61 protein-coding genes, 1 tRNA gene and 1 pseudogene (2 of these 63 cut by a window edge) are annotated in these 55,226 nt (G+C 62.1%); 22 read left to right on the top strand and 41 right to left on the bottom strand.

Features of this window, described 5'->3' with window-relative positions:
* From rpsB to NKI46_RS24440, 5 genes are all read right to left on the bottom strand, one after another.
* Positions 1-317, bottom strand: partial view of a 30S ribosomal protein S2 gene (gene rpsB, locus NKI46_RS24460; protein ID WP_023671022.1) — the start only. Its footprint begins 472 nt before the window's first position; the window shows 317 of its 789 coding nt (coding positions 1-317); it begins with the start codon at positions 315-317; its stop codon lies beyond the left edge, outside the window.
* A gap of 177 nt (positions 318-494) precedes the next feature.
* A complete protein-coding gene (locus tag NKI46_RS24455) occupies positions 495-755 on the bottom strand; it encodes a LysE family transporter (protein WP_280790902.1) in 261 nt (86 codons plus the stop codon).
* Positions 701-1,033: a LysE family translocator gene (locus NKI46_RS24450; RefSeq protein ID WP_280790901.1), complete on the bottom strand. Its 333-nt coding sequence runs from the start codon at positions 1,031-1,033 to the stop codon at positions 701-703. Before NKI46_RS24450 ends, NKI46_RS24455 begins: the two co-directional genes overlap by 55 nt.
* Before the next feature lie 68 nt (positions 1,034-1,101).
* A complete protein-coding gene (locus NKI46_RS24445) occupies positions 1,102-1,380 on the bottom strand; it encodes a DUF4031 domain-containing protein (protein WP_023671020.1) in 279 nt (92 codons plus the stop codon).
* Positions 1,381-1,424: 44 nt separating this feature from the next.
* Entirely contained in the window at positions 1,425-2,255 is an 831-nt protein-coding gene (locus NKI46_RS24440) for a cell envelope integrity EipB family protein (protein ID WP_023724373.1), read from the bottom strand.
* Between the two features lie 138 nt (positions 2,256-2,393).
* Here NKI46_RS24440 and NKI46_RS24435 point away from each other — a divergent pair, with 138 nt between their 5' ends.
* The 5 genes from NKI46_RS24435 to NKI46_RS24415 all read left to right on the top strand — a co-directional run bounded on the left by NKI46_RS24435 (position 2,394) and on the right by NKI46_RS24415 (position 6,612).
* The gene (locus NKI46_RS24435; RefSeq protein WP_023693441.1) at positions 2,394-2,858 is read left to right on the top strand and encodes a RidA family protein; all 465 of its coding nucleotides are present in this window, start codon (positions 2,394-2,396) and stop codon (positions 2,856-2,858) included.
* A 14-nt stretch (positions 2,859-2,872) separates the two neighbouring features.
* Positions 2,873-3,601 (top strand): glycerophosphodiester phosphodiesterase, encoded by a 729-nt coding sequence (locus NKI46_RS24430; protein WP_023738709.1) that lies wholly within the window; start codon positions 2,873-2,875, stop codon positions 3,599-3,601.
* Between the two features lie 55 nt (positions 3,602-3,656).
* Positions 3,657-4,871, top strand: a complete 1,215-nt coding sequence (locus NKI46_RS24425) for a GNAT family N-acetyltransferase (protein ID WP_023738708.1) — start codon at positions 3,657-3,659, stop codon at positions 4,869-4,871.
* Positions 4,872-4,967: 96 nt separating this feature from the next.
* On the top strand, positions 4,968-5,396 hold the full coding sequence (locus NKI46_RS24420) for an HIT family protein (protein WP_023684683.1): 429 nt from the start codon (positions 4,968-4,970) through the stop codon (positions 5,394-5,396).
* A gap of 73 nt (positions 5,397-5,469) precedes the next feature.
* Positions 5,470-6,612 (top strand): phosphatase PAP2 family protein, encoded by a 1,143-nt coding sequence (locus NKI46_RS24415; RefSeq protein WP_245265788.1) that lies wholly within the window; start codon positions 5,470-5,472, stop codon positions 6,610-6,612.
* 99 nt (positions 6,613-6,711) lie between these two features.
* On the opposite strand, the gene clpA is transcribed toward NKI46_RS24415, so the two are convergent.
* The 4 genes from clpA to NKI46_RS24395 all read right to left on the bottom strand — a co-directional run bounded on the left by clpA (position 6,712) and on the right by NKI46_RS24395 (position 10,413).
* Complete coding sequence (gene clpA / locus NKI46_RS24410) at positions 6,712-9,201, bottom strand: ATP-dependent Clp protease ATP-binding subunit ClpA (RefSeq protein WP_023684681.1); 2,490 nt, start codon at positions 9,199-9,201, stop codon at positions 6,712-6,714.
* A gap of 6 nt (positions 9,202-9,207) precedes the next feature.
* Complete coding sequence (gene clpS / locus NKI46_RS24405) at positions 9,208-9,534, bottom strand: ATP-dependent Clp protease adapter ClpS (protein WP_023671012.1); 327 nt, start codon at positions 9,532-9,534, stop codon at positions 9,208-9,210.
* A 277-nt stretch (positions 9,535-9,811) separates the two neighbouring features.
* Positions 9,812-10,141, bottom strand: a complete 330-nt coding sequence (locus NKI46_RS24400) for a phasin family protein (protein ID WP_023671011.1) — start codon at positions 10,139-10,141, stop codon at positions 9,812-9,814.
* The gene (locus NKI46_RS24395; RefSeq protein ID WP_156929783.1) at positions 10,138-10,413 is read right to left on the bottom strand and encodes a hypothetical protein; all 276 of its coding nucleotides are present in this window, start codon (positions 10,411-10,413) and stop codon (positions 10,138-10,140) included. Before NKI46_RS24395 ends, NKI46_RS24400 begins: the two co-directional genes overlap by 4 nt.
* 68 nt (positions 10,414-10,481) lie before the next feature.
* Between NKI46_RS24395 and NKI46_RS24390 the strand changes: the two genes are divergently transcribed.
* Entirely contained in the window at positions 10,482-11,876 is a 1,395-nt protein-coding gene (locus NKI46_RS24390; RefSeq protein WP_502896837.1) for an SPOR domain-containing protein, read from the top strand.
* Between the two features lie 46 nt (positions 11,877-11,922).
* On the opposite strand, the gene NKI46_RS24385 is transcribed toward NKI46_RS24390, so the two are convergent.
* The 4 genes from NKI46_RS24385 to NKI46_RS24370 form a co-directional block, all read right to left on the bottom strand.
* Complete coding sequence (locus NKI46_RS24385; RefSeq protein WP_352653214.1) at positions 11,923-12,621, bottom strand: DnaJ domain-containing protein; 699 nt, start codon at positions 12,619-12,621, stop codon at positions 11,923-11,925.
* Positions 12,621-13,352, bottom strand: a complete 732-nt coding sequence (locus NKI46_RS24380; RefSeq protein WP_023752224.1) for a hypothetical protein — start codon at positions 13,350-13,352, stop codon at positions 12,621-12,623. Before NKI46_RS24380 ends, NKI46_RS24385 begins: the two co-directional genes overlap by 1 nt.
* A 103-nt stretch (positions 13,353-13,455) precedes the next feature.
* Entirely contained in the window at positions 13,456-13,893 is a 438-nt protein-coding gene (locus NKI46_RS24375) for a DUF1489 family protein (RefSeq protein WP_023815779.1), read from the bottom strand.
* A 78-nt stretch (positions 13,894-13,971) separates the two neighbouring features.
* Positions 13,972-15,375 (bottom strand): L-serine ammonia-lyase, encoded by a 1,404-nt coding sequence (locus tag NKI46_RS24370; protein WP_023700741.1) that lies wholly within the window; start codon positions 15,373-15,375, stop codon positions 13,972-13,974.
* 272 nt (positions 15,376-15,647) lie between these two features.
* Here NKI46_RS24370 and NKI46_RS24365 point away from each other — a divergent pair, with 272 nt between their 5' ends.
* Positions 15,648-16,391 carry a DUF599 domain-containing protein gene (locus tag NKI46_RS24365; RefSeq protein WP_352653224.1) on the top strand — a complete coding sequence of 248 codons (744 nt, stop codon included), beginning with the start codon at positions 15,648-15,650 and terminating at the stop codon, positions 16,389-16,391.
* Here the strand turns inward: NKI46_RS24365 and NKI46_RS24360 are convergent.
* From NKI46_RS24360 to NKI46_RS24330, 7 genes are all read right to left on the bottom strand, one after another.
* Complete coding sequence (locus NKI46_RS24360; RefSeq protein WP_352748230.1) at positions 16,340-17,137, bottom strand: YdcF family protein; 798 nt, start codon at positions 17,135-17,137, stop codon at positions 16,340-16,342. The two genes, NKI46_RS24365 and NKI46_RS24360, sit on opposite strands and share 52 nt — an antisense overlap.
* A 7-nt stretch (positions 17,138-17,144) precedes the next feature.
* Positions 17,145-17,675, bottom strand: coding sequence for a hypothetical protein (locus NKI46_RS24355; RefSeq protein ID WP_023712360.1), 531 nt, complete (start codon positions 17,673-17,675; stop codon positions 17,145-17,147).
* Between the two features lies 1 nt (position 17,676).
* Positions 17,677-19,242 carry an amidase gene (locus NKI46_RS24350; protein ID WP_352653215.1) on the bottom strand — a complete coding sequence of 522 codons (1,566 nt, stop codon included), beginning with the start codon at positions 19,240-19,242 and terminating at the stop codon, positions 17,677-17,679.
* Positions 19,242-19,697 carry a GNAT family N-acetyltransferase gene (locus NKI46_RS24345; RefSeq protein ID WP_023671000.1) on the bottom strand — a complete coding sequence of 152 codons (456 nt, stop codon included), beginning with the start codon at positions 19,695-19,697 and terminating at the stop codon, positions 19,242-19,244. Before NKI46_RS24345 ends, NKI46_RS24350 begins: the two co-directional genes overlap by 1 nt.
* Before the next feature lie 7 nt (positions 19,698-19,704).
* A complete protein-coding gene (gatC, locus tag NKI46_RS24340) occupies positions 19,705-19,992 on the bottom strand; it encodes an Asp-tRNA(Asn)/Glu-tRNA(Gln) amidotransferase subunit GatC (RefSeq protein WP_023670999.1) in 288 nt (95 codons plus the stop codon).
* Between the two features lie 110 nt (positions 19,993-20,102).
* Entirely contained in the window at positions 20,103-20,519 is a 417-nt protein-coding gene (locus tag NKI46_RS24335) for a hypothetical protein (protein ID WP_023670998.1), read from the bottom strand.
* A 44-nt stretch (positions 20,520-20,563) separates the two neighbouring features.
* Positions 20,564-21,271 carry a metal-dependent hydrolase gene (locus NKI46_RS24330; protein WP_023684673.1) on the bottom strand — a complete coding sequence of 236 codons (708 nt, stop codon included), beginning with the start codon at positions 21,269-21,271 and terminating at the stop codon, positions 20,564-20,566.
* A gap of 165 nt (positions 21,272-21,436) precedes the next feature.
* On the opposite strand from NKI46_RS24330, the gene ruvX reads away from it, so the two are divergent.
* A complete protein-coding gene (ruvX, locus tag NKI46_RS24325) occupies positions 21,437-21,943 on the top strand; it encodes a Holliday junction resolvase RuvX (RefSeq protein WP_023724364.1) in 507 nt (168 codons plus the stop codon).
* On the opposite strand, the gene NKI46_RS24320 is transcribed toward ruvX, so the two are convergent.
* The 3 genes from NKI46_RS24320 to NKI46_RS24310 all read right to left on the bottom strand — a co-directional run bounded on the left by NKI46_RS24320 (position 21,861) and on the right by NKI46_RS24310 (position 24,596).
* On the bottom strand, positions 21,861-22,202 hold the full coding sequence (locus NKI46_RS24320) for a DUF6105 family protein (protein WP_023738703.1): 342 nt from the start codon (positions 22,200-22,202) through the stop codon (positions 21,861-21,863). The genes ruvX and NKI46_RS24320 overlap by 83 nt on opposite strands.
* Positions 22,202-22,789 (bottom strand): hypothetical protein, encoded by a 588-nt coding sequence (locus NKI46_RS24315; protein ID WP_023688597.1) that lies wholly within the window; start codon positions 22,787-22,789, stop codon positions 22,202-22,204. Before NKI46_RS24315 ends, NKI46_RS24320 begins: the two co-directional genes overlap by 1 nt.
* Before the next feature lie 124 nt (positions 22,790-22,913).
* Entirely contained in the window at positions 22,914-24,596 is a 1,683-nt protein-coding gene (locus tag NKI46_RS24310) for a DNA alkylation response protein (protein WP_502896836.1), read from the bottom strand.
* Between the two features lie 142 nt (positions 24,597-24,738).
* Here NKI46_RS24310 and NKI46_RS24305 point away from each other — a divergent pair, with 142 nt between their 5' ends.
* The 4 genes from NKI46_RS24305 to dprA are packed head-to-tail and all read left to right on the top strand — an operon-like array spanning position 24,739 to position 28,770.
* Positions 24,739-25,701 carry an aspartate carbamoyltransferase catalytic subunit gene (locus NKI46_RS24305; RefSeq protein WP_352459342.1) on the top strand — a complete coding sequence of 321 codons (963 nt, stop codon included), beginning with the start codon at positions 24,739-24,741 and terminating at the stop codon, positions 25,699-25,701.
* Complete coding sequence (locus NKI46_RS24300; protein WP_023706213.1) at positions 25,698-26,984, top strand: dihydroorotase; 1,287 nt, start codon at positions 25,698-25,700, stop codon at positions 26,982-26,984. The genes NKI46_RS24305 and NKI46_RS24300 overlap by 4 nt, the downstream gene beginning before the upstream one ends.
* Positions 26,985-27,040: 56 nt before the next feature.
* On the top strand, positions 27,041-27,646 hold the full coding sequence (gene plsY / locus NKI46_RS24295; RefSeq protein WP_352748225.1) for a glycerol-3-phosphate 1-O-acyltransferase PlsY: 606 nt from the start codon (positions 27,041-27,043) through the stop codon (positions 27,644-27,646).
* Positions 27,643-28,770, top strand: coding sequence for a DNA-processing protein DprA (gene dprA / locus NKI46_RS24290; RefSeq protein ID WP_352459345.1), 1,128 nt, complete (start codon positions 27,643-27,645; stop codon positions 28,768-28,770). The genes plsY and dprA overlap by 4 nt, the downstream gene beginning before the upstream one ends.
* Before the next feature lie 11 nt (positions 28,771-28,781).
* Here dprA and NKI46_RS24285 read toward each other — a convergent pair whose 3' ends face one another.
* A complete protein-coding gene (locus NKI46_RS24285) occupies positions 28,782-29,690 on the bottom strand; it encodes a hypothetical protein (RefSeq protein WP_352459346.1) in 909 nt (302 codons plus the stop codon).
* A 48-nt stretch (positions 29,691-29,738) separates the two neighbouring features.
* Between NKI46_RS24285 and NKI46_RS24280 the strand changes: the two genes are divergently transcribed.
* The 3 genes from NKI46_RS24280 to NKI46_RS24270 all read left to right on the top strand — a co-directional run bounded on the left by NKI46_RS24280 (position 29,739) and on the right by NKI46_RS24270 (position 33,228).
* Complete coding sequence (locus NKI46_RS24280) at positions 29,739-31,052, top strand: glycosyltransferase (protein WP_352459347.1); 1,314 nt, start codon at positions 29,739-29,741, stop codon at positions 31,050-31,052.
* Positions 31,049-31,768 (top strand): Stf0 family sulfotransferase, encoded by a 720-nt coding sequence (locus NKI46_RS24275; RefSeq protein ID WP_352459348.1) that lies wholly within the window; start codon positions 31,049-31,051, stop codon positions 31,766-31,768. The genes NKI46_RS24280 and NKI46_RS24275 overlap by 4 nt, the downstream gene beginning before the upstream one ends.
* 134 nt (positions 31,769-31,902) lie before the next feature.
* Positions 31,903-33,228 carry a hypothetical protein gene (locus NKI46_RS24270; protein ID WP_023688605.1) on the top strand — a complete coding sequence of 442 codons (1,326 nt, stop codon included), beginning with the start codon at positions 31,903-31,905 and terminating at the stop codon, positions 33,226-33,228.
* Between the two features lie 8 nt (positions 33,229-33,236).
* Here the strand turns inward: NKI46_RS24270 and NKI46_RS24265 are convergent, their stop codons facing one another.
* The 4 genes from NKI46_RS24265 to NKI46_RS24250 form a co-directional block, all read right to left on the bottom strand.
* Entirely contained in the window at positions 33,237-33,893 is a 657-nt protein-coding gene (locus tag NKI46_RS24265) for a TVP38/TMEM64 family protein (protein ID WP_352459349.1), read from the bottom strand.
* Positions 33,894-33,910: 17 nt separating this feature from the next.
* A complete protein-coding gene (locus tag NKI46_RS24260; RefSeq protein WP_196813777.1) occupies positions 33,911-34,693 on the bottom strand; it encodes a glycosyltransferase family 2 protein in 783 nt (260 codons plus the stop codon).
* A gap of 250 nt (positions 34,694-34,943) precedes the next feature.
* The gene (locus NKI46_RS24255; RefSeq protein WP_352459350.1) at positions 34,944-35,177 is read right to left on the bottom strand and encodes a hypothetical protein; all 234 of its coding nucleotides are present in this window, start codon (positions 35,175-35,177) and stop codon (positions 34,944-34,946) included.
* A 177-nt stretch (positions 35,178-35,354) separates the two neighbouring features.
* On the bottom strand, positions 35,355-36,497 hold the full coding sequence (locus NKI46_RS24250; RefSeq protein WP_352748219.1) for a hypothetical protein: 1,143 nt from the start codon (positions 36,495-36,497) through the stop codon (positions 35,355-35,357).
* 258 nt (positions 36,498-36,755) lie between these two features.
* Between NKI46_RS24250 and NKI46_RS24245 the strand changes: the two are divergent.
* The 6 genes and pseudogenes from NKI46_RS24245 (at position 36,756) to NKI46_RS24220 (ending at position 42,586) form a co-directional block, all read left to right on the top strand.
* Positions 36,756-37,639 (top strand): annotated as a pseudogene (locus tag NKI46_RS24245) (dihydrodipicolinate synthase family protein).
* Positions 37,640-37,662: 23 nt separating this feature from the next.
* Positions 37,663-38,322: a GntR family transcriptional regulator gene (locus NKI46_RS24240; RefSeq protein WP_352459352.1), complete on the top strand. Its 660-nt coding sequence runs from the start codon at positions 37,663-37,665 to the stop codon at positions 38,320-38,322.
* Between the two features lie 66 nt (positions 38,323-38,388).
* Complete coding sequence (locus NKI46_RS24235; protein WP_352459353.1) at positions 38,389-39,726, top strand: ABC transporter substrate-binding protein; 1,338 nt, start codon at positions 38,389-38,391, stop codon at positions 39,724-39,726.
* Positions 39,726-40,664 (top strand): carbohydrate ABC transporter permease, encoded by a 939-nt coding sequence (locus tag NKI46_RS24230; RefSeq protein ID WP_023742463.1) that lies wholly within the window; start codon positions 39,726-39,728, stop codon positions 40,662-40,664. The genes NKI46_RS24235 and NKI46_RS24230 overlap by 1 nt, the downstream gene beginning before the upstream one ends.
* Positions 40,665-41,486: a carbohydrate ABC transporter permease gene (locus tag NKI46_RS24225; RefSeq protein ID WP_352459355.1), complete on the top strand. Its 822-nt coding sequence runs from the start codon at positions 40,665-40,667 to the stop codon at positions 41,484-41,486.
* Positions 41,487-41,524: 38 nt separating this feature from the next.
* Positions 41,525-42,586 (top strand): ABC transporter ATP-binding protein, encoded by a 1,062-nt coding sequence (locus NKI46_RS24220; protein ID WP_352459356.1) that lies wholly within the window; start codon positions 41,525-41,527, stop codon positions 42,584-42,586.
* Positions 42,587-42,635: 49 nt separating this feature from the next.
* Here the strand turns inward: NKI46_RS24220 and NKI46_RS24215 are convergent.
* Positions 42,636-42,711, bottom strand: a tRNA-Lys gene (locus tag NKI46_RS24215).
* 322 nt (positions 42,712-43,033) lie between these two features.
* On the opposite strand from NKI46_RS24215, the gene NKI46_RS24210 reads away from it, so the two are divergent.
* Entirely contained in the window at positions 43,034-43,525 is a 492-nt protein-coding gene (locus NKI46_RS24210; protein ID WP_023684657.1) for a BA14K family protein, read from the top strand.
* 90 nt (positions 43,526-43,615) lie between these two features.
* Here NKI46_RS24210 and NKI46_RS24205 read toward each other — a convergent pair whose 3' ends face one another.
* From NKI46_RS24205 to NKI46_RS24150, 12 genes are all read right to left on the bottom strand, one after another.
* A complete protein-coding gene (locus NKI46_RS24205; RefSeq protein WP_352459377.1) occupies positions 43,616-44,092 on the bottom strand; it encodes a DUF6882 domain-containing protein in 477 nt (158 codons plus the stop codon).
* Between the two features lie 22 nt (positions 44,093-44,114).
* The gene (glpK, locus tag NKI46_RS24200; protein ID WP_352748214.1) at positions 44,115-45,608 is read right to left on the bottom strand and encodes a glycerol kinase GlpK; all 1,494 of its coding nucleotides are present in this window, start codon (positions 45,606-45,608) and stop codon (positions 44,115-44,117) included.
* An 89-nt stretch (positions 45,609-45,697) separates the two neighbouring features.
* A complete protein-coding gene (locus NKI46_RS24195) occupies positions 45,698-47,425 on the bottom strand; it encodes an ABC transporter substrate-binding protein (protein WP_023670978.1) in 1,728 nt (575 codons plus the stop codon).
* 77 nt (positions 47,426-47,502) lie between these two features.
* Positions 47,503-47,790, bottom strand: coding sequence for a DUF2160 domain-containing protein (locus NKI46_RS24190; RefSeq protein ID WP_023754892.1), 288 nt, complete (start codon positions 47,788-47,790; stop codon positions 47,503-47,505).
* Positions 47,791-47,857: 67 nt separating this feature from the next.
* A complete protein-coding gene (locus NKI46_RS24185; RefSeq protein WP_023754893.1) occupies positions 47,858-48,772 on the bottom strand; it encodes a carbohydrate ABC transporter permease in 915 nt (304 codons plus the stop codon).
* 1 nt (position 48,773) lies between these two features.
* Complete coding sequence (locus NKI46_RS24180) at positions 48,774-49,640, bottom strand: carbohydrate ABC transporter permease (protein ID WP_023670975.1); 867 nt, start codon at positions 49,638-49,640, stop codon at positions 48,774-48,776.
* Positions 49,641-50,732, bottom strand: a complete 1,092-nt coding sequence (locus NKI46_RS24175) for an ABC transporter ATP-binding protein (RefSeq protein WP_352748212.1) — start codon at positions 50,730-50,732, stop codon at positions 49,641-49,643.
* Between the two features lie 11 nt (positions 50,733-50,743).
* Positions 50,744-51,823: an ABC transporter ATP-binding protein gene (locus NKI46_RS24170; protein WP_023684650.1), complete on the bottom strand. Its 1,080-nt coding sequence runs from the start codon at positions 51,821-51,823 to the stop codon at positions 50,744-50,746.
* 38 nt (positions 51,824-51,861) lie between these two features.
* Positions 51,862-53,382 (bottom strand): glycerol-3-phosphate dehydrogenase, encoded by a 1,521-nt coding sequence (gene glpD / locus NKI46_RS24165; protein WP_023754894.1) that lies wholly within the window; start codon positions 53,380-53,382, stop codon positions 51,862-51,864.
* 117 nt (positions 53,383-53,499) lie between these two features.
* Complete coding sequence (locus NKI46_RS24160; protein ID WP_023742487.1) at positions 53,500-54,267, bottom strand: DeoR/GlpR family DNA-binding transcription regulator; 768 nt, start codon at positions 54,265-54,267, stop codon at positions 53,500-53,502.
* Between the two features lie 115 nt (positions 54,268-54,382).
* The gene (locus NKI46_RS24155) at positions 54,383-54,829 is read right to left on the bottom strand and encodes a hypothetical protein (RefSeq protein WP_023754895.1); all 447 of its coding nucleotides are present in this window, start codon (positions 54,827-54,829) and stop codon (positions 54,383-54,385) included.
* Positions 54,830-54,843: 14 nt separating this feature from the next.
* Positions 54,844-55,226, bottom strand: the 3' end of a protein-coding gene (locus NKI46_RS24150) for a pyridoxal phosphate-dependent decarboxylase family protein (RefSeq protein ID WP_352748208.1). The gene runs 1,033 nt beyond the window's last position; 383 of the gene's 1,416 nt are visible here — the last part of the coding sequence; the start codon falls outside the window, past its right edge; the stop codon is at positions 54,844-54,846.

The following is a 55,226-nucleotide window of genomic DNA, read 5'->3' as shown; positions in this document are numbered from 1 at the left end:
CAGTTGGTCAGCATGCCGCCGAGCCAACGCGAATTGACATAATACTGGGCCGAACGCTGCGCCGCGTCAGCGACGATATCCGAAGCCTGGCGCTTGGTGCCGACGAACAGCACGCGACCGCCCTTGGCAACGGTGTCGGAAACCTGCTTCAGAGCCTGGTGCAGCAAAGGCACCGTCTGCGACAGGTCGATGATGTGGATGTTGTTGCGGGCGCCGTAGATGTAAGGCGCCATCTTCGGGTTCCAGCGGTGGGTCTGGTGGCCGAAGTGAATGCCAGCTTCCAAAAGCTGGCGCATGCTGAAATCAGGCAGTGCCATTCTTAGTTCCTTTTCCGGTTAGCCTCCACGGACACAGGCATTTTTGGACTTTGTCCTCGAACGCCACCGGAGGTTTCAGCCGGATTTCTCCCGGGCAGACACCAAAGTCCGTGTGTGGAATGAGCGCGCATATAGAGGGGAAGCGCTGCAAACGCAAGCGGTGAGGTGCTTCATCGCTCAGCGCGCGGCAATCAGCGCTCCGGTCCCGATCATGGCGCTGCCGGCGAACCGGTTCATCAGCCGCATGCGTCCGGGCGTCCTGAACCAGCCGGATGCCCTGCCCGCCAGCGCGGCGTAGATGCCCATGGTGAGAATATTGGCGCCGACGACGACTGCCACCACCAGCAGGCCGTCGGCAAACGTCATGGTGTCGAGGTTGAGGATCAGCGGCATGATCGAGGCGTGGAACAGGATCGCCTTCGGGTTGCCGAGCGCCACGGAGGCGCCAAGCAGGAACGCGACAATCCGGTTTGGGGGATTCCTTGCGCGGCCGATTGCGCGGCCGCGGCCCGCCACATCTTGATGCCGAGGAAAATCAGGTAGGCCGCACCGGCGTATTTCAACAGGAGAAACACCCATTCGAAGGTCTGGGCCAGCGCCACCAGCCCGAGCAGTGCCAAGGTGACCAGCACGGCATCACCGGCGGCAATGCCCATTCCGGCGACGAACGCACGCAGGAAGCCGCGTGCCACGCCGTTGGTGATCACCGTGAACATCGCCGGTCGTCCCGGCGTGGCGGCGGCAAGTGTGATGGCAAGGCAATAAGCCAGGAATGCCGTTAGCGTCACGACCGGCCCTTTCCGTTGGGTACCCGTACGCGCCTGAAGATCGCAACGATCTCCTCGCGGCTGCATTCGATGGCGCCGAGCCGCACCGCCCGGTCGCGCTCGAAGCCGGTTATGTCATAGTGCGGCGCCGATGTCCTGGGCGGCCCTTGGTAGGACGAACGCTTGACGCCAAGTTCGGCGGCGAAACGATGCAGTTCGTCCGTATCGTCGGCCATCAGGTGGCACCAGCGATGGCCGGCCCATTTCCAGATTGCCGCATCGACATAGACCGCCATCGGGAACTGCCATCAAGCCTGCCGTGGCCAGCGCCGCATTGTTGCTATTTCGAGACGGGGCAAGGCTTGGTCTGATCGAACAGCGACAGGTTGACCAGCTTTCCGGTCATCGAGAACTCGCCATAGTCCATTGTGAGGTCGCGGGTGATGCCGTTCTCGTGCAGCTTGAAGCTGATGCGGTATTCCGGCACCTCTTCGCCCGATTTGTCGGTCTCGTCGAAATAGGCGATGTCGACCGGCCAGTATTTGTCGCCGGCAAGCTTGGCCAGCGCCGGCGCTTCGGGGTCGGCCTTGTCGCCCTCGGCCTTCTTGCCGACGATGACGGTGGTGGTCATCACCTTGTTGGCATCCTCCGAACCGTCGAACAGGCTGGTTTCGTAGAAATTCTCGCCCTTCTCGGCCTTGCCGATCAGTTCGACCAGATGCTGGGTCGGGAACTGGGTGGTGGCAAGTTCCAGGCTGTTCTTCTCGGGCTTGTCAATGTCGACTTTGAGGCCCTTGGTCTCTTTCGTGGCGGTGCCCTTGACCTCCTTGTCGAGGTTCTGGTCGACGAAGGATTTGGTCACGAACGAGAAGGTCTTGCCTTCGGCGTCCTCGAACGTGGTCGTCTGCTGGTCGGTCAGCCTGGTGTTGTCGCCGGTGGCGATCTGGGTGACGAAACGGAATTTTACCGTATAGCCCTCGCAGGGCGAGCCGTTGAACTCATAGACCATGCGGCCGGAAATGCCGGTGATACCCGAGCGGTCCGACGCCTTGTCGAGGGTAAGATCGTAGACGGCGCGATGCGCCTGCAGCGCCGGCACGGCAAAGGCTGGAGCCATCGAGAACAGCACCGGAAAGAGAACGGCGTGGAAGGCAAGGCGCGTTGCGCGCATAAGGGGCTCCGATCGTCGCAGCTGATGGCAGGCCGCAGGTAAAGATGGTCCAGCTTAAAAAAAGTCGTGGCGGAAGCGAGGCAAAAATAGCAATTTCGGCTCGGCCAGCGCGGCGTCTCCAAGCAATAGGGAAATACCATGAGTGAAACAATCGAAAAGCGGCTAAGCGATCTCGGCGTGACGATACCTGCCGCCGCAGCGCCCGCCGCGAACTATGTGCCCTATTGCAGGTCCGGCAATCTTTTGTTCACCGCCGGGCAGTTGCCGCTCAAGGACGGCAAGCTGCAGGCAAGCGGCCTGCTCGGCCGCGACGTCGATACCGCAACCGGCAAGGAAGGCGCAAAGTACTGTGCAATCAACATCTTGGCGCAGGCAAAAGCAGCACTTGGCGATCTCGAAAAAATCCAGCGGCTGGTCAAGATCACCGTCTTTGTTGCATCAGTGCCGGATTTCGTCGAGCAGCATCTGGTCGCCAACGGCGCCTCCGATTTCCTGGTCGCAGCCCTTGGCGAGCGCGGCAAGCATGCCCGCTCCGCCGTCGGCACCGCCTGTCTGCCGCTTAATGCCGCAGTGGAAATCGAAGCCGTCTTCGAGGTCGCATGAGCAGGACCAAGACAATGACCGACCTTTCCTGGCTGACCGCCCGCCCGGTGGCGCATCGCGGCTTTCACGACATGAACAAGACGCGCTGGGAAAACACGCTGTCGGCCTTCGCTGCTGCCGCCGAGCGCGGCTATGCGATCGAATGCGACGTGCATTTGTCGTCCGACCGCGTCCCCGTCATCATTCATGACGGCGATCTCAGGCGGTTGACCGGCCAGGACGGCTTCGTCTGGCAGCGCACGGCAGCGGAACTGGCGGCGCTCAGGATCGGCGGCACCAAGGACCATGTGCCGACACTGCAAGAAGCGCTCGACTTGGTCGACGGCCGTGTGCCGATGGTTGTCGAACTGAAGGGTGTGCCCGGTTACGACGAGGGCTTGGTGGCAAGCGTCGGCAAGATGCTGGAGCGCTACAAGGCCAAGGCGGCGATCATGTCGTTCGACCACTGGCTGGTCCGCGATTTCCCCAGGGATGCGCCAGGAATTCCGGGCGGGCTCACGGCCTATGGCAAGGACAACCAGTTGATCGAGGCGCATTTCGCCATGCTGGCGCATGACCTCGCCTTCACCTCCTATGCCGCGGGCGATCTGCCGAACCCGTTCGTCAGCTTCGTGCGCGAAAGGCTTAAAATGCCTGTCATCACCTGGACGGTGCATGACCAGCCGGCGGTGGATCTCACTTTCAAATACGCCGACCAGATGACGTTCGAAGGGTTCGAACCCGATCTGGTCAATGTCGCCTGATGGAAGTGCCTGAAACGTGACTTGTAGCGGCCCCGACAGAGCTTAAATAAGCCCCATGGATCAGGGTGATGAAGGCGACGGGCAAACGGCGAATGCGGAGTTTTCCATCCGCGTCGCCGCCGGCATCAATGCCTTCACCTGCGACGAGTGGAACGGCTTTACCGGCACAACCCGCAGCGACACAGAAAATGGCTATAACCCTCTCGTTTCATATGCTTTTCTGAGCGCGCTTGAAGATTCCGGCTGCGCCGTGCGGCGTACCGGCTGGCAAGGTCATCATCTCAGACTGGAAAATGCCCAAGGCAGATTGCTGGGCGCCGTGCCCTGCTATCTCAAATCGCACAGCCAGGGCGAATATGTCTTCGACCACGGCTGGTCCGATGCGTTCGAACGCGCCGGCGGCAACTACTATCCGAAACTGCAATGCGCCGTGCCGTTCTCTCCGGTCACCGGCCCTCGCCTGCTGGTCAGCAAGGGCGAGGACAGCGCCATTGTGAAGGCCGGTCTCGCAGCGGGCCTGAAGGCGGTGACGGAAAAGCTCGGCGTGTCCTCCGCGCATGTCACCTTCGCCAATGAAAGCGACGTTGCAACGCTGGAAGCAGCCGGCTTCCTGCACCGCACCGACCAGCAGTTCCATTTCTTCAACGAAGGCTTTTCGACCTATGACGACTTTCTCGCCACGCTGGCATCGCGCAAGCGCAAGGCGATGAAGAAGGAGCGCCGCGAGGCGCTCGCCAACAATATCTCGATCGACCGGCTCACCGGCAAGGACCTGACCGAAAAGGCCTGGGACGATTTCTTCGCCTTCTACATGGATACCGGCAGCCGCAAATGGGGCCGGCCCTATCTCAACCGCAAGTTCTTCTCGCTGATCGGGGAGCGCATGTCCCAGGACATCCTGTTGGTCATGGCCAAGCGCAATGGCCGCTATGTCGCCGGCGCCATCAACTTCATCGGCTCCGATGCGCTCTACGGCCGCAATTGGGGCTGCATCGAGGACCACCCGTTCCTGCATTTCGAAGTCTGCTACCATCAGGCCATCGACTTCGCCATCGAGCGCAAGCTGAAGGTGATCGAGGCCGGCGCGCAGGGTGAGCACAAACTGGCGCGCGGCTATCGTCCCGTGACCATGCATTCGGCGCACTACATCGCACATGCCGGCCTGCGCAATGCTGTGGCCGATTATCTCCGGCGTGAGCGGCGCGAGGTCGAGCGGATGGGCGAAATTCTGGAAGAGCATACGCCGTTCCGCAAGGATCTTGAGGAATAGCGATCCGCGCCTGCCCTCGCCTGACCATCTTACCTGACCATCTTGCCGGTCCGGGACAGCTTCGCTACACCGGGAGCATACTCCCGGAGCGCCGCCATGACCGAGGCCTACGACCCCAGCAATATCTTCGCAAAGATCCTGCGCGGCGAAATCCCCTCGCACCGCATCTACGAGGATGATGCCGTGGTCGCCTTCATGGATGTGATGCCGCAAGGCCCCGGTCACACGCTGGTGGTGCCCAAAGCACCGTCGCGCAATCTGCTCGATGCCGATCCCGCGACGCTCGGCCGGCTGTTCACCACGGTCCAAACGGTCGCGCTGGCGGTCAAAAAGGCTTTCGGCGCTGACGGGGTCACCATCCTGCAGTTCAACGAACCGGCGTCCGGCCAGACCGTCTACCACCTACATGTCCATGTCATCCCGCGGTTCGAAGGCATCGCGCTCAAGCCGCATACGGGGCAGATGGAGAAGCCCGAAGTGCTGACGGAGAACGCGGCGAAGATCCGAGCAGCGCTGAACGGTTGAGGTGGCGCGCGCCTCAGGGCGATGCGCTCAGCCACAATCCACCACGTCGGTTAGGAAAATATCAAACCACGCCGTGATAACGTGCTCCGTACCGGGATGCGTTTGGGTTTTCAAAATCGTGGAACATTCGGTTGCGACATCAGAGCCGTTGGTAAAAGCAGCTGCCGGGCGGGCCTTTCTGCGCACCTTGGCGGACGCGTACCGGCGACACCGCCTGCTGCACGCGATGGCCATCGCTGCCCTGCTTTTGGCAGCCGCGGTCGGCCTGCGCACCGGAAACATGCCGGATTTCGGCGTGCTGGAAGACTATTCCCAATACCTTCTTTTCGCTTTCTGGATCGGTGGCTGCGCCTTCGCACTCGGCAGCTTTTTTCACCTTGCACTCATCAAGCGGGATCCTGAGCCGCTCGGCACTTTCCTGCGATCGATCGGCGGCGTCTTCGGCGACGCCGAGCGCAACGCCAACAGCCTGAATGGTCTGGCCGCGTGCATTGCGCTCATATCCGCTTTCGGTGTGTTGAAAGGCGCGGTCGCGATCCTTTCGCCATTCGCATGGGATCACGCATTGGCTCAGGCCGACCGGGTGCTGCATTTCGGCCGAGCGCCCCATGAATGGCTATGGTTTATCGTCCAGTCGCCGCTCGCCGTAAGATCGTTCAACCTGGCTTACAATTCCTGGTTCGTCGTCCTTATCGCCTCGGTCTTCATCGCTTGCATCACGCGCAGGGACACGAAGCTGCGTCACCAGTTCCTGATGAGCTTCATGCTCGTGTGGATACTGGCGGGTTTTTTCCTGGCGATGGGCCTGTCTTCGGCAGGGCCGTGCTTTTACGAGCGACTGGGGCTGGGCAGCGACTATCATTCCCTGATGCAAGCACTCGCCGCCGCCGATCGCATCTATCCGATCTGGGCGCTCAGCACGCAGGACATTGTGTGGAGCGGCTATATCGGGGCGACGCCAGGCAGTCTCGGCATATCCGCCTTCCCGTCCATGCATGTAGCGATGGCGGTGCTTTTCGCGCTTTATGCAACACGCCGCTCACGGTTGGCCGGCCTTTTGATGTGGGCATTCGCCGCAATCATCATGGTCGGCTCGGTCGTCCTTGGCTGGCATTATGCCGTGGATGGCTATGCGAGCGTTCTGATTTCGATCGCCATCTGGAAGGCGTGCGGGTACTTCCTGGGCAAGTTTGCACCCGAGGGCGTCGCCGCCTGACCTAACAACATCTGCCCTGAAAAGCAGGGGCGCTGTGTCGGCAAACCGGCCAGCCAATGAAAAAAGGGCCCGTCACCGGGCCCTTCATAGGCGAACCTTTCAGCTCTTGCGCGGCAGTTGCGGCACCAGGCTGCGCTTGCCGCCATCCTTGCCCTTGGGCTCAGGCTCGTCCTTGCCCTTGGGCTGAGGCTTCTGCGCCACCGCCTTCTTGGCGACGGGCTTCTTGGCCACCGCCTTGCGGGCTTTCGGCGTCTCTTCCGGCTCCTGCTTCGGCTGCACCGGGGCTTCGTCGGCCAGTGATTCGAGCTTCAGGCCGGTTTCGCCGGTTTCCTTCTTCTCGACGGTGACGCGCACCGTGCCGCCCTTCTTGAGCTTGCCGAACAGCACCTCGTCGGCCAACGGCTTCTTGATGTGCTCCTGGATGACCCGGCCGAGCGGCCGCGCACCCATGCGCTCATCATAGCCCTTGTCGGCCAGCCAGGCGATCGCGTCGGACGACAGGTCGAAGGTGACGCCCCGCTCGGAGAGCTGGGCCTCGAGCTGCATGACGAACTTCTGCACCACCTGATGGATGACCGGCACCGGCAGCGAACCGAACGGGATGATCGCATCGAGACGGTTGCGGAACTCCGGCGTGAACAACCGGTTGATGGCCTCGACATCGTCGCCTTCGCGCTTGGTCGATCCGAAACCGATCGCCGCGCGCTGCGCATCGGATGCGCCTGCATTGGTGGTCATGATAAGGATGACATTGCGGAAGTCGATCTGCTTGCCGTTGTGGTCGGTCAGCTTGCCGTGGTCCATGACCTGCAACAGGATGTTGAACAGGTCCGGATGCGCCTTCTCGACTTCATCCAGCAAGAGCACGCAGTGCGGATGCTGGTCGACCCCGTCGGTAAGCAGACCGCCCTGGTCGAAGCCGACATAGCCGGGAGGCGCGCCGATCAACCGCGAGACGGTGTGGCGTTCCATATATTCCGACATGTCGAAGCGGATCAGCTCGACGCCGAGCGAGGCAGCCAACTGCTTGGCGACTTCGGTCTTGCCGACGCCGGTCGGGCCTGAGAACAGGTAGGAGCCGATCGGCTTTTCCGGTTCGCGCAGGCCGGCACGCGCCAGCTTGATCGCCGAGGTCAGCGCGGTGATGGCGGTGTCCTGGCCATAGACGACGCGCTTCAGCTCGATGTCGAGGCCTTGCAGCACCTTCTCGTCGTCGGCCGAAACCGTCTTCGGCGGGATGCGGGCCATCGTGGCGATCGTGGCTTCGATCTCCTTGATGCCGATCGTCTTCTTGCGCTTGGCTTCCGGCACCAGCATCTGCGAGGCGCCGGTCTCGTCGATCACGTCGATCGCCTTGTCCGGCAGCTTGCGGTCGTTGATGTAGCGGGCCGACAGTTCCACCGAAGCCTTGATCGCCTCGTTGGTGAACTTCACCTTGTGGAATTCCTCATAATAGGGCTTGAGGCCCTTCATGATCTCGATGGCGTCCTCGATGGTCGGCTCGTTGACGTCGATCTTCTGGAAGCGCCGCACCAGAGCGCGGTCCTTCTCGAAGAACTGGCGGAACTCCTTGTAAGTGGTCGAGCCGATGCAGCGGATGGCACCCGAAGACAGCGCCGGCTTCAACAGGTTCGACGCATCCATCGCGCCGCCGGACGTCGCACCGGCGCCGATGACGGTGTGGATCTCGTCGATGAACAGCACGGCGCCCGGATAATCCTCGAGCTCCTTGACGACCTGCTTCAGCCGCTCTTCGAAATCGCCACGGTAGCGCGTGCCGGCCAGAAGCGTGCCCATGTCGAGCGCGAAAATGGTGGCGTCCTGCAGCACTTCGGGCACATCGCCTTCGACGATGCGCTTGGCCAGACCTTCGGCAATCGCCGTCTTGCCGACGCCGGGATCGCCGACATAGAGCGGGTTGTTCTTGGAGCGGCGGCACAGCACCTGGATGGTGCGGTTGATTTCGCTCTCGCGGCCGATCAGCGGATCGATCTTGCCGGCCTTGGCTTTGTTGTTGAGGTTGACGCAATAGGCAGTCAGCGCATCCTGCTGCTGCTTCTTCTTGCCGCCTTCCTCCTGCGGCTCGGCGCCGTTCTGGCCGCCCTGCTCGTCATCGGCGCCGCGCGGCGAGCGCGTCTCCGATGCGCCGGGGCGCTTGGCGATGCCGTGCGAGATGTAGTTGACCGCGTCGTAGCGGGTCATCTGCTGTTCCTGCAGGAAATAAGCGGCATGGCTCTCGCGCTCGGCAAAGATGGCGACGAGCACGTTGGCGCCGGACACTTCCTCGCGGCCGGATGACTGCACATGGATCACGGCGCGCTGGATGACGCGCTGGAAGCCGGCGGTCGGCTTGGAATCCTCATCGTAACCGGTGACCAGATTGTCGAGTTCGGTGTCGATATAGGTCAGAACGGTGTGCTTCAGCTCGTCGAGATCGACGTTGCAGGCGCGCATAACGGCGGCCGCCTCGGTGTCGTCGATGAGGGCGAGCAGCAGATGTTCTAGGGTTGCATATTCATGGTGCCGCTCATTGGCGAGCGTCAGCGCCTGGTGAAGCGCCTTTTCCAGGCCTTGGGAGAAAGCCGGCATGTTACCTCACTTCTTCTCCATCACGCATTGCAGCGGATGCTGATTCTGTCGGGCGAAATCCATGACCTGAGACACTTTGGTCTCGGCCACCTCGAATGTATAGACCCCGCACTCGCCCACCCCATGATTGTGAACATGAAGCATGATGCGTGTGGCGGCTTCGCGGTCCTTTTGAAAAAAACGCTCCAGGACGTGAACCACGAACTCCATGGGCGTATAGTCGTCGTTGAGGATGAGGACCCTGTAAAGGCTGGGCTTCTTGGTCTTGGTCTTGGTGCGCGTAATGACGGCTGTGCCGCGACCGGCCTCATTGCCGTCGCCGTCACTTTGCATCCGCACCACGCTTGTCGTGGCAGTCAAACCTGAAGTCACGTAATCCTGCCTCTTTCGAATCCCCATGGCGAGTTCGATATGTAGGTGTTCGATGGACGATTTTAAGCCCTTCTTGTTAGCTGACAATATGGCTAGGTGGGCAAACCGAGGCGATTTTCAAAATCGTGAACCGCCAAAGCCCCGGAATTGAAACCGGCATGAAAAAACCCGGCCGCGCATCCGCGACCGGGTCTGTTTTGCAAGCCCGAAAGGCCGTGCCTGGTATTCTCGAGCGAAATTACTTCGCCTTGGCGACAATCGATTCGAAGGGCTTGTAAGCCTCCTTGGCGAGATCGGCATAGAGATCGCCGAACTTGGTCGCCTCGGCAACGAAGCTCTCATAGCTCTGCTTGGCGAAGTCGGACTGGATCTCGACCGCCTTTTCCAGCGACTTGGCGGAGAACAGCTTTTCGACCGCGGCGCTGCCGGCTTCGAAGCTCTTCTTGGTGTATTCGCCAGCTTCAGTGGCGATCGCCTGCGCGCCCTTGGAGAGCGAGGTGAAGCTCTTCAATCCGGTATCGGCAAACTCCTTGCCGTATTTCGAGAAGTCCTCGTAGGTCTGGGTCATTTGACGTTTCCCTTGGCGTTTTGAAGCGCCCTTGCCTGAGCGCGGTTGTGCAATGCACGAGAATATATTGTGCGCTGCACAAAAGTCAAGATTTCAGCGGCATCAGGCCGCGCTGCGCCGGCAACAGCTAAAATTCGAATAAAGAAAAGCTCAAGCCCGAGGAAAATGGTGAACGCGCCGGTTACCATAAACGGATTGGTAACGCTGGCCGCGATAGTTTGACGACAAGTGAGGTCGGATCCCTTTGCCGCCTCCATGGCAATGAGTTTCAAAGGAACTATCAGTGCGTCAGGCGTTGTCGGTCTTCGGTTCAAAATCCGCATCTTCCCTCAAAACGATCATGATCCTCGCTTTGGCGATGTCATTTGTCGTTGCGGATGCCGCGTCCTCGATGGCCGCCAGGTCTTCGGCGATCGTCGTCGACGCCAAGACCGGCAAGGTGCTTTATTCGTCCGATGCCAACGGCCGGCGCTACCCGGCGTCGCTGACCAAGATGATGACGCTCTATCTGACCTTCGAGGCCATGGCGAAGGGCCGGATCAGCAGGAACACGCCCGTGCCGTTCTCGGCCAAAGCGGCGGCCGAACCGCCGACCAAGCTCGGCGTCAAGGCGGGCGGAGCGGTTTCGGTCGAAACCGCCATCCTGTCGATGGTGACCAAGTCGGCCAATGATTCGGCGACCGCGCTCGGCGAACTGCTCGGCGGCAGCGAAAGCAATTTCGCCCGCATGATGACCGCCAAGGCGCGCGCGCTCGGCATGGACGGCACCGTGTTTCGCAATGCCAACGGCCTGCCCGATCCCGGCCAGTTCACAACCGCCCACGACATGGCGATGCTTGGCATAGCGCTCAGGGAACATTATCCGCAGTATTACGGCTATTTCTCGCAGCGCTCCTTCCTTTACGGCCGCCAGCGCATCAATGGCCACAACCGCCTGCTCGGCCGCATCAAGGGCGTCGACGGCATCAAGACCGGCTATACCCGCGCCTCCGGCTTCAACCTGGTCTCGTCGGTTTCGGATGGCAACCGCCGCCTCGTCGCCGTCGTCATGGGCGGCACTTCGGGGCGCAGCCGCGACAACCAGATGGCCGGCCTGATCAACGCATACATGCCGCGCGCATCGACCCGCGGCGGCGGCGCCCTGGTCGCCAAGGCCGGCGGCGACAATCCGGTCAAGGCGCTGGCCAAGGTCTTCCTGCCCAAGCATGACGCGCCGACGCCGGATGGCAAGCCGATGGTTGAAGACGATGCCGTAGCGTCCAATGACGATCCGACATCCGCTGACGAGCAGTCTGCTGAAGGCCAGTCTGCCGACGAACAGACGGTGGCCGCGGTCGAAGAGCCCGCCCCCGTCGTCAAGACCAGGAAGGTCAAGACCGTCATCGTGACGGCGCCGAAGGTCGAAACTGCGCAGATTGTGGCTGCCTACGCCGAACCCACGCCTGCATCCCCAAAGGCGGTCGACCCGGTCAACACGGCCTCGGTGCCGGCTCGTTGGGCGGTGCAGGTGGCGTCGTCGCCCAAGCAGTCCGAAGCCCAGGCTTTCCTCGACAAGACCGCCAAGCAGGCGCCCAAGGTTCTTGCGGCTGCTTCCGGTTTCACCGTCGCCTTCGAGAAGGATGGCGAGACCTATTACCGCGCCCGGTTCGGCGGCTTCGGCTCGAAGGACGCGGCCTGGAATGCCTGCAATGCCCTGAAGAAAAAGAAAATCGCCTGCTACGCAGTCCAACAGTAGGGCGGCGTCGGAACCATCTCCCGGAAATTTACTGCGTCGAAGGAGACTAGTTGTGATTGGAGAGCAAGACGTCCTTGGCTTCGTTGATCCGCGCCGCCAGGAAAGACGTGCCGCCGATGTCGGGGTGCAGGCGCTGCATCAGGCGGCGGTGCGCCTTGCGGACATCCGCCGCGGCGGCCCCCGCTTCAAGACCAAGGATCTTGTAGGCCTCCTCCTTAGTCATGGCGCCCGCACCTGGCGCAACACCCAACCCTTCGCCACCGTTCGCCTCAGCGTCTTTGCGCCAGACGGGAAAACGGCCGTCAAGATACGTCTCTAGGAGCTGGCGGCTCTCCGGGTCGCCGGAGAGTTCGCGGTAAAGCTGCTGCAACTCGGCCAGGCCCATCGCGCCCAGCATCTTGCCTTCATGGCGGCCGGCCAGAACCAGGCCTTCAAGCCCGCCCGTATCGTGATCAAGCTCCATTTCCAGTGCGGCGGTCCGCACCGTCGAGCGCTTGCCGGGCTCCGGCCCGACCGACGGCCGCTTCATTCGCATCGAACCGTACCAGGCAAGGGCCGCGGCCAGGATGAGGCCGGCAATGCCTTCGCGCCCGACCACCAGAACGGCAAGCCCGACCAGCGCCAGAAGCACCGGCCCGAGCGTGCGCATGCCGCTTGCCAGTCTTTTCGCATCGGCGCGGACAAAGATCGTCGCCGCGCCGAGCAGCACCAGAAACAGTGCAACAAGTGCAATGATAGCGCCCATCAATTCCCGCCGCCCCTGAGATGCTCGATCAGCAGCCGGTCTCCCGGCCTGTCCCTTGCCTCGAGCGCCTTCAATCCGCCGGTCGCATAGACGGCAACCGCCGAAAGCAGCCCGGCCAAGGTCGCGGCAGCCCGCCGATCAAATCGGAACCAAGCCCCTTTGGACAGCCGCGCAATCTCCTTGAACGCCTTTTCTGCGCCGGGATCATGGCCTTCCTGGAAGACGAAGACGGGAACGCCGTGCAGACCGAGGCTGCCGGCCTTCTGCGCCAGCTCGTCGATATCCTCTTCCATGGCGTCGCCGATATAGACCAGAGCGTTGACCTTGGCCGCCGCCGTTTCCTTTAGCGCATGCGCCAGCACCTTGCCGATCTGGGTGTGGCCGGCACGGCAGTCGATCCGCGTCATCAGCTGCTTCAGGGCATCAGTATCGGCGACAAAAGCCGACGAGCGGCACTCGCCCAACCCGCGAAAATAGGCCAGTTGGACGCTGAGAGTTCCGGCCTTGCCGACGGCGTCGAACATTTCGCCCTGCAGCTTGGTGGCGAGATCCCAGGTCGGCTGGCGGCTCATCGTGGCGTCGAGCGCAAGGATCAGCCGCCCGGAGCCGGTCGCGGACGCGGCAAGCGTCCGGGCCTGACGGATGAAGGCGTCGATCTCGCCGGCATTGGATTGAGGCTTGACCGGCGCAGGACTGGCCCTTGCGGGCACGCGCTGCTTCTTGTCGCTCATAAGAAGCAAGATGTGGCGTTGTCGGGCCCCTTGCAAGTCCAGCCTTGGACAAGATGAAGGGCCAGCGCTCGACGCTCTGGGAGAAGCGGCCGCGCCCTTGGCTCTACAGCAAGCCCAGATCGGCGAGCTCGCGCTTCAGTTTCGGCGGCATCTCGACCATTCCGGCCTTGCCCTTGCCGATATCGGCGGGCGCATCCGACGGTTTGAGATAACGCCAGCCCTGGAAGGCGCGGCGCGGCTGCCAGTCGGTGCGCACGACGTCGAGGTCGAGCATCAGGCGGCAACGGCCGATGCCTTCGTCGTCGGTGAAGGGCCTGATATCAGTGATCAGCTGGCGGCATTGCACGCTGCCCTTGATCACCCAATAAAGCGAACCGCCATCGGTCACCTCGGCGCCGCGCGCCGGCACCATGCGGGTGGTGTGCCAGTGCTCGGCGGGTTCGCCGGCGCGGCGGCGCTCATCGACGCGAAAGGCGATCCATTCTTCGAGGTCCTCGACGCTGTCGCAACCGACGCACAGTTTTAGGAGATTGAGTGCCATCGCTTAAGGTTTAGTCCGGCGCGCGATTGCGTCAACGGCCCTGCCCGACTTCTCCACAGTGCCAGTGGCGTTGCGCGGTCAGCATTCCACGACATTGACGGCGAGCCCGCCAAGGCTGGTTTCCTTGTACTTCTCGTTCATGTCGAGGCCCGTCTGGCGCATTGTTTCGATCGCGGCGTCGAGCGGCACGAAATGGACGCCGTCGCCTTTGATCGCCAGAGAGGCGGCGGTGACCGCCTTGACGGCGCCGAGCGCGTTGCGCTCGATGCAAGGCACTTGGACCAGACCGCCGACTGGATCGCAAGTCATGCCGAGATGATGTTCGAGCGCGATTTCGGCGGCGTTCTCGACCTGCTCGGGCGTGCCGCCCATGACGGCGCAGAGACCCGCGGCAGCCATCGCCGAGGCCGAGCCGACCTCGCCCTGGCAGCCGACTTCGGCGCCGGAGATCGAGGCATTGGTCTTGATGATGCCGCCGACGGCGGCCGCCGTGAGCAGGAAGTCACGGATGCTCGGCTGGTCAGCCTCGGGGTGGAAATGCAGCCAGTAACGCAGCACCGCCGGCAATGTGCCGGCCGCACCATTGGTGGGCGCGGTGACGACGCGTCCACCGGCCGCGTTCTCTTCGTTCACCGCCATGGCGTAGATCGACAGCCAGTCATTGGCCAGCAAAGGGTTGGGCTTGTTCTGCTGCCATTGCTCCTGCAGCTTGTCGTGCAGCATGCGGGCACGACGGCGCACTTTCAGCCCGCCCGGCATGATGCCGTCCTGCGACAGGCCGCGGTCGATGCAGCCCTTCATGGCGCCCCAGATCGCATCAAGGCCGCTGTCGAGCTCCTCGCGCGACATATGCGTCTCTTCATTGATGCGCTTCATGTCGGCGATAGACAGGCCGCTTTTGCCTGCCATCTTCAGCATCTCGACGGCGTTCTTGAAGGGATAGGGCACCTTCTTGCCTTCTGTGGTCACCGAGCCCTTGACCTTCATCCGCTGCAGCTCTTCCTCGGACACCACGAAGCCGCCGCCGATGGAATAATAGATGCGCTTGAGCAGCAGCCGGTCGCCGGCATCGTAAGCGTAGAAGGCCATGCCGTTGGCGTGGCCGGTGAGCGGCGTCTTGCGGTCGAGCACCAGATCCGTCGCCGGGTCGAAGCGATAGGAGGGATGGCCGTGTGGCGATATCCGCTTCTCGGCGGCGATGCGCGTGGCGATGCCTTCGGCCTGATCGGGATCGACCGTCTGCGGTGTCAGGCCGGCAAGGCCGAGGACAACGGCGCGATCCGAGCCGTGGCCGATACCGGTATAGGCGAGCGAGCCGTGCAGGCTGGCGCCAATGCGATCGACCTTGACTCCGGCCGGGCGCGGCCAGTCATCTCCGGCGATCTCGTCGAGAAACCGCCGCGCCGCCGTCATCGGTCCCATCGTGTGCGAACTCGACGGTCCGATGCCGATCTTGAACAAGTCGAAAACCGAAAGAAACACGCTGCGCCGTCTCCGGGAATGGGATCAAGACCTACATATAGGACTTTCCATGATGTTTGTGCTGTTTTGCGGATTGCGGCGCTGCACCTGCCGACCTTGTTTGCTCCGGCAGCGACATCCCCGGCTGAAAGCGCGTCGCGCTGAAACGGATTCATGCGACGCGCTTTAAGTTCTTGTTTTAATGCATGTGGTTGTCCCAGAACCGCAGCTCACTTTTGGGCGACATGCTTTGGAGCATCGAACTGACCGCTTTGGCTGTGGTAAAAGGGGGCATGGGCGATTCCTTCCATCTGTCGACGGCTGATCTGGCGGCGCTGGCTTTTTTCCTGCTCGCATGGTTGCTGCATACGCTGGCGTCCGACGGCAGACTGGTCAGCCGGGTGTCGTTGACGATGGCCATGAACGTGCAGCGCGAGGCCTGGATGCGCACCATGGCCGAGCGCGAAATCCGCATCGTCGACACCGCCATCATGAGCGGCCTGCAGCAAGGCACCGCCTTTTTCGCCTCCAGTTCGCTGATTGCGCTCGGTGGCTGTTTCGCGCTGCTTGGCGCCTCGGATCAGGTCCTTGACGTGCTGAACGACCTGCCGTTGAACGCGACCTCATCGCGCTCCGCCTTTCAGATCAAGGTCTTTGGCCTGGTGCTGATCCTGGCCTTCGCCTTCTTCAAGTTTGGCTGGGCCTACCGTCTCTTCAACTACTGCACGATCCTGATCGGCGCGGTGCCGATCCCCTATGGCGAGGCGTCACGCAACCCGGTCAGCGAAACGGCGGTGTGGCGCGCGGCGCGCATGAACATGCTGGCCGGCAAGCATTTCAATTCAGGCCTGCGCGCGGTGTTCTTCTCGATCGGCTATCTCGGCTGGTTCGTCGACCCGATCGTGTTCGTGCTGTCGACGCTGCTGCTACTGGCAGTGCTGGTGCGGCGTCAGTTCTTTTCCGCCGCTAGGCAAGCCGTGATCGGTCAGCCGCCCGGGCCGGGGAAAAGCTGGTCGATCCGGCCCGACAGCCAATAGGCGGCGAGCCCGATCCATTCGCGGATCGCCATGGTCGTGGTCTGCAGCGAATCGGGTGCGTTGTCGCGAAACAGGCCAAAGCCTTCATTGCCCGAGGTGCGATAGTCGACCGGCCACGGGACCGTGTGAAAGCCGGCCTTGTCGAACAGCGCCTTGGCGCGCGGCATGTGGAAGGCGGAGGTCACCAGCAGCCAGGTTTCGCCCGATTTCGGCGTTACCAGTTCCTTGGTGAAGACGGCATTCTCATAGGTGTTGCGGGATTTGCTCTCGAGCATCAGGCGATCGGCGTCGACGCCAAGCGCACCGAGCAGCCGCGGCGCGGTGGCCGCATCCCCCTCGCCATCGATGAACAGTTCACCGGTGCCGCCCGAGATAACCACTTTCGCCTCGGGAAAGCGCCGGGCAAGGATCGCCGCCTCGACCATGCGGTCGCCGCCGGAATTCAGCTCATAGCCGCCGCGCGCCAAGTTGATGGCGCCCTCGAAGCCGCCGCCGAGCACGACAATGCCGTCGACCTTCCGCGGCAGCGGCGGCTTTGGGAAGCGCTCTTCGAGCGGATTGAGCATCATGGCGCCAAGCGACGTCCAGGCCGACAGCGCCAGAATCAGGAAGGCGAACACACTGCCCGTCGCCGCCAATCGCCGGCGGCCGATCAGCGCCGCGAGCAAGCCGGCAAGCAGCAGGAAGATCGCCAGGTTAAGTGGTTGGACGAAGAACCAGAATACCTTGGAGAGATAGAAGAACATTGCCTGCCTATCTCCAGCTCAAATTGTGACGGCCGGTGAAGTGCTCGACCGCACTCGCTACCGCTTCCGCTTCGAGGCGGCTTAACTCCCTGCCGAAAACAAGGGCGCCGTTCGCGTTGGTCAAGCTGATGACTTCCGACAGTCCCACTTCGTCCGTGGGATAGGTATGGTCGAGGATTTCGACCCTAAGATGCCCTTTCAAAGGCAGTGACCACCGATTTCGCAAAGAACCCCTCACCGAGCGCACGGCTGCGGTGTCGGTCAGCCGCAGGGTTTCCCTGCCGAACACCCGCCAGATGAAATCCTTGCCCAGGAAATAGGTGAAGAGGGCAATGACCGCCACGAAGGACAGCAGGCCGAGCGTGCCGCTGGTGAGCGTTGCGGACGACATATCCGTCAATCCCATGTAGCCGGTGTAGGCGACGATCGCGGCCCCGATCAGGACAAAGACTGTCCTGAAATCCGAGGTGCGTGGCGGGTTCGTGATCAGCAGTTCGTTTCCCGTCTCGACGATGGAAATGCGAGACGGAGGCGGCATGCTACCACCACTTCTCCGGCTGGAAGGTTCCCGCCGCCTGCTCGATAACGGCGGCTGTCTGGAACAGGGTTTCCTCGTCGAAGGGACGGCCAATCAGCTGCAGGCCGAGCGGCAGGCCCTTGGCATCGAGGCCGGCAGGCACGGCAATGCCCGGCAGTCCGGCCATGTTCACGGTCACCGTGAAAATGTCGTTGAGGTACATTTTTACCGGATCGGCGGCCATGTCCTCGTCGGCGATGCCGAAGGCGGCCGACGGCGTCGCCGGCGTCAGGATGACGTCGACGCCGTCGGCAAAAACCGTCTCGAAGTCGCGCTTGATCAAATTGCGCACCTTCTGCGCCTGCAGATAGTAGGCATCGTAATAGCCTGCCGACAGCACATAGGTGCCGATCATGATGCGACGCTTGACCTCTTGACCGAACCCGGCGGCTCGGGTCTTTTCGTACATGTCGACAATGTCCTGGCCTGGCACGCGCAAGCCATAGCGGACGCCGTCATAGCGCGCCAGATTGGACGATGCTTCGGCAGGCGCTACGATATAATAAGCCGGCAAAGCATACTTGGTGTGCGGCAGCGAAATGTCGACGATCTCGGCGCCGGCATCCCTGAGCCAGGCAATGCCCTTCTGCCACAGCGCCTCGATCTCTTCCGGCATGCCGTCGACGCGGTATTCCCGGGGAATGCCGACCTTCATGCCCCTGATCGGTTTGCCGATCGCCGCCTCGTAATCCGGCACCGGCCGGTCGACGGAAGTGGTGTCCTTGGCGTCGACCGAGGCCATGGACTTCAGCATGATCGCGGCATCGCGCACGTCCCGGGCGATCGGGCCCGCCTGATCGAGCGACGAAGCGAAGGCGACGATGCCCCAGCGCGAGCAGCGGCCATAGGTCGGCTTGATGCCGACGGTGCCGGTGAAGGCGGCTGGCTGGCGGATCGAGCCGCCGGTGTCGGTGGCGGTGGCGCCGGCGCACAGGAAAGCCGAGACGGCGGAAGCCGAGCCCCCCGACGAGCCCCCCGGCACCAGTTGGGCATTGTCCAGCGTGCGCGCGGTCTTCGTGCCGCCGGCCGAAACGAAACCGCCATCGCCCTGATGCGTGGTCGGCATCACCACCGTGTCGAGGCGCGAACGCCGCCACGGATTGACGACAGGGCCGTAATAGGAGGTCTCGTTGGACGAGCCCATGGCGAACTCGTCCATGTTAAGCTTGCCCAGCATGACGGCGCCGTCTGCCCACAGATTGGCGGTGACGGTCGATTCGTAGCGCGGCTTGAAGCCGTCCAGCACATGGCTGCAGGCCTGGGTGTGGACACCTTCGGTCCCGAACAGATCCTTGATGCCGAGCGGGATGCCCTCCAGCGCACCGCCCTCGCCCTTGGCGAGCCTGGCGTCGGAAGCTTTGGCCATATCGCGCGCCTTGTCGCCGGTGACGACGATGTAGGCATTGAGCACCGGATTGGCGCGCTCGATGGCACCGAGATAGGCCTCGGTGATTTCGACGGCAGAAATCTCCTTGGCGCGCAGCTTGGCGCGCGCCTGCGAAATTGTCAGATGGGTCAGTTCGCTCATCAAAGGCTCTTTTCGTAAAACACCGACCACTCGGAATCGGGATAATCCAGCACCGGCCCGCAGCGCGAGAAGCCGGCGCGTTCATAGACGGTCCAGGCGGCGGGATGGCGGTCGCCGGTTTCCAGCACCAGACGCTTCAGCCCTTCGCTGCGCGCCAGCGTTTCGACATGTTCGACGATCTTGGCGCCGATCTTCCTGCCCCGATGCGAAGGCCGCGTGTACATACGCTTGACCTCACCGACGCGGGCATCATGGCGCTTCAGCGCGCCGCAGCCGATGGCTTGCCCGTCGTCGCGGGCGATAAAGACGGTGGTGTCGTCGCCAGCCATCTGCTCGACCGTCAGATGGTAGCAATGCTCCGGCGGCGTCAGTTCGAGCAGAGCCGCGTTGAGCTCCTCGACCAAAGCGCGGACATCGTCCTGCAGCGGCGTTTCGATGGCGATCTCGATTGCCATCGGCCGCCTACTCCACGACCTTCGGCACGAGGAAGAAATTCTCGTCAGTGGCCGGCGCATTGGCGACGATATCGGCGGCCTTGTTGCCGTCGGTGACGATGTCTTGGCGCTTCTTCATCTCCATCGGCGTCACCGATGTCATCGGCTCGACGCCGGAGACATCGACCTCGTTCAGCTGCTCGACAAAGCCCAGAATGGCGTTCAGCTCGCCGGTCATGCGCTCGGCATCCTCCTCGCTCACCGCAATGCGGGCGAGACGCGCGACGCGCTTCACAGTTTGCAGATCAACGGACATGTCTTTAGCCTTTGGGAAAACCAGATGGCGCTATAGCGGCGTGGCGCGTGCCGCGCAACATCGATCGTGCTTGGGGATAGAGCCCGTTCATGCCAGGGCGGCATTTCAGCCTAGGGCAGCGATACACCCTCGCACAGATAATAGCTGCCGCCATTGCCGGCCTGCTCGCCTTCGTCGGCGGTCGGGCGCACCGAGACGATGTCGATTTGGGTCGCGTTCATCTGCGTGATCGACAGTATATCGGGAAAGAGAAAGCCCGGCTCCTGGCAGATGGCAGTGACCGCCCAGCTCGGCGAGCGCGTCGCCTTGGTGACCTGGACGAACTCGCAATTATACTCGACGCTTTGCAGGCCGTCCGCCGACAAGATGACATTGCCGGTGTCGATCAGCGTCTGCAGCGTGTCCTTTTTGGCTTGCGCGCAAAGCTCCTGGGTCTGGAGGTAAACGCCCTTGATGAAGTCCTCGGCGGCGGATGCGGGCGACGCAGCGACCAGCATCGAAACGCAAAGAGTCTCTCTCAAACCCATGGTTTAATTCCCCTTTGCGACAAGGGATCGTTTCAACGATCGCTCTATAGTGTGATCGTTTGGCCGATGGCTGGCAAGGCTACGTCGACACCTGATCCTTCGAGGCCGGCCACGAACTTCTCCGCCGTCGCGTCGATGATCGGGAAGGTGCCGAAGTGGCATGGCACGACGGTGTCGAAGTGGAAGAAGCGCCGGCAGGCCAGGGCCGCCACCGCGCCGCCCATGGTGAAGCGGTCGCCGACCGGCACGAGGCCGATCTTCGGCTCATGCAATTCCTCGATCAGCGCCATATCGGAGAAGATGTCGGTGTCGCCCATATGGTAGAGCGTCTTGTCCTCCGGGAAATGCAGGACCAGCCCGTTGGGATTGCCGAGGTAGACGTTCTGGCCGCCATCGAGCCCAAACGACGAGGAATGCAGTGCCTGCACGAATGTGGTGGTGAAGGCACCGCAATCGACGGTGCCGCCATGATTGCCGGGATTGATCTTCTTGCCGTCGACGCCCTTGCCGACCAGGTACATGCAGATCTCGTAATTGGCGACCAGCTGGGCGCCGCTCTTCTTCAGCACCTCCACCGCGCCGCTGACATGGTCACTGTGGCCGTGGGTCAGAAGCACATGGGTGACGCCTTCCGCCGGCCCCTCCCAGCCGCTCGTCCATGATGGGTTGCCGACGAGATAGGGGTCGATCAGGATGGTCGCGCCTGATGTCTCGACGCGGAAGGCGGAATGTCCGTACCAGGTCAATTTCATCGATCGTGTTCCTCGATTTTGGTTGCGCCGGAAGATAGAACGCCGGCAGCAAAATTAAAGTGACATAGTGTGCTCGCGGTTCAAAAGAACGTGTCGCGCTCTTTGTGACGGCAAGTCTGGGTCACGGTTAGACTGGGTCACGGTAAAACTGGTTGGGGAAAGCCGTTGGGCATCATAGCAATCGAGGATCTGCCGGCACGGCTGGAGGGCGGCAGGACGCTGGCCGGACTCGACCTCGGCGACAAGACGATCGGTGTCGCCGTTTCCGACCGCGGCCTGTCCTTTGCCCATCCGCGCCCTGTCATCCTGCGTAAAAAGTTTTCGCTGGATGCGGCAGCGCTGCTCGCCCAGCTGCAGAAGGATAATGTCGGCGCGTTTGTACTCGGCCTTCCTATCAACATGGACGGCTCGGAAGGTCCCCGCGCCCAGAAGTCGCGCGCCTTCGTGCGCAACATGGCAGGCATAACCGACCTGCCCTTCGTGCTGTGGGACGAGCGGCTGTCGACGGTGGCGGCGGAGCGGACGCTGATCGAGATGGATTTCTCGCGCCGAAAGCGCGCCGGCAAGATCGATTCGGCGGCTGCGGCCTTTATTCTGCAGGGAGTTCTGGACCGGCTCCAGTCGCTTGACCCACGCGATCGGACGGAGCCGGATTCCCCGCCTGCCGCCTGACCCAGGCCGTGATGTTGCGGCGGCGGCGAAACGCCCACAATGCCATCAGCAGGAAGCCGTCAAAGACGCAGGCCCTTGCCACCATGCCCGGAATGATCGCCGGATCGATGCCCAGCATCTGCCCGTAGAGCTGGAACACGAAATCATGCAGCTGCCGGCTGAGCATGACGTAGCCGAAATTGATGTCGTTGAGCGACAGGAAGAACCAGCCCCAGAACAGAGCGAGTGGCGCGGCCCACAATGCGAACAGCGTGCGCATCAGTGACCGTCCCTGCGGCTGGAACCGCCTCTGGGACCGCTGGGACCAATGTCCGGACGGCCGGAAATGCGCGACAGCAAGGAGCCGTGCGCGGCACCCTTGGCCATGGCATGGGCGGTGGCGCGGCTCTCTGCCTCCCGCGAAACCATGACGGCGAAGACCGACCTCCGCTCTGCCAGCATGGCGACATAGGAGGCCAGAAGTGCCGCCAATTGCACGGCGACAACCAAAAACAGGCCGTTGATGCCTCGCGCTGCGCCGCCGATCAGGATCAGCGACAACACCGCGGATGCCGAAATGAAGGCGGTCCGCGCCACACTGTCGGCTCCGTCCGGGCTCGCTGCGGCGTTAACCAGACTCTCGACGAAGACCCAGCAAAACAGCACCGCCACGACCAGCAAGGCGATGGCCAGCGGCGCCACGACGGCAGCATTGTCGAGATCGGCCAGACGAGTGTTTTCCACGACGACGCCGAGCACGCCCAGAGCGCCCGCAACGCCGCGGTTTCCATCGACACAGATGAACGCCAGCAGGGCGAAAACCAGCGCCCAGTGCAAGGCCAGAAAGGACGTCAAAATGTGCCGCATGGCATTCCTGCTTTGGTGACAAAGACAGTGGGGTCTGCGGCCTGCGGCTGCAACGGAAACCATTCGTTAAGGTTAACGGCTGTCCACAGGCAGGCAAATTCGTTCAAGGCCTGGCGGAAGGCCCTCAATTCACCGGCGGATAGAGCGTGTCGATGATCATGCGCGCATCGTGGCGCGAATCGAGCATGCCATAGGTGTTGCGCCACTGGCCGGCGAGCCGCGTCTCGACGAAGGCGTCCGCAATCCGCCCTGCCCCCAGCCGGCGCAATTCCGCAGCTGCCGCCGACAGCGCCAGCTGTTCGGTCAGCAGGCGGGCCGACCCCTCATCGGTGCCGGCGACCTGCATGGCCGCCTTGAGCACGCCAATGGTTCCGCGTCCGCCGGCGCCGAGATCGCGGTCGATGCCGGCCAGCACCTCCTCGAACAGGCCGGGCGCGCGGCCGAGCACGCGCAGCACGTCGAGCGCCATGACATTGCCTGAGCCCTCCCAGATCGCATTGACCGGGGCTTCGCGGTAGTAGCGGGCGAGCGGCGCTTCCTCGACATAGCCATTGCCGCCGAGGCACTCCATCGCCTCATAGAGCAGTGGCGGCGCGATCTTGCAGACCCAGTATTTGACCACCGGGGTCATGGCGCGGGCAAAAGCAGCCTCGCCGCGGTCGCCGGCAGCCTCGTCGAAGGAGCGCGCCAGTCGGAACGAGAGTGCCGTGGCGGCGGCGACATCGAGCGCCATGTCCGCCAGCACGCGCTGCATCAGCGGCTGTTCGATCAGCGTCGAGCCGGCCACCTGGCGGTGACGGGCGTGATGCACGGCCTCAGCCAGACCCGCTCGCATGATTGCCGACGAGGCGACGGCGCAGTCGAGCCGGGTCAGCGTGACCATGTCCATGATCGTCTTTATGCCGGCGCCGGGCTCGCCGACCATCTCGCCGATGGCGTTGACGAACTCTACCTCCGATGAGGCGTTGGAGCGGTTGCCGAGCTTGTCCTTCAGCCGCTGAAAGCGGAAGCCGTTGCCGGAACCGTCGCCGAGGATGCGCGGGACGAGAAAACAGGAAAGCCCTTCCGGCGCCTGTCCAAGCACGAGAAAAGCGTCCGACATCGGCGCCGACATGAACCATTTGTGGCCGGTGAGGCGATAAAAGCCGCTGCCGGCGCGTTCGGCCCGTGTGGTGTTGGCGCGCACGTCGGTGCCGCCCTGCTTTTCGGTCATGCCCATGCCGAGCGTCAGCCCGGCCTTGTCGACCGGCGGCTTCTGGCTCTGGTCGTATTTGCGCGTCGTCACGCGCGGCGCCCATTCGCGAAACAGCTTTGGGCTGGCCATCAGGGCGGCCAGCGAAGCGCTGGTCATGGTGATGGGGCAGAGATGCCCGGTCTCGAGTTCGGCGGTCAGGTAGAAACGCGCGGCGCGCACCTGATGGCGACGGCCGATCTCGCTATCGCCGTTTTCCCAGATCGAGGAATGCAGGCCGCCGGCAACCGAGCGGCGCATCAGCGCATGATAGGCCGGATGGAATTCGACGAGGTCGATGCGCCGGCCCTGACGGTCATGCGTGCGGAGCTTCGGCGTCTCGACATTGGCGAGGCGCGCCAGCTCCTGCGCCTCCTGCGTCAGGACGAACCGGCCAAGCCCATCGAGGTCCTTGCGCACCGGATCGGAAAAACGCTCGGCAAGCTGGATCAGCAACGGATCGCCCCGCCAGGCGTTGCCGCCCGTCAGCGGCGGCGGCTGGTTGGTCACGTCGTCGGTCACGCCCAATCCTTCTGAAAGTAGAAGGGCCTTCCAACGGTAGAAAGGCCTTATCATCACAAGGCTTCGAATCCGAAGCAATCGGCTAGATATAGCCCAAGCCAGGCGGCGCGCGCGACGAAAATACCGGGGAGAAAGGCCGCAATCCCAAGCTGGCGCTTGCGGCAAGGAATTCTCCCCCCTATAGCAGCGCCTTGAGATGACCGACGCTTCGTCCCTGCCGCTTTATCCTCACCGCCATCTTCTGGGCATCCGCGATCTTTCCCCCGGTGATATCGAGCTCCTGCTCGACCGGGCCAATCGCGCCGTCGCCATTTCGCGGCAGTCCGAAAAGAAGACCTCGACGCTGCGCGGCCGCACCCAGATCAACCTCTTCTACGAAGCCTCGACGCGCACGCAGTCGTCGTTCGAACTGGCCGGGAAACGGCTCGGCGCCGACGTCATGAACATGTCGGTGGCGAGCTCTTCGGTGAAGAAGGGCGAGACGCTGATCGACACGGCGATGACGCTGAACGCCATGCGGCCCGACATCCTGATCATCCGCCACCAGTCTGCGGGCGCCGCCGCCCTTTTGGCGCAGAAGGTCGGCTGCTCGGTGGTCAATGCCGGCGACGGCGCGCATGAACACCCGACGCAGGCGCTGCTCGACGCGCTGACCATCCGCCGCGCCAAGGGGCCGCTGTCGAAACTGATCGTAGCGATCTGCGGCGACATCCTGCATTCGCGCGTCGCGCGTTCCAACATCATGCTCTTGAACGCGCTTGGCGCGCAGGTGCGGGTCGTGGCGCCGTCGACGCTGCTGCCGTCCGGCATCGAGAAAATGGGCGTCATCGTCTCGCGCTCGATGGCCGAGGGCCTCAAGGGCGCCGACGTGGTGATGATGCTGCGCCTGCAGCGTGAGCGGATGGAAGGCGCCTTCGTGCCTTCGGTGCGCGAATATTTCCGCTATTTCGGCCTCGATGCCGAAAAACTGAAGGCCGCCAAGGACGGCGCGCTGGTCATGCATCCCGGGCCGATGAACCGCGGCGTCGAGATTGCGTCCGAAATCGCCGACGGGCCGCAAAGCGTCATCCAGGAACAGGTCGAGATGGGTGTCGCCGTGCGCATGGCGGTGATGGAAGCGCTGCTCGACCCGCGCCGCAACGAGGGCCGGAGCGCATGAGCACGACGGTCTTTGAGCGCGCCCGCATCGTCGACCCGTCACGCGGCATCGACGAGGTCGGCACCGTCATCGTCGAAGGGAAAAAGATCGTTGCCGCCGGCAAGGCTGCCCTGAACCAGGGCCTGCCGGCGGGAGCCACCGTGGTCGACTGCGCCGGCAAGGCGATCATTCCCGGCCTGATCGACGCGCGCGTCTTCATCGGCGAACCGGGCGGCGAACATCGCGAGACCATCGCTTCGGCCAGCGTTGCGGCGGCGGCCGGCGGCGTCACCTCCGTCGTCATGATGCCCGACACCGACCCGGTGATCGACAATGTCGCGCTGGTCGAATTCGTGCTGCGCACCGCCCGGGACACGGCAAGCGTCAACATCTTTCCGGCGGCGGCGATCACCAAAGGCCTCGCCGGTCGCGAGATGACCGAATTCGGCCTGTTGCGCGAGGCCGGTGCGGTCGCCTTCACCGATGGGCGGCACACAATATCCAGCGCACTGGTGATGCGCCGGGCTCTCACCTATGCCCGCGATTTCGGTGGCGTCATCGCACATGAGACACAGGATGGCGACCTCGCTTCGGCAGGCGTGATGAATGAAGGCCTGTATGCCAGCTGGCTCGGCCTTGCCGGCATTCCGCGCGAGGCCGAGTCCATCCCCCTGGAGCGCGACCTGGCGCTGGCACGGCTGACGCGCGGCGCCTACCACGCGGCCAAGATCTCGACGGCGATGGCAGCGCAAGCGATGACGCGCGCGAAAGCCGACAAGGCCAATGTCACGGCGGGCGTAGCGATCCACAATCTGTCGCTGAACGAGAACGATGTCGGGGAATACCGCACCTTCTTCCGGCTGACGCCGCCTTTGCGCGCGGAGGAAGACCGGCTGGCCATGATCGAGGCGGTCAAGGACGGCACGATCGACATCATCGTCTCCTCGCACGACCCGCAGGATGTCGACACCAAGCGCCTTCCCTTCGCCGATGCAGCTGCCGGCGCGATCGGGCTGGAGACGCTGCTTGGAGCAGCGCTTCGGCTCTACCACAATGGCGACGTGCCGCTACTTCGGCTGGTCGAAACACTGTCCACCGCACCAGCAAGGCTGTTCGGCCTGCCGGGCGGCACGCTGAAGCCGGGAGCGCCGGCCGATCTTGCGCTGATCGACCTTGAAGAACCCTGGATCGTGAGTGAAAGCGGCATCCGCTCGCGCTCGAAAAACACCTGCTTCGAAGGTGCGCGGCTGCAAGGCATGGTCTTGCAAACGCTGGTGGCGGGCCGCACAGTGTTTTCGAGCTAGAGCGATCGCGCCACGTCGCAGACCGATATGTTGCTGGGGAAATGCGGGGACAAACAATGAGTTATAACGTTATCCTGACATTGCTGTTCGGCTATCTCCTCGGCTCGATTCCCTTCGGCCTCTTGATCACCCGCGCGGCCGGCCTCGGCGATGTGCGCAAAATCGGCTCCGGCAATATCGGCGCTACCAACGTTCTGCGCACCGGCAACAAGGGCCTCGCCGCCGCGACGCTGGTGCTCGACGCGTTGAAGGGTACGGCGGCGGTGATGATCGCGCGCCATTTTGGACACGACTACGGACTGTGGGCCGGCCTTGGACTCTGGGGGGGCCTTGGCGCCTTCCTTGGCCATCTGTTTCCGGTCTGGCTCGGTTTCAAGGGCGGCAAGGGCGTGGCGACCTATCTCGGCGTGCTGATCGCGCTCGGCTGGCATGTGGCGCTGATCTTTATCGTCGTCTGGCTGGCGATGGCTTTTCTGTTTCGCTATTCCTCGCTGGCAGCGCTGACGGCGGCGGTCATCGTGCCGATCGCGCTTTATTTCTGGAGCACACCTGAGACCGCCGGGCTGTTCCTGGTGATGAGCCTGATCGTCATCTTCAAACATCGCGCCAACATTTCGCGCCTTCTTGCCGGCACCGAAGGCAAGATCGGAGCCAAGGGTTGAGCAAGCCCGCCGCCGGGCCGCGCCTCAGCGACCGGCAGCGGCTGAGCTGGCTGCGGCTGATCCGCACACAAAATGTCGGCCCGGCCTCGTTTCGCGAATTGATCAACCGCTTTGGTTCGGCGGAGGCGGCGTTGGAGATGCTGCCCGAGCTGATGATTTCGGGCGGAGCCAAAAGGATCATGCGCATTCCTTCCGTGGAGGAAGCCGAAGCGGAACTCGACGCAGCCAGTGAAAACGGCGCCCGCTTCGTCGGCATCGGCGAGGCCGACTACCCGCCGATGCTGAAAAACATGGACAATCCGCCGCCACTGATTGCCGTGAAGGGCGAGGCAGCCGTCTTTCGCCTGCCGGCGGTGGCCATCGTCGGCGCCCGCAACGCGTCGCTCGCCGGCATCAAGATGGCGCGCATGCTGGCGGCGGATCTTGGCCGCGACGGCTACGTCATCGTTTCCGGCCTGGCGCGCGGCATCGACACGGCCGCACACCAAGGCAGTCTTTCCACTGGCACAGTCGGCGTGCTGGCCGGTGGGCTCGATGTCCCCTACCCGCCCGAAAATATCAGCTTGTGCGAAGACATTGCCGAGCGTGGCGGCGCCGTCATTTCGGAAATGCCGTTCGGCTGGCAGCCGCGGGCGCAGGATTTTCCGCGCCGCAACCGGCTTGTCGCGGGCGCCGCCCTCGGACTGGTGGTGATCGAAGCGGCGCAACGCTCCGGCTCGCTGATCAGCGCGCGCCTGGCCGGCGAGATGGGCCGGCTGGTCTTTGCCGTGCCGGGTTCGCCGCTCGATCCGCGCTGCGCCGGCTCCAACGGGCTGCTCAAGGACGGCGCCACCCTGGTCACCGAGGCGGCCGATGTTTCCGGTGCGATTGCACCCTTGGCCGGCACGCGAACGCGAAGCATTGCGCCGCCAGAAAAGGCACCCGATTTTTCGGCAACACCCCCGCCCGGTGAGGACGAACGCAGCGGCGTGCTCGAGATGCTGGGCCCAACGCCGGTGGGCGTGGACGAGATCATCCGCCACACCGGCCTCAACGCCGCGCAAGTCTCCATGGTGCTGCTGGAACTCGACCTTGCCGGCCGCATCGAGCGCCATGCCGGCGGCAATGTCTCACTGGTTTCGTGAAAGCCTGAGACTTAGTTTGCGGCCGCAAATACCGCAGCACTTTCAGACATGAGGCGCCGCGCGGCGGGCTGGACATTATCCCTGTATGTAATGCATTGGCGGTAGCGGCCATCGGCAACGCGCTGTTTACCAATGCGCTCCCACTCCGGTGTCCAGGAGGAATTCCAGTCAAAATCCTGGGACATCAGATTTTCCCTGTCGAAGCATTGCGGATCCCTCTCGAGTATCCGACGCGCTTCATCGGCGAGGGGACTATAGTTTTCAACAGCCGCTATCTTCCGCGCCCGCGCGGCCGGGGAAAGCTGAATTGCCGATTCGACACGTCCCGCCACATTTGGAACCGCAGCGGAACAAAGCTGTTTGCCGACCTGTGCCGTCTTTCGCAGTCCTCGGCAGAGGGCCTGGCCAAACGCAAAGGCAAGATCATGTATGGGATTATAGCCGTCGACCGCATCCGATACGATCTGGACACTCTTTGCGGTCGTTAGATCGGCGCGCACTCTCGAAAACATGTCGATCAGGAAATCATGGTTCCCGGCCAGCAGCGCTTCGTACCAGGCGCCATCCGGAATTTCCCCAAACACCGCGCCGCGTGTCGCGCCCGCAGCTTCGACCAGATCGCGCGAATAGCGGGTTCGCGATGTTTCCTTGCCGCCTGATCCGTCGGTCAGAAGATAGACCCTTGGTTTGGCGATCTCGAGCCAATGGTGGATCCTGAGTTCGTGCCCGGGGTGAGCGAGAATCAGCACGTTTTCCAGTTTTTCTCCTGACTTTTCAGGCAACAATGGCTCCAATCCAGTTTCTGGTCCGATCGAGCCGAATGGCCTGGGGACAAATTCAGGCGCAAACCTTGGCCGCGACAATGCTGACGAAGCTTGTTTGGTCAGCGGCTTCAACTTAAGACGCTGCCAGAAACTCATGCGCCTTTCTCTCATATCAGATGTAGTGCGCAAGCAAGGAATCGCCCGTTGCGAATTCTTATCACCAATCTCTCCCTGTCGCGAAACAGCGGATCGGAAGCGGTCGTCGAACTGTTGGCCGACGGGCTTCGCGGCGCCGGCCATCAGACCATGCTGCTGGCTCCCACTCTGGGCGACATGGCCGATAGAATGCGTCGGCGCGGGCATCATGTCGTCGATCGGATTGCCGAGATCGTCGAAAGGCCCGATGTCATTCACGCCCAGCATCTGACGCCCTGCCTGACTGCGCTCGCCAGGTTTCCCGACGTGCCAGCGGTATTTTCCTGTCACAGCGCCTTCTTTGAAGTCGAAGCGCCGATGCTGCATCCCCAGATACGCCATTGGATTGCGGTCGACGAGGCGTGCCGAGCCAAATGCCTGTCGAGGGGCATACCGGCCGACCAGATGAGCCTTGTCTACAACGCGGTCGATCTCAATCGCTTCAAACAGCGCCCACCGCTCCCCGCCAGACCCGCGCGAGGCCTGCTGCTGACCAAGAATTTCGAGCACCAGGCGGCGGTTCGTGAGGCCTGTGCGAGAAGTGGCATCCAGCTGGATGAGCTAGGTCCAGCCACCGGGCGGTTTTCGCAGCAGCTGGAACAGGATCTGCTTGGTTACGACATCGTGTTCGCAACCGCCCGGATGGCCATCGAGGCAGCTGCGGTCGGCTGTTCCGTCGTGGTTTGCGACGCGCGCGGTTTTGCGGGATTGCTCAGCAGCGCAAACATGGAGGCATGGCGTCGCTTCAATCTGGGCGTTGGGCTTTTGACCAAGCCGACCACGGTCGAAAATCTTCTGGGCGCGATATCCGGTTTCGATGCGAACGATGCCGCGGCGGTGTCCACCTATTTTCGGAAGGCGGCCGGCGACGCGTATTTTGTCGAGGAACATGTGCGCATCTATGATCAGGTGCTGCGATCCGACAGGGGGCTGAATCCCGATGAGCGCGCGCTTGCGACCGCCGTGTGGATCGAAGAGATCGGGGTCTCGCATCCACGCCGAAGATGGTTTCACATCGTGAAAGAATTGCACGGCTGGCCGGATGCGCCCGAATTGGCGACGCTTCTGGCTCAGTCCCACGCAAACTCGCGAGTTTTGGAGAAGCTTGGCGAACAGATCGCCAGAACCCAGCAGCTTGTTCTGGACGAGGCTGTCTCGCGCGCCGCCGCGCTGGGCGACAACCCGGCTGTGCTGAGCCGGGTGGAGGAACAGCTTTCGAACCTTTCAAATTTTGTGGACGAGATAAAGCGGCTGTACAACGGTATGATCCCCCTGTTCATCAGAAAGCTTCTCCTTCGGGCGCGTAAAGGGGTCGGACATTGACAGGGCTCGACGGCTTGGACCGCGATAAATTGAGTGGCTACAGCATCTGCACCTCGCCACGATCCGGCAGCAATTTCCTGTGCCAGCATCTGAGCGGCACGGGCCTGCTCGGACATCCGCTGGAATATTTCAATTGGGGCGGGCGGCGCTATTTCGATGACCCGGACTACCCCAAGGATATCGCCGGCCAGGTCTGGAAGATCCTTACCATGGGCGCCACTCCCAACGGCATCTACGGCTTGAAGTTATTTGCCCACCAGCACGACTGGATTTCGGGCGAGGTGAACTGGGTCGATGCCCTTCCCAATCTTCGCTTCGTGCTGCTCACCAGACGCGACTTGCTTGGCCAAGCGATTTCCTGGGCACGCGCGCTGCAGACGGGACAATACCGATCGAGCCAACCGATGGCCCAGAAGCCGGTCTTCGACGCTGGACTGATCCAGAGCCAGCTCAACGCCCTTGCTCGTGAACGAGCCCGCTGGGAGATGTTCTTTGCGCGCACCGGTATCGAGCCCTTGCGGTTCGAATACGAGACAATGATCGAGGACCCTCGCCACGCCGTCAGTCAGGTCGCCGAGCTGATGGGCCTGAAGCCGCCCTCCAGGCTGGACCCCGGCAACGTGACCGTTGAGCTGCAAAGGGATGCATCAAACCTCGAACGGGCAGACCGCTTCCGGGCAGAGCGCGGCGACCCGAACATCCTGGACTTGATCTAGCTCCGCAGAATTCGTTTCGGGCTGTCTGGAGCGCCGCTGAGCGGGTAGCAAAAGTAGCCATTTACTCTTCGCCATCCCGTCTGTATCACCGCCCCAGACCGCGTGGGGCGCCACGCCATCCAGCCGGGGGGCAGATGTCGACACCGTTCAATGCATTTACTTTGGTTGAGTTTCTCGCCTTTGCAGGGTTGAGCTTCCTTTATGTCCGGGCAGACGATTCGTTATCCCCCAGGGGCAAGACCGAGTGTACCATCGTCGCAGGGATACTGTTTGCGATCCTGGTCGCGGCAAGAGCCCCGGCGTTGCTTACCTTCTACAGGGTTTGGGCTGAAATTGGCCCTCTGTACTTCGGCTATGCCTATGCGAACGGTCCGTTAGCCGCTCTGTTCAACCCGGCAAGCAATTACTACGATCTAGCGGCAAACCTATCTTCAGCCGTTGCGGTGTCGGCCGGACTTCAGTGGTGGCCGGTCGTTGACACCGGCTCCGGTCTTCTGGTGGCTTTGCTGTTTCCATTTGTTGTCGCCGGCACAACGCAATCGATATCGTGGCGAACCGGAATCCTGTTGGCGGTTGCGACCGCGCTCTATTGCGTCACCGCATCGGAAACATTCGGAACGGCACTGCACATCAAAGGCTGGGGACCTGTTTATGCCGCGCTTGTTTTTGGGTCGTTGGCGTTCAAACAGCCGCTCAATCGCGTTCATATCGGTCTTCTTCTAGTGCTGCCGTTCACAGGAACCCCCGCAGCTTTCGCGCTGATCATATGGGCGGCTGCCGGCTTTGTGCTACGGCAGCCTTATCTTGTCCGACCTCTGGTTTGGTCTATTCCTGGATTGGCGACGCAGATCGGCTGCGCACTGTTGCCGGCAACGAATACCGGCTTGGCCGTACGGCCGTTCACGTTCCTCGGTTTTGCAAGCTTGCCAGACCTGTTCCTGCTCAAGGTGGGTGGTGCGATCCTTTGGCCGGCCTTGTTTTTCAGCAACTTGACACCGGGTACGCTTGAACTGATAGCAGCTGCCATCGTGTTCCTTGGCGTGCTTGGAGCTGCAGTTTTCCTCGCCCGCCGCCAGCCCATCCTGCTGCTCGTCCCGATCGTTGCGCTGCAATTTTCGGCTACTGCGATTCTCGCCGTCGGAGGTGCCGAGTCACTGCTCCAATCAGGATCTGGCTTCAGGTATTACTTCGCGCCAGTCGCAACACTTCTAATCGTTCTGGCGATTTGGGCGTCTTCGTGGAGGTTGGTTACAAGGGTCGCGGCGGTTGCTATTTGCCTATGCGCGGTCCTCGCAAATCGAGACTACAACGCCATGGTCGACGGCTTGTTCTTCACACCGTCCCACACCAGTTGGTCCTCGCAGGCAACGACCCATCTCACGTCACCGTCGCAAACGCTTGTAAATTACCCCGGAGCAGGCGGAGTACAGCTACCGGACTGTGGAGAATACCACTGCTAACAAGCACATCAGGTTGTTTCGGAATTGTGATGGTACATGACGAACCTGCCGACCAAAGTCGCGCCAGCAATAACACCTCCCGCCAGCATCAGCAAAAAGACCTGGTGAAACTCAGGCGATTCGAGAGACGCCGCATTGCCGAGCAATGAACCGACATAGACATAACCAAAAAGGGCGGGAAGCGACGCTGCGGTTCCTATCACGTAGTCGGCGAGGCGAATTCCACTCGCGCCCAGCGCAATGCTTGTGGCGGCAAAGGGAACGACCGGTGACAGGCGGATCAGAAAAACCGATCGCCAGCCGTCAGCGGCAAGGAACTGTTTGACCTTGTCGAGGCCGCCAACAATTTTCGTGTTGGTAAAAGGAACGTTTTGGAGACCCTTTCGGCCTATGTAGTAGCCGACGATGCCGCCGGCCAAAGTCCCGACGAGCGCCATTGCCGAGCCACCGGCGAATCCGTAAACCGCTCCGCCTGCGATGCCGAGCAGGGACGCCGGCAATATGCCGGTGGCGGCCACTAGAAACTGCATCACGACCAGCGCAACGAAACCAAACAACCCTGTCTGCTGAACGCTCGCTTTGGCGATCCGCAAGATATCGTCGAGATAGCCCGACAGCGCCGCGGGGACGAGAACCATCGCAAGGCCCGCCACACCGAGGGCCATTCGTGTCCGGCGCCTCATCAGATATTGCTCCCGACGAATAACGGATCTTGTCGAATGCCCAGTTTGCTGAGGCGAAACTTCGCCGCGGTTTTCAAGACACCCAGGCCATAGACGACGCTACGCCGAAAGTTGATCGACGACGCCTCCGGGAAGTATCTCGTCGGACAGGACATCTCGCCACCACGCAGGCCGAGATAGACGGCCTGGCAGACCATCTCATTGTCGAACACAAAGTCGTCCGAGCACCGGTGATAAGGAATCTCGGTCAACGCTTTCCGGCTCCAGCACCGAAAGCCAGTGTGAAACTCCGACATTTTCTGACCGATCAGAATGTTTTGAACCAGGGTCAGAAAGCGATTGGCGATATATTTATAGACCGGCATGCCGCCGCGCAGGGCACCCTTGCCCAAGATGCGCGAACCAAAGACGTAATCATACTCGCCAGAGGCGACCATCGAGGCAATGGCCGGCACCAACCTGGGCGAATATTGATAATCGGGATGAAGCATCACGACGATATCGGCATCGCGCTGCAGCGCCGCATCGTAACAAGTCTTCTGATTGCCACCGTAGCCCTTGTTGATCGAATGCTCGATTGTGTGAATGCCGAGCTGTCGCGAAATGCCGACAGTATCGTCCTTCGAGAGATCGTCCGTGAGAATAACGTCGTCGATCAATTGCATCGGCAAGGCGAAGTAGGTCTTCTCCAGTGTAGCCGACGCATTATAGGCGGGCATGATCACCGCCACACGCAATCCATCAATCATTTCTACGCTAACGCCCCGATGTTGCGTTTCCATTGCCGGAAAACGTCCTATAGCGCAAGCCGGCCTAGCATTTCCCGATCCACGTGCGGCAAAAACGCCACGCAATGTTTCCGTCCGCACCAAACGACGCCGGAACGAGAGACCGTGGTGGTCGAGGTCCCCGTTGAGGTCCCGGTTTATGTCGAGCCGCCAATCCAGTCGACGGCAGAACTCGCGCGCCTGCTGGCAAAGCGGGTCCGGCGCAAGGCGCTTTCCCTAGCCGGGTTGTCCTAAAGTTAGCCGATCAAGCAAACTGGGGCCGTCGGTTGCCGGGCAACGACGGCGCGCAGTCAGATCCATTTGATGTTTCGGATGTTTCCTGCGCGATGCGCTGGCGAATGCGCTCCACCCGACGCGCTATGTCTGGCGACACCCGGTCGTGCGTTTCAACCAGAATGGCGCCGATAGCATCTTGCAGCCCAGCTTCGCGGGATGCTTCGAGGCATTCGGCTTCGCTGCTCTCAATGTCCATCTTCATGATCGATGGCACGCCGGCGGCGCCAACGCCGGTACAGATGCCACCGCAGGGTATTTTTCCAGGCGGCTCTCGGAAAAGCACTCCGCCATTCCAGGGCTCTCCGTTGCACTGACGATCACGCTCGCAATGGCATACTCGACAGCTGACGAAAACCGGGCTCGACAGTCTGCGCATCAGTCAGCGGAACAGATACTTCGATACCTCCGGATTGCCACGGCGCCACATCACATTGTCCAGAAAATAATGGTGCACATTGATGAAGATGAGCACGATGAAGAAGAACAGCGATGACCCCAGCACTTGCCTGTCATAGGGAATCAAAGCCGTCAGCGCGGATGGGATCAGCCAGAAGCCGAGATAGCCAAGGGCCGTGCCGCCGACGATGAAGCCGAGGAGCCGAAACCTGTAGAGGGGGCCAAGAAAGGACAGGATTTTCGGCTGCGGATCGCCTTCGGCATCGGAACTGTCTCGCTCGACGTTCGTCTGGTAGCGCCAGACCACGGCGAGATACTGCAGCGAGTGGAGCGCGGGCACGATCAGCAGCCAAAGCGGGTTTACGCGCGCAATCAAGATCCAGAGATAGAGCGACGCCACATAGGCCACCAAACCGTTATAGGGCAGGCCGCCGCCGTTCTTCCGCCAACGATTGACCAGCATCAAGAGCGTGGCCGTCGTCGACGCAACGGCCGCCAGCATGGCGATGTTGGTGACCCAGGAAGGGGCCGCGAATGTGTAATAGTCCAGGCCATAATATTTGCCCTGGGTGACCGCCGTATTCGTCTGCAGCCATGCCAGAATCCACACGGCATAGGAGTTGACCAGCAGCACCTTCTTGTCGCGGTCGTCGAAGAATTTGCGCTTCAGCACCGCATCCACCATCAGCATGCCGTAGCCCTGCTTGACGTAGTGCCAACCGACAAAAAAGAACATGGCGTTGGTGGCATAGCCGAGCAGGCGCGTGTTCGCCGCCGCGGCCCCATAGGCAAAGAACCCGGCCATGACCAGGGGCACGACAATGCCCGCGAAGATGTAGCGGAGCTGCAAGCTCCTGTCGTAGCCGTCGCCCGTCACCTTGCGCCCGAAATTGCGGTAGAAGAGCTGGTAGGAGTGGGCGAAGTGGGGATAGTTCACGAGATAGGCCACGAAGACCATCGTTGCGGCCACCGGACCTTCATATTCGAGCGGAACGAGAAACAGCACCGGCAGGATGAGAAAGGCGCTGCCGCCCAGCATGAGGAAATCGGCGACCGGGCCGAAGAGGTACTTTTGAGGCGCCGCCGCCTTAGGAGCGACAGCATCCGCCGAAAGCTGAAGTGTCATGTCAGAACCCTCCCCTGGGAAAGGCTGAGTTTAGCCATCGACTGGGATGGGGACAAGGTTGGAGCTGCCGCTCCGCGCCCGAACACTGGGCCATCCTGCTGTTTCGCCAATGGTCTCGATCCGCCATGGCTTGAACCCGTGAACCTCTCGATAAAAAAGGTGGGGGCCCTCCGCTGTTAAAAAAGCGCACCGCCCCAATTTACGACTAACATGTTAGTGTGCTAGCACAGCATCCATACCCGCTTCGGAGACCTTCCGGTGACATCACGCTTTGGCCTTTCGGCCGCTCTCGCCACGCCTTTCGATGCCCGCGGGCAGATCGCCACCGCCCCCATGATCGCTCAGGCCGAAAGTTGCCTGGCGCAGGGTTGCGGCAGCGTGACGCTTTTCGGCACCACAGGGGAAGGCGCATCGGTGGGCACGACGGAGCGGCGGTCGGTGACCGAAGCCATGCTGGCTGCTGGAATCCTGCCGCATCAACTCGTTGCCGGCGTGCTGGTCGACGCCGCCGAAGACGCCGCCGAACAGGCACAGCATGCCTTGCAGCGCGGCGCCCGAAACATTCTGCTGGCCCCGCCAAGCTACTTCAAGAATGTCGGCGACGACGGCCTTTTCGGCTGGTTTTCCGCCGTCTTTGCCGCGCTCGACCCCCTCGCCCGTGACGTGCTGCTCTACAACATCCCTTCGGTTACCATGGTGCAGCTTTCGCTTGGCCTGATCGGCCGGTTGCGCACTGCTTTTCCCGACGTGGTCGCCGGAGTGAAGGATTCCGGTGGAAATTGGAGCTACAGCGAGGCGCTGCTTGCCGCCCATGGCGATCTGGTGATCCTGATCGGCGATGAAGGCATCTGGCGCGTGCGGTGCGAATGGGTGCTCAAGGCGCAATCTCGGGCATGGCCAATTTCGTCCCGGGCGAAATCCGCGCCATGGCCGAGGACGGGCGCGACGATCCTCGCGTCGAGAGTTTTGTGCTCGAATTGCTCAAACATCCGGTCACCCCGGCGGTAAAGGTGATGGTGGCGCGCAAGACCGGCGACGAGCGCTGGCTGGCGGTCCGTCCGCCGCTGGAGCCGATCGCGTTGCAAGGGCAGCAGCAGCTTGCCGCAGCCTATGACAGCTTGTTTGCCAGGGAACCGGCCTGACCGGCAAAGAGAAGCGCGCCGATATGGAAGACGGCAACGAACCGACCACCCTCAGGGAGAAGGCCTATGCCAGCTTCACGCGGCATTTGCTGGCGCGCGACTTCAAGCCAGGCCAGTTCGTGTCGCAGCGTGAGCTGGTTGCCTTCACCGGACTGCCGCTCGGCGCCATTCGCGAGATCGTGCCGCGTCTCGAGGCGGAAGGACTGCTGACGACCATTCCGCAGCGCGGCATGCAGATCGCCCATATAGACATCAGGCTGATCCGCGAGGCCTTTCAGTTCCGCCTGTTCATGGAGCGTGAAGCGGTGGCGCTGTTTACGGTCAGCGCCTCCGACGCCGAGCTTGCCCGCTTGCGGCGCGAGCATGAGGACATGCTTGCCCGGGCGCTGGAGCAGACCCCGACGCCGGAGATGGAGGCCAAGGCGCAGACCATCGACTGGGCCATGCACGACACGTTCATCGATGCGCTGGGCAACGAGATCATCGCCAAGGCCTATCTGGTCAATTCGGTGAAGATCCGCCTGATCCACCAGGAACGGTTCCGTATCGACGGGCGCGTCGTGCCGGTCATGCGCGAGCACCTGGCGGTGATCGATGCGATGCAGAGCCGCGACCCTGGCAAGGCGGTCGAGGCCATTAGCCAGCATATCGATAAGGCGCGCCGGCTGGCGCTGCAAATCTGAGGAAGCATGAGCCGCGCCGCGGTCGCTGCGGCGCAATCGACAACGACAACAACCGGGAGGAAGAAAATGTCGTCCAATCTGTTCAACCCAACCAGGAGGCAACTCCTCCAGGGAACCGCCGCCCTTGCCGCCGCCGGCTTTGCCGGTGTTCGCCCAAGCTTTGCCGCCGGTGTCGACTGGAAGCGCTTTGCGGGAACGACGCTTGACGTCAATCTGGTGAAAAGCCCGCGCAGCGACACGCTGATAAAATACATCGCCGAGTTCGAGGAACTGACCGGGATCAAGGTCAATGCCGAAGCGACGCCGGAACAGCAGCAGCGCCAGAAGACGGTGATCGAACTCAGCTCCGGCAAGCCGAGCTTCGATGTCGTGCATCTGAGCTACCACGTGCAGAAGCGGCAGTTCGAAAAGGGCGGCTGGCTGGCCGACATATCATGCTATCTCGCTGACTCGACCCTGACCGATCCTGCGCTGGTGGAAACCGATTTCGCCGATGCCGGCATGCTGTTTGCCAAGGACGGCCAGGGCGTGCTGCGCTCGCTACCGTTCTCAGTCGACTACTGGATCGTCTACTGGAACAAGGAATTGTTCGAGGCCAAGGGCCTCAAATACCCTGAAACCTTCGAGCAATTGGTGGTGGCCGCCGAAGCGCTGACCGACCCGTCGACCAACACCTATGGATTTGTCGCCCGCGGCCTCAAGAACGCCAACACGCCGGTGTGGACGTCGCTTATGCTAGGCTACGACATGACGCCGCTCGACGACAAGGGCAAGCTGCGCACGACCTCGCCCGAGGCGGTCGAGGCGGCCAGCCTCTACCAGCGGCTGATGACCAAGTCGGCGCCTCCAGGCGTCACCGGATTCAACTGGGCCGAAGCCCAGTCCGCCTTCCTGCAAGGCAAGATCGGGATGTGGTTCGATGGCGTCGGCTTTGCCCCGCCAATGGAAAATCCGGAAAAGTCACGAGTGGTCGGCAAGGTTGGCTACGGCGTCATGCCCAAAGGGCCCAAGGCGCATGCCGCCGGCACCTTTGGCGACGGCCTCGGCGTGACGGCCACCAGCGAGAAGAAGGAGGCCGCCTACCTCTTCTGCCAGTGGGCGATTTCGCCCGCCATGGGCGCGCGCCTGCTGCAGGCGGGTGCCGGCGTGCCGTTCCGCAAGTCGGTGCTGGAAGATCCCAAGGTGCGCGAAGGCGTCACCATGCCGGCGAGTTGGCTCGATGCCGTGGTCGGCTCGGGCAATGTCAGCCGGCTGTCGCTGCCGGTCATCATTCCGGTCACCGAGTTCCGCGACATCTATGGCGTGGCGCTGACCAATCTGATCGCCGGCGCCGATCCGGCGGAGGAACTGAAGAAGGCCACCGAGCAGTTCCAGCCGGTGCTCGACCGGAGCGAGCAAGGCTGATGTCCGCCATCACCCCAGAACGCACCGGGGTGACGACGCAAGCCATCGAAGGGAGCCAGACCATCCGGCTGGCTCCCAACTACTGGCCTTTCGTCGTCCCGGCGCTCGTCGTCGTCGGCGCCGTGATCGTCTTTCCTTGGGCCTTCACACTGTGGATGAGCGTCAACCGCTGGACCCTCGGCCAGGCGCGAAGCTTTGCCGGGATGGAAAACTACCTGCGGCTGGCAGTCGACCAACGCTTCTGGGAATCGCTTTTCCATACGCTGACCTACACGGCGCTTTCGGTCGCGGCGCCGATGTTCCTCGGCACTCTTGCCGCGCTGATCTTCGACGCCAAATTTCCGCTGCGCGGGCTGTTGCGTGGCGTCTTCGTCATGCCGATGATGGCGACCCCGGTCGCCGTGGCGCTGGTCTGGACGATGATGTTCCATCCCCAGCTCGGCGTGCTCAACTATCTGTTGTCGCTGGTCGGCATTCCGGCGCAGGAATGGATCTTTAACGCCAGGACAGTCATCCCGTCGCTGGTTGCGGTCGAGACCTGGCAGTGGACGCCGCTGGTGATGCTGATCGTGCTGGGCGGCTTGGCCTCCGTGCCGCGCGAGCCCTTCGAGAGCGCCGAGATCGACGGCGCCAACGCCTGGCAGCAATTCCGCTATCTCACCTTGCCGATGATCGCGCCGTTCCTGATGATCGCGATGATCATCCGCACCATCGATGCGTTGAAGAGTTTTGACATCATCTACGCCATGACCCAGGGCGGACCGGGCACGGCCTCGGAAACCATCAACATCTATCTCTACAACACCGCCTTCTCCTACTACGACATCGGCTATGGCTCGGCCATGGCCGTGGTGTTCTTCATCGTCATCGTCGCGCTGTCCTTCATCCTGCTGATGCTGCGCCAGCGCTCCCATTGGATCGGGGTGGAGGGCAAATAGATGAGTTCACGGCTGCTCAACCGAATCGGGCTGTTCTTCGCGGCTCTGGTCTTCGTCTCGCCGGCGATCCTGTTCTTCCTCTGGATGATCTCGCTGTCGCTGAAATTCGAGATCGACAACGGTGCATACCCGCCGATCCTGATCCCGGAACATCTCGCCTGGTCGAACTATGTGAAGGTATTCGAGGAGAACAATTTCCTGCTCTATTTCTGGAATTCGGTTCTGGTGACGGGCACGGCAACGTTGCTGGCGCTGCTGATCGGCGTGCCGGCGGGCTATGGCATCGCGCGACTCAAGGCCGAGCGCTCGGCGGTGGTCATCATGATCGCCCGCATGACGCCGGGGCTTTCCTATCTCATTCCGCTGTTCCTGCTGTTCCAGTGGGTCGGCATTCTCGGCACGCTGTGGCCGCAGATCATCATCCATCTGGTGGTGACGGTGCCGATCGTGGTCTGGGTGATGATCGGCTATTTCGAGACCACGCCGATGGAGCTGGAAGAAGCGGCCAACATCGATGGCGCCAGTTCCTGGCAGGTGTTCCGGCTGGTCGCCTTGCCCATCGCCAAGCCGGGCATTGTCGTCGCCTTCATCCTGTCGATCATCTTCTCATGGAACAATTTCGTCTTCGGCATTGTGCTCGCCAGCCGCGAGACCCGCACGCTGCCGGTCGCCGTCTACAACATGCTTTCGTACGAGCAGGTGAGCTGGGGTCCGCTCGCCGCCGCAGCACTTGTGGTCACGCTGCCGGTGCTGGTGCTGACCCTGTTCGCGCAAAGGCAGATCGTCGCAGCGCTGACCGCAGGCGCCGTCAAGGGCGGCTGAGGCACGGCCCGACATCACTCATTTCCGGGAGAAATCCAATGGCATCGGTAACAATCAACAACGTCCAGAAGGCTTTCGGAGCCGCCAAGATCATCCACGATGTCAGCGTCGACATCTCCGATGGCGAATTCGTCATCCTGGTCGGGCCGTCGGGCTGCGGAAAGTCGACGCTGCTGCGCATGATTGCCGGACTGGAAACGATCTCGGGCGGCAGGATCGCCATTGGCGATCGCGTCGTCAACAATCTCAGGGCGCGCGACCGAAACATCGCCATGGTGTTCCAGAACTACGCGCTCTATCCGCATATGACGGTGGCCGACAACATGGGCTTTGCCCTGAAGATCAAGAAAGCCGATCCGGCCGACACCGCCGGTCGCGTCGGCAGGGCCGCCAGCATTCTCGGCCTGGACAAGCTGCTCGACCGCTATCCGCGTCAGCTTTCCGGCGGCCAGCGCCAGCGCGTCGCCATGGGCCGCGCCATCGTGCGCGACCCGCAGGTGTTCCTGTTCGACGAGCCGCTGTCCAATCTCGACGCCAAATTGCGAGTGCAGATGCGCGGCGAGATCAAGGCGCTGCACCAGCGGCTGGGAACCACCACCATCTACGTCACCCACGACCAGATCGAGGCCATGACCATGGCCGACAAGATCGTCGTGCTGCATGACGGCCTTGTCGAGCAGATCGGCGCGCCGCTCGATCTCTACGATCGCCCGGCCAACCTCTTCGTTGCCGGCTTCATCGGCTCGCCGGCGATGAATTTCATTCGCGGCCATGTCGAGGAAGGCGTTTTCCGCAGCGCCGGTGGACTGATCTTGCCGCTGCCGGAAGGCATCGACCTGACCGATATTCCCGGCGGCGACCTCATCTACGGCATCCGGCCTGAACACATCCGAGCGACGACCGCCAAAGGAATCCCCGGCACGATCGTGCTTCTGGAAGCAACGGGTTCGGAAATCTTTGCCAGGGTCGACTGCGCCGGAGAAGAAATCTCCTGCCTTTTCCGCGAGCGGCTGGCACTGAAACAGGGCGAGCAGATGCGCATCGAGATCGACCGCGCCTGTGCTCATCTGTTCGACGTCAAGACCGGGCGGCGATTGTAGGCGGCGACGGGGGCTGCTGACAGGGAGCAACTTTCGCACGAAATATTTCTGGTGAGCGCGTCGGGGTTCGAACCCGAGACCTACTGATTAAAAGTCAGTTGCTCTACCGGCTGAGCTACGCGCTCCCGCGGGCTCTAAAGGCCGCCCTCGAAATTGCGCGGAACATAGGGAGAGTGCCGCGACCGGTCAACCGGAAAAAGATGGCCGTTCCACCGGGGTTTCGGCCATCGCCCGACGCGCCGCAAATTGCGTCGTCACCAGCCCGGTGAGCCGCTCCCGCAACGTGGTCGCCGCTTCGATCTGTTGGCGCGCGAAACGCGCCTTTTCTCACGCGCCAAATTCGAGAAACATTACAAATCAGCAACTTACTGTTTTGGTGGGAACCATCGCACGAGCGGGCCGTTTTCGTCTCACAAGGGACGTCAACCACCCTTCAAGGAGAAGATCATGAACAAGATCGCAACGGGTCTACTGGCGACCACCCTGTCAATTTCGTTTGCCGCGGCCGCCGCTATGCCGGCCAATGCCGCCCAGATGTTCGTGCCCCAGTCATCAGCAACTTCGTCCGACATCGTGAATGTGGGCGATTCTCGTCATGACAACTGGCGGTGGATGCGCCATGGCAACCGCAATTCCGGCAATCGCGATTTCCGCGTAGGCCGCCAGTTCTCGCGCAACAATGATGGCGGCAGCTATTGGAATGGCCATCGCGGCTATCGCGAATATCACCGCGGCTATCGCCGTCACGGCGACTACTGGTTCCCGCTGGCTGCCTTCGCCACCGGCGCCTTGATCACCGGTGCGATCGTCAACAGCGAGAACAACCGCGGCGATGCCCATGTGCAGTGGTGCTACGACCGCTATCGGTCGTACCGCGCTTCGGACAACACATTCCAGCCCAATTACGGCCCGCGTCAACAGTGCAATTCGCCCTATTGAGCTGAGTTGGTACCAAGTGTTGAGTAGAAAAGCCTGCGCCGGCAACGGCGCGGGCTTTTCCGTAGGTTGCTTGGGTACGGGCGCGGCGGATTAGCTGGCCCAATTGACGCTCTTGAAGATCAGATACAGGGCTCCGCCTTCACCACGCGGAGAACGGTATGCGCCGAGGCCGTTGCAGATTCGAACCGCAGCTGCGGTCATTTTCCAGCCGAGCACTTCCAGGTCGTTGTTCAAATCTATCGCATAGGGTTGAGCCAGCTCATCAACGGAATGCTCCTGTCCGAAAGACCGAACCAGCTCTGCGTCGGCAAGCAGGTCGCCAGGCAGGTTTGAATTTGCCCAAGCCCAGAGCCAGTTGCTGGCCTTGGCACTCGTCGATCCGGCGATTTGGATTTCGGCGACGACCTTGGTGATGCCGTTGTCCGAGAACAGAAGCTTTCCTTCTGTCAGATCATAGTCATAGCGAGGCCAACTGCCGAGTCGGAACTCCTGCTGCAAGCGTGCATTCTTTGCATCCAATTGTTCGACAGCCTCGTCGCGCCAGGCCCCATACCAGTGTGGATTCATCCCCTTCCCCCGCCATGATTTACTACCGCGCGCTCAGCGTCCGGCGCACCGCATTGCGCCAGCCCGCGAGCTTTGCCGAGCGCACCGTGGCATCCATGTCCGGCTTGAAGCGGCGCTCGAGCGCCCAGCTCCTGGCAAAATCCTTCGCCTTCGGCCACACGCCTGCTTTCGAGCCGGCAAGCCACGCCGCACCCAGCGCCGTCGTCTCCAGAATGGTCGGGCGATCGACCGGCGCATCGAGGATATCGGCCAGCCGCTGCATGGTCCAGTCGGAGGCCACCATGCCGCCGTCGACGCGAAGCACGGTTTTGGCCGACGCCCCCTTCCAGTCCTTGCGCATGGCGTCGAGGAGATCGCGCGTCTGGTAGGCGACGGATTCCAGCGCCGCGCGGGCGAACTCCGCCGGGCCAGAGTTGCGGGTCAGCCCGAAGATCGCGCCACGCGCCTCGGCGTCCCAATGCGGCGCGCCGAGACCGACGAAAGCCGGCACCAGATAGACGTTCTGCGTGGGGTCGGCGGTTGCCGCCAAAACGCCGCTATGCTCGGCCTTGCCGATCACCTTGATGCCGTCGCGCAGCCATTGCACGGCGGCACCCGCGATGAAGATCGAGCCTTCCAAGGCATAGGTAGTCTTGCCGTTCAGCCGATAGGCGATGGTGGTCAACAGCCGGTTCTTCGAGCGCACCAGATCGGCGCCGGTGTTGAGCAGCGCAAAGCAGCCGGTGCCATAGGTCGATTTCATCATGCCTGGCTCGAAACAGGCCTGGCCGATGGTCGCTGCGTGCTGATCGCCGGCCACGCCAAGGATTTTGATTTCGGCGCCAAACAGGCTTTTTTCCGTCACGCCGTAGTCGTCGGCGCAATCCTTGACCTCAGGCAGCATCGCCACCGGGATGCGCAGGATGGAGAGCAGCTCGTCGTCCCAGACATTTTTCTCGATGTTGTAGACCAGCGTGCGCGAGGCGTTGGTGGCATCTGTCGCATGCACCTTGCCGCCGGTCAGCCGCCAGATCAAAAAACTGTCGATGGTGCCGGCGAGCAGTTCGCCCTTTTCGGCGCGCTTTCTCGCACCGTTCACCTTGTCCAGCATCCAGGCGATCTTGGTGCCGGAGAAATAGGGATCGAGCAGCAGGCCGGTTTTTCTGGTGAACTTTTTCTCCAGGCCGTGTTTCTTCAGCTTCTGGCAGAGCGGCGCGGTGCGGCGGTCCTGCCAGACGATGGCATTGTGGATCGGCTTGCCGGTCGCCTTGTCCCAGATGACGACGGTTTCGCGCTGGTTGGTGATGCCGATCGCCGCCACATCCGAGGCCTCGCGGCCGGCGGCCTTCAGCGCGCCTTTGATCGTCGCGACGACGCTTGCCCAGATCTCTTCCGGATCATGCTCCACCCAGCCGGAGGCAGGATAATGCTGCGTGAATTCCTGCTGCTTGCTGCCGGCGACCTTCATCGCGCCGTCGAACAGGATCGCCCTGGTCGATGTCGTACCCTGGTCGATTGCAAGGATGTATCCGGTCATTAGTCCTCCCGGTAGCTCGCCTATACAAACAGGGGAGACGGCAAGATGCCGCCTCCCCGTTCACTATGATCCTGGCGCGTACGCCAAGATTACTTCTGCCAGCTCTTCACCAGTTCGTCGTAGTTGATGGTGATCGGCTTTTCCTTCTCGTTCTCGATCTTCAGCTGAGGCGCGAGATTGCCGTTCTTGACCGCGTCGGCGTTCCAGTAGGCGAGGTCATGCTCTTCGGCCATCTTCGGGCCGATATCGCCCTGGACGCCCGACTTCTCGATGCGGGTCATGACTTTTTCCTGCTCGGCGCAGAGCGAGTCCATGGCTTCCTGCGCCGTCTTGGCGCCGGACGAGGCATCGCCGATCGCCTGCCACCAGAGCTGTGCCAGCTTCGGATAATCGGGCACGTTGGTGCCGGTCGGCGACCACTGAACGCGGGCCGGCGAGCGGTAGAACTCGATCAGACCACCGAGCTTCGGCGCACGTTCGGTGAAGCTCTTGTCGTGGATCGTGCTTTCGCGGATGAAGGTCAAGCCGACATGGCTCTTCTTCACGTCGACCGTCTTCGAGGTCACGAACTGCGCGTAGAGCCAGGCGGCCTTGGCGCGGTCGGTCGGCGTCGACTTCATCAGCGTCCAGGAACCCACGTCCTGATAGCCGAGCTTCATGCCGTCCTTCCAGTAGACGCCATGCGGCGACGGGGCCATGCGCCACTTCGGCGTTCCGTCGTCGTTCAGCACCGCCTTGGCGCCGGCGTCGACCATCGAAGCGGTGAAGGCGGTGTACCAGAATATCTGCTGCGCGACCGCACCCTGTGCCGGCACCGGGCCGGATTCGGAGAAGGTCATGCCTTGGGCTTCGGCCGGAGCGTAGGCCTTCAGCCAGTCGAGGTATTTCTGGATCGAGTAGACGGCAGCCGGGCCGTTGGTGTCGCCGCCGCGCGCCGTGCAGGAGCCGACCGGCTGTGATTTCTCGTTGACCTTGATGCCCCATTCGTCGACCGGCAGGCCGTTCGGCAGACCCTTGTCGCCGTTGCCGGCCATCGACAGCCAGGCATCAGTGAACCGCCAGCCGAGCGACGGGTCCTTCTTGCCGTAGTCCATGTGGCCATAGACCTTCTTGCCGTCGATCTCGCGGCCGGTGAAGAACTCGGCGATGTCCTCATAGGCCGACCAGTTGACGGGAACGCCGAGGTCGTAGCCGTATTTCGCCTTGAAGTCGGCCTTGTTCTTCTCGTCGTTGAACCAGTCGTAACGGAACCAGTAGAGGTTGGCGAACTGCTGGTCGGGCAGCTGATAGAGCTTCTTGTCCGGCGCGGTGGTGAAGGAGGTGCCGATAAAATCCTTCAGGTCGAGGTTCGGATTGGTAACGTCCTTGCCCTCGCCCGCCATCCAGTCGGTCAGGTTGCGGACCTGCTGGTAGCGCCAGTGGGTGCCGATCAGGTCGGAATCGTTGACCCAGCCGTCATAGAGGTTCTGGCCGGTCTGCATCTGGGTCTGGATCTTCTCGACGACGTCGCCTTCCTGGATGACGTCATGCGTGATCTTGATGCCGGTGATGGCGGTAAAGGCGGGCGCCAGCACCTGCGATTCATACTGGTGGGTGGCGATGGTTTCGGACACGACCTTGATGTCCATGCCGGCGAAAGGCTTCGCGGCATCGATGAACCACTGCATTTCTGCTTCCTGGCCGGCGCGGTCGAGCGTCGACAGCGGGCCGATTTCCTTGTCCAGAAACGCCTTGGCCTCATCCATTCCGGCGTAGGCGTTGCCTACCCCGAGCAACAGGACAAGGGCAGTTGTTGATGTTAAAAATTGCCGTCGCATAGGTTTCCTCCACATTTAGGTTTCAAGTGCGATCTGGAACGGCCGCCGGCACGCGGTCGATCCAACAGTTTCCCCCTCTATACGTAGCGGAACACGCCGACGGCGTAGACCACGGAGAGAGCGAGAGCCCACCACAGGTTGGATCCGACAAGACCCAGCCAAGCGAGATGGATAAAGGCGCTGCCAAGCAGCGACAGAAAAAGACGGTCGCCGCGCGTCGTCTCGAAGCGCAGGATGCCGACGCGCGGATTGCCGCCCGGCGAGGCATATTCCCAAAACGCCATGCCGCACAGCAGCAGGAGAATGGTGCCGAAGAACGCCGCCGTCGGCCACGTCCACGCCATCCAGGTGAGGTCGAGATTCATGGTGACACCCTCCCCAGGGCAAAGCCCTTGGCGGTGGTGGTGAGGATGAACCCGTGCTTTTGTTTCATCACACCCTCCCCAGGGCGAAGCCCTTGGCGATGTAGTTGCGGACAAACCAGATGACGAGCGCGCCGGGGATCAGCGTCAGCACGCCGGCGGCGGCAAGCAGGCCCCAGTCCATGCCGGCGGCCGAGACGGTGCGGGTCATGGTGGCGGCGATGGGCTTGGCATCGGTGGTCGTCAGCGTGCGAGCGATCAAAAGCTCGACCCATGAGAACATGAAGCAGAAGAAGCACGCGACACCGATGCCGCTGGCGATCAGCGGCATGAAAATCCTGACGAAGAAGCGCGGGAAGGAGTAGCCGTCGATATAGGCTGTTTCGTCGATCTCTTTGGGCACGCCCGACATGAAGCCTTCGAGGATCCACACCGCCAGCGGCACGTTGAACAGGCAGTGCGCCAGCGCCACCGCGATGTGGGTGTCGATCAGGCCGAAGGCCGAATAGAGCTGGAAGAACGGCAGCGCGAACACCGCCGGCGGCGCCATGCGGTTGGTCAGCAGCCAAAAGAACAGATGCTTGTCGCCGAGGAAGCGGTAGCGCGAAAAGGCGTAGGCCGCCGGCAGCGCCGCAGCCACGGAAATCACCATGTTCATGACAACATAGGTGATCGAGTTGATGTAGCCCGAATACCAGGACGCATCGGTGAAGATAGTGACGTAGTTGGCGATCGTAGGCTGATGCGGATAGAGCGTTAGCGAGGAGACGATCTCGGCATTGGTCTTGAAGCTCATGTTGATGAGCCAGTAGATCGGCAGCAGAAGCACGATGATGTAGATCGTCGGCACGATCCACCACCAGCGCGATTCCTCGCCGCGCTTGCGCATCAGCCGGGCGACCTGATCCTGCGAAAGCGTGCTCGCCAATTTTCCCGAAGCTGTGGTTTCGCTCACTCTGTCGGCTCTTTCGTTGGCGCCGGCCATCTCAGCGCTCCGCGTCGTAGTTGGTCATCACGGTGTAGAACACCCATGACAACAACAGGATGATCAGGAAGTAGACCAGCGACATGGCGGCCGCCGGACCGAGGTCGAACTGGCCGAGCGCGGTCTTGACGAGGTCGATCGACAGGAAGGTCGTCGAGTTGCCGGGGCCGCCGCCGGTGACGACGAAGGGCTCGGTGTAGATCATGAAGCTATCCATGAAGCGCAACAGCACGGCGATCAAAAGCACACGCTGCATCTTCGGCAGCTGGATGTAGCGGAACACCGCCCAGCGCGAGGCGCCGTCGATCTTAGCCGCCTGGTAGAAGGCATCCGGGATCGAAACCAGGCCGGCATAGCAGAGCAGCACGACAAGGCTGGTCCAGTGCCAGACGTCCATGATGATGATGGTGACCCAGGCGTCGAACGGATCCTGCACGTAATTGTAGTCGATGCCGAGCGCGTTGACGTAGTAGCCGAGCAGGCCGATGTCGTTGCGGCCGAAGACCTGCCAGATGGTGCCGACGACGTTCCACGGAATGAGCAGCGGCAACGACATAAGCACCAGGCAGACCGGCACGCCCCAGCCCTTCTTCGGCATGTTGAGCGCGATGAATATGCCGAGCGGCACTTCGATGGCCAGAATGATGAAGGAGAAGATCAGGTTGCGCACCATCGCTTCCCAGAAGCGGCTGGACGACAGCAGTTCCTCGAACCACTGGGTGCCTGCCCAGAAGAAGACGTTGTTGCCGAAGGTGTCCTGCACCGAATAGTTGACGACCGTCATCAGCGGAATGACGGCCGAGAACGCCACCAGCACCAGCACCGGCAGCACCAGGAACCAGGCCTTGTTGTTCCAGGTCTTTTCCATCTATGCCCCCATCTCGACACGCCCCATCTCAACCAGCCAGGAATCGGCATAGATGTTGATGCCGGCCGGATCGAAGCGAACCTTTGGGTCGGCCGGCACGCTCTCGTCCTCGCCGATGACGGCAGCGATCTCGCGGCCTTCGAGGCTGGCGCGCACCACCTTGTGGCGGCCGAGATCCTCGACCTTGCTGATTTTAACCGCCATGCCGTCACGGCCGAGCCTGACATATTCGGGGCGGATGCCGAGTTCGATGGCGCCGGAGCTCCCAGCGGCGGTCTTTGGCGCGCCGGGCAGCTCGATGCGCTGGCTGCCAATGGTCGCGGTCTTGCCCTCGATCGCCACCGGCATGACGTTCATGCCGGGCGAGCCGATGAAGTAACCGACGAATGTGTGGCGCGGGCGCTCGAACAATTCAGCCGGCGTGCCGATCTGGACGATGCCGCCATCATACATGACGACGACCTGGTCGGCGAAAGTCAGCGCCTCGGTCTGGTCATGGGTCACATAGACCATCGTGTAGCCGAAGCGGCGGTGCAGTTGCTTCAATTGCGAGCGCAGCACCCACTTCATGTGCGGATCGATAACCGTCAGCGGTTCGTCGAACAGGATGGCATTGACATCCGAGCGCACCAGGCCGCGGCCGAGCGAGATCTTCTGCTTCTGGTCGGCGGTCAGGCCCCTCGCCTTCTTCTTCGCCCACGACGCCAGGTCGATCATCTCCAGCGTCTCGCGCACCTTACGGTCGACATCGGCCTCCGGCACGCCGCGATTGCGCAGCGGGAAGGCAAGATTGTCGTAAACGGTCATGGTGTCGTAGATGACCGGGAACTGGAACACCTGCGCGATGTTGCGCTCCTGCGTCGACAGATTGGTGACGTCCTTGCCGTTGAACAGCAACTCACCGTGCGAGGGGTGCAGAAGTCCCGAAATGATGTTGAGCAGCGTGGTCTTGCCGCAACCCGAAGGCCCCAGCAGCGCGTAGGCGCCGCCATCCTCGAATGTGTGGTGCACTTCCCTCAGCGCAAAATCGGCATCCTTCTGCGGGTTGGGCAGGTAGGAGTGCCTGACATGGTTGACGTCGATGCGCGCCATCTCTTCCCTCCTCAGGCCGCAAGCTTCGGCGCGGCGACGGCGCTGCCGTTGCTGTCGAAGACCATGATGTGGCGCGGATCGATAAACACCTCGATCTCGGCGTCCGGCTCGAAATCGCGGATGCCGTGGGTCAGCATGACCCAACGCGCATCGGCAAAATCGAGGTGGATGAAGCTTTCCGAGCCGGTGATCTCGGTGATCGTCACCTTGGCGCGCACCGGCACCGCGGCAGCGTTGGGCCGCTCGAGCGACAGATGATGCGGCTGAAAGCCGATCGTGTAATTGGCGTCGGCAATGCCGGCGAGTTCGGCCGGCACCGGCAGCTTGACGCCGCCCTCGAGCAGGAAATCCGGGCCCTTCTTGGCCAGCACGATGGTGTTGAGCGGCGGATCGGCAAAGGTTTTCGCCGTCACCAGGTCGATCGGCTTGCGGAAGACGTCGATGGTCGGCCCGAATTGGGTGATCCGCCCCTCGGACAGCGTCGCCGTATTGCCGCCGAGCAGCAAGGCTTCATGCGGCTCGGTCGTGGCGTAGACGAAAATAGTGCCGGCGGCGGCAAATATCTTGGGCAGTTCGGCGCGCAGCTCCTCGCGCAATTTGTAGTCGAGATTGGCGAGCGGCTCGTCGAGCAGCACCAGGCTGGCATTCTTGACGATGGCGCGAGCCAGCGCCGTACGCTGCTGCTGGCCGCCGGACAGGCTGAGCGGCGTGCGGTCGAGATAGGGTGTGAGCTTCAAAAGCCCTGCCGCGTTGCGGACTTCCTTGTCGATCTTGGCCTGGTCGGTGCCGGCGACGCGCAATGGCGAGGCGATGTTCTCGTAGACGGTCATCGCGGGGTAGTTGATGAACTGCTGATAGACCATGGCGATCTTGCGCTGCTGCACCGGCATGCCGGTGACATTCTGGCCGTCGAACCAGACTGAACCGGTGGTCGGCACGTCGAGTCCGGCCATCAGCCGCATCAGGCTGGTCTTGCCCGACAGTGTCGGCCCGAGCAAAACGTTGAGCGAGCCGTGCTGAAGCGTCAGCGACACGTCGCGGATATGCTCCACCGCGCCGACCATCTTCGTCACGTTTCTCAGTTCCAGCATGATGCCTCCTCCCAGGCTTTGTGCATCAATCGCCTTCCCTATTCCGCTGCCGCGACATGGCGCCGGCTGATGCCGCGCATGAATTCGTCAAGCGCCGAGGCCTGTTCGCGGCTGAGATGCAGACCGCGCTTGGTGCGACGCCACAATACATCTTCGGCGGTCAGCGCCCATTCGTTTTCGCTGAGGTAGCGTACCTCGGCCTCATAGAGATCAGCGCCGAAATTGCGGCCGAGATCGGCGTTCGACTTGGCGAGGCCGAGCAGCACTTGCGCGCGCGTGCCGTAAAGCCGGGTCAACCGACGCGCCAGGCGCTGGTCGATGAAAGGAAAGGCGCTCTTCAGCTTCGCCACCTGGACGTCGAAACCGGTGGCCGGGAAATCGCCGCCCGGCAAGGGCGCGTTCGCCGTCCACGGCTTGCCGCGCTTGCCGAGAAAACCTTCGACCTTTTCCAGCATCGATTCCGACAACCGGCGGTAGGTGGTGATCTTGCCGCCGAAAGCGTTGACGATCGGCGCCTTGCCCCCGCCGCCGTCGGCTTTCAGCACATAGTCGCGGGTCGCTTCCTGCGCCTTCGAAGCGCCGTCGTCGTAGAGCGGGCGCACGGCCGAATAGGTCCAGACGATGTCGGGGCGCGTCACGGCTTCAGCAAAATATTCGCTCGCCGCCGCGCAGAGATAGTCTATCTCGGTGTCGCTGATCTTCACGTCATGCGGATCGCCGGGATAGTCGCGATCGGTGGTGCCGATCAGCGTAAATTCTTCCTCGTAAGGGATGGCGAAGATGATGCGCCCGTCCTTATTCTGGAAGAAATAGGCGCGCGGATCATCGAACTTCTTTTTGATGACGATATGACTGCCCTGCACCAGGCGCACATTGTGCACGTCGTTCTGGTCCACGGTGGTCGACAGGACGTGGTCGACCCATGGACCGGCGGCATTGACCAGCAGCCGGGCCTTGACCTCCTCGGCCTCTCCCGTCTGCACGTCTTCCACGCGGATCGCCCACAGATCGCCTTCGCGCCGCGCCCCGACGACTTTCGTGCGGGTGCGGATGGTGGCGCCGCGGTCGGCGGCGTCACGCGCATTCAACACCACCAACCGGGCATCGTTGACCCAGCCGTCCGAGTACTCGAAGGCCTTGTGAAACAGCGGCTTCAGCGGCTTGCCAGCTGGATCCTTGGACATGTCCAGTGTCCGGGTCGCCGGCAGCAATTTGCGGCCACCAATATGATCGTAGAGGAACAGGCCGAGCCGGATCAGCCAGGCCGGGCGCAGGCCCTTGGCATAGGGCAGCACGAAGCGCATCGGCCAGATGATGTGCGGCGCGTTCTTCCACAGAACCTCGCGCTCCATCAGCGCCTCGCGCACCAGCCGGAACTCGTAGAATTCGAGGTAGCGAAGACCGCCGTGGATCAGCTTGGTCGAGCCGGAGGAGGTTCCGCTGGCAAGATCGTTCATCTCGGCGAGAAATACCGAAAAGCCCCGCCCAACGGCGTCGCGGGCGATGCCGCAGCCATTGATGCCGCCACCGATGACGAAGATGTCACGGACTGCGTCCACAAAGCCCTCCCGCGATTTCGCATTGCAGCATTTTTAGGTTTTTACGAAACCGTAGCGGGATTATTTCGAAATAAGAACGAATGTCAAACGAAATATCACGGGGCTGTGATAGCGCCGCTATCCGAGCGACGTTTCAATCAATTGCACCTCGGCCTCTTCGCAGATCCGGCGCACCGACGGGATGTCGCAACGGTCGGTGATGAAGGTGTTTACCTGCGAGAGATGGCCGATGCGAACCGGCGCGGTGCGTTCGAACTTGGTCTGGTCGGACACCAGGATGACATGCCTGGCATTGGCGATGATGGCTTGCGCCACTTTCACTTCGCGAAAGTCGAAATCGAGCAACGCGCCGTCATGGTCGATGGCCGAGGCGCCGATCACCGCATAGTCGACCTTGAACTGCCTGATGAAATCGACCGCGGCCTCGCCGACAACGCCGCCGTCGGAGCCACGCACGACGCCGCCGGCGATTACCACCTCGATCGAAGGATAGATGCGCATCCTGTTGGCAACATTGATATTATTGGTGATGACCATCAGCCCGGTATGGTCGAGCAGCGCCTTGCTGACCGACTCGGTCGTGGTGCCGATATTGATGAACAGGGAGGCGTTGTCGGGTATCAGCCTGGCCGCCGCGCGGCCGATGGCCTCCTTCTCGTCGGCGGCAATCTTGCGGCGCGCCTCATACTCCATGTTCTCGATGCCGGACGGGAACAGGGCCCCGCCATGGATGCGCGTCAGCAGCCGCTGATCGCAGAGATCGTTGAGGTCCTTGCGGATGGTCTGTGGCGTCACGTTGAAATGCGTGGCGAGGTCATCGACCAGCACACGGCCATGGTCCTTCGCCATCTGGATGATTTCGGCATGGCGCGGCGACAAATACACTGAGAACCTCCCGTTTTCGTTTTTCTTGTTTGTAGCTGAAAACGAAAGCAATGAAAAGGGAGACGCCGGCTAATGAAATATCGATGATTGCAAAGGCGAACCGGGCAGATACGGCTCAGACCCGCTCCGCCACCTTGCGGGTGACAGCCGCGACTTTACCTGGCGAGCGGATCATCAGGAAATTGCCGGACCAGTATCCCGGGATTCGCCAAGTGCCTTTGATCTCGGTTGCATCACCGTTGATGATGCCGCTGTAGTGAATCGGGTGCGCCTTCAATTGGGCCTTGTCGTATGTCTTGGTAAAGGAGACGGCGTTGCCCTCTCGCTGCCCCTGCAGGCTTGCGTATCTTGCCGTGCTGGTCGCCGCCGGTTCGTGGGTCATCCCCGTCAAGCTGGTTGCCGTCTCGATCAGCGTTGCAACGAAGGAAACCGGCGGCAGTTCGCGCGGATAGAAATAGCGCCCGCTCCAGACGCCCGTCAGATTCTGGCTAACCCCTTCAGCCCTTCCGGCCATATGCTTGCTCGCAAGTCCTTGCTGGCTTGCCCCGGCGGCGGCAACCACCCGGGCAATCCCTGTCAGTCCTTCGGGGATCTTGCACACTCGCAGATGACAGTGAAGGCGGTATCGACATCGGCCGCGGTTGTCTCGAACTGGCCTGCCTGGAAGCGGATGGCGACCCGCCCATCGACACGCGTCTGCGTCAGGTAGATACGGCCGTCATTGTTGATGGCGTCGACCAGACGCAGATTGTGCTCGTCGCAGTCAGCGCCGGATGCGGCGCGATGCCGGAACGAGAACAGCGACAGCATCGGCTGGCTGGCGAGCTCGAAATCCTCCTCCTCGGCCAGGCGCGCTGCTATGCCTTCGCTCCAGGCGACGTGATTGCGGATCATGGTGCGCAGCGCCTCGAGGCCATGGGCGCGCAGCAGGAACCACAGCTTCAGCGCCCGGAAGCGAC

The organism is Mesorhizobium sp. M0615 (assembly GCF_040320805.1).
Classification (GTDB): Bacteria; Pseudomonadota; Alphaproteobacteria; order Rhizobiales; family Rhizobiaceae; genus Mesorhizobium.
This window is presented reverse-complemented; position numbering and strand designations above follow the sequence as displayed.

Bases quoted from the DNA above. Each gene is read 5' to 3' on its own strand.
- NKI46_RS24450 (WP_280790901.1), bottom strand. From the start codon at position 1,033: ATGTTCACGGTGATCACCAACGGCGTGGCACGCGGCTTCCTGCGTGCG.
- NKI46_RS24445 (WP_023671020.1), bottom strand. From the start codon at position 1,380: ATGGCGGTCTATGTCGATGCGGCAATCTGGAAATGGGCCGGCCATCGC.
- NKI46_RS24440 (WP_023724373.1), bottom strand. From the start codon at position 2,255: ATGCGCGCAACGCGCCTTGCCTTCCACGCCGTTCTCTTTCCGGTGCTG.
- NKI46_RS24435 (WP_023693441.1), top strand. From the start codon at position 2,394: ATGAGTGAAACAATCGAAAAGCGGCTAAGCGATCTCGGCGTGACGATA.
- NKI46_RS24430 (WP_023738709.1), top strand. From the start codon at position 2,873: ATGACCGACCTTTCCTGGCTGACCGCCCGCCCGGTGGCGCATCGCGGC.
- NKI46_RS24425 (WP_023738708.1), top strand. From the start codon at position 3,657: ATGGATCAGGGTGATGAAGGCGACGGGCAAACGGCGAATGCGGAGTTT.
- NKI46_RS24420 (WP_023684683.1), top strand. From the start codon at position 4,968: ATGACCGAGGCCTACGACCCCAGCAATATCTTCGCAAAGATCCTGCGC.
- clpA (WP_023684681.1), bottom strand. From the start codon at position 9,201: ATGCCGGCTTTCTCCCAAGGCCTGGAAAAGGCGCTTCACCAGGCGCTG.
- clpS (WP_023671012.1), bottom strand. From the start codon at position 9,534: ATGCAAAGTGACGGCGACGGCAATGAGGCCGGTCGCGGCACAGCCGTC.
- NKI46_RS24400 (WP_023671011.1), bottom strand. From the start codon at position 10,141: ATGACCCAGACCTACGAGGACTTCTCGAAATACGGCAAGGAGTTTGCC.
- NKI46_RS24390 (WP_502896837.1), top strand. From the start codon at position 10,482: ATGATCCTCGCTTTGGCGATGTCATTTGTCGTTGCGGATGCCGCGTCC.
- NKI46_RS24385 (WP_352653214.1), bottom strand. From the start codon at position 12,621: ATGGGCGCTATCATTGCACTTGTTGCACTGTTTCTGGTGCTGCTCGGC.
- NKI46_RS24380 (WP_023752224.1), bottom strand. From the start codon at position 13,352: ATGAGCGACAAGAAGCAGCGCGTGCCCGCAAGGGCCAGTCCTGCGCCG.
- NKI46_RS24375 (WP_023815779.1), bottom strand. From the start codon at position 13,893: ATGGCACTCAATCTCCTAAAACTGTGCGTCGGTTGCGACAGCGTCGAG.
- NKI46_RS24365 (WP_352653224.1), top strand. From the start codon at position 15,648: ATGGGCGATTCCTTCCATCTGTCGACGGCTGATCTGGCGGCGCTGGCT.
- NKI46_RS24360 (WP_352748230.1), bottom strand. From the start codon at position 17,137: ATGTTCTTCTATCTCTCCAAGGTATTCTGGTTCTTCGTCCAACCACTT.
- NKI46_RS24355 (WP_023712360.1), bottom strand. From the start codon at position 17,675: ATGCCGCCTCCGTCTCGCATTTCCATCGTCGAGACGGGAAACGAACTG.
- NKI46_RS24350 (WP_352653215.1), bottom strand. From the start codon at position 19,242: ATGAGCGAACTGACCCATCTGACAATTTCGCAGGCGCGCGCCAAGCTG.
- NKI46_RS24345 (WP_023671000.1), bottom strand. From the start codon at position 19,697: ATGGCAATCGAGATCGCCATCGAAACGCCGCTGCAGGACGATGTCCGC.
- gatC (WP_023670999.1), bottom strand. From the start codon at position 19,992: ATGTCCGTTGATCTGCAAACTGTGAAGCGCGTCGCGCGTCTCGCCCGC.
- NKI46_RS24335 (WP_023670998.1), bottom strand. From the start codon at position 20,519: ATGGGTTTGAGAGAGACTCTTTGCGTTTCGATGCTGGTCGCTGCGTCG.
- NKI46_RS24330 (WP_023684673.1), bottom strand. From the start codon at position 21,271: ATGAAATTGACCTGGTACGGACATTCCGCCTTCCGCGTCGAGACATCA.
- NKI46_RS24320 (WP_023738703.1), bottom strand. From the start codon at position 22,202: ATGCGCACGCTGTTCGCATTGTGGGCCGCGCCACTCGCTCTGTTCTGG.
- NKI46_RS24315 (WP_023688597.1), bottom strand. From the start codon at position 22,789: ATGCGGCACATTTTGACGTCCTTTCTGGCCTTGCACTGGGCGCTGGTT.
- NKI46_RS24310 (WP_502896836.1), bottom strand. From the start codon at position 24,596: ATGATAAGGCCTTTCTACCGTTGGAAGGCCCTTCTACTTTCAGAAGGA.
- NKI46_RS24305 (WP_352459342.1), top strand. From the start codon at position 24,739: ATGACCGACGCTTCGTCCCTGCCGCTTTATCCTCACCGCCATCTTCTG.
- NKI46_RS24300 (WP_023706213.1), top strand. From the start codon at position 25,698: ATGAGCACGACGGTCTTTGAGCGCGCCCGCATCGTCGACCCGTCACGC.
- plsY (WP_352748225.1), top strand. From the start codon at position 27,041: ATGAGTTATAACGTTATCCTGACATTGCTGTTCGGCTATCTCCTCGGC.
- NKI46_RS24285 (WP_352459346.1), bottom strand. From the start codon at position 29,690: ATGAGTTTCTGGCAGCGTCTTAAGTTGAAGCCGCTGACCAAACAAGCT.
- NKI46_RS24270 (WP_023688605.1), top strand. From the start codon at position 31,903: ATGTCGACACCGTTCAATGCATTTACTTTGGTTGAGTTTCTCGCCTTT.
- NKI46_RS24265 (WP_352459349.1), bottom strand. From the start codon at position 33,893: ATGGCCCTCGGTGTGGCGGGCCTTGCGATGGTTCTCGTCCCCGCGGCG.
- NKI46_RS24260 (WP_196813777.1), bottom strand. From the start codon at position 34,693: ATGGAAACGCAACATCGGGGCGTTAGCGTAGAAATGATTGATGGATTG.
- NKI46_RS24255 (WP_352459350.1), bottom strand. From the start codon at position 35,177: ATGAAGATGGACATTGAGAGCAGCGAAGCCGAATGCCTCGAAGCATCC.
- NKI46_RS24250 (WP_352748219.1), bottom strand. From the start codon at position 36,497: ATGACACTTCAGCTTTCGGCGGATGCTGTCGCTCCTAAGGCGGCGGCG.
- NKI46_RS24240 (WP_352459352.1), top strand. From the start codon at position 37,663: ATGGAAGACGGCAACGAACCGACCACCCTCAGGGAGAAGGCCTATGCC.
- NKI46_RS24235 (WP_352459353.1), top strand. From the start codon at position 38,389: ATGTCGTCCAATCTGTTCAACCCAACCAGGAGGCAACTCCTCCAGGGA.
- NKI46_RS24230 (WP_023742463.1), top strand. From the start codon at position 39,726: ATGTCCGCCATCACCCCAGAACGCACCGGGGTGACGACGCAAGCCATC.
- NKI46_RS24225 (WP_352459355.1), top strand. From the start codon at position 40,665: ATGAGTTCACGGCTGCTCAACCGAATCGGGCTGTTCTTCGCGGCTCTG.
- NKI46_RS24220 (WP_352459356.1), top strand. From the start codon at position 41,525: ATGGCATCGGTAACAATCAACAACGTCCAGAAGGCTTTCGGAGCCGCC.
- NKI46_RS24210 (WP_023684657.1), top strand. From the start codon at position 43,034: ATGAACAAGATCGCAACGGGTCTACTGGCGACCACCCTGTCAATTTCG.
- NKI46_RS24205 (WP_352459377.1), bottom strand. From the start codon at position 44,092: ATGAATCCACACTGGTATGGGGCCTGGCGCGACGAGGCTGTCGAACAA.
- glpK (WP_352748214.1), bottom strand. From the start codon at position 45,608: ATGACCGGATACATCCTTGCAATCGACCAGGGTACGACATCGACCAGG.
- NKI46_RS24195 (WP_023670978.1), bottom strand. From the start codon at position 47,425: ATGCGACGGCAATTTTTAACATCAACAACTGCCCTTGTCCTGTTGCTC.
- NKI46_RS24190 (WP_023754892.1), bottom strand. From the start codon at position 47,790: ATGAATCTCGACCTCACCTGGATGGCGTGGACGTGGCCGACGGCGGCG.
- NKI46_RS24185 (WP_023754893.1), bottom strand. From the start codon at position 48,772: ATGGCCGGCGCCAACGAAAGAGCCGACAGAGTGAGCGAAACCACAGCT.
- NKI46_RS24180 (WP_023670975.1), bottom strand. From the start codon at position 49,640: ATGGAAAAGACCTGGAACAACAAGGCCTGGTTCCTGGTGCTGCCGGTG.
- NKI46_RS24175 (WP_352748212.1), bottom strand. From the start codon at position 50,732: ATGGCGCGCATCGACGTCAACCATGTCAGGCACTCCTACCTGCCCAAC.
- NKI46_RS24170 (WP_023684650.1), bottom strand. From the start codon at position 51,823: ATGCTGGAACTGAGAAACGTGACGAAGATGGTCGGCGCGGTGGAGCAT.